General features: G+C 62.4%; 44 protein-coding genes and 8 pseudogenes (1 of these 52 running past the window's edge). 18 read left to right on the top strand and 34 right to left on the bottom strand.

Going from position 1 to position 57671, the window contains the following annotated elements:
* From ABIF91_RS01245 to ABIF91_RS01225, 5 genes and pseudogenes are all read right to left on the bottom strand, one after another.
* A protein-coding gene (locus tag ABIF91_RS01245) for a PAS domain-containing sensor histidine kinase (RefSeq protein WP_028181569.1) crosses the window boundary here: on the bottom strand, positions 1-1059 show its 5' end (the start). It extends 1272 nt beyond the left edge of the window; 1059 of the gene's 2331 nt are visible here — the first part of the coding sequence; the start codon lies at positions 1057-1059; its stop codon lies off the left edge, out of view.
* A 226-nt stretch (positions 1060-1285) separates the two neighbouring features.
* Positions 1286-2659, bottom strand: coding sequence for a cation-efflux pump (locus ABIF91_RS01240; RefSeq protein ID WP_028181568.1), 1374 nt, complete (start codon positions 2657-2659; stop codon positions 1286-1288).
* A gap of 220 nt (positions 2660-2879) precedes the next feature.
* Positions 2880-3847 (bottom strand): annotated as a pseudogene (locus ABIF91_RS01235) (zinc-binding dehydrogenase).
* 25 nt (positions 3848-3872) lie between these two features.
* Complete coding sequence (locus ABIF91_RS01230) at positions 3873-4868, bottom strand: NAD(P)H-dependent flavin oxidoreductase (RefSeq protein WP_028181567.1); 996 nt, start codon at positions 4866-4868, stop codon at positions 3873-3875.
* A 298-nt stretch (positions 4869-5166) separates the two neighbouring features.
* A complete protein-coding gene (locus ABIF91_RS01225) occupies positions 5167-5307 on the bottom strand; it encodes a hypothetical protein (protein WP_424579099.1) in 141 nt (46 codons plus the stop codon).
* A 35-nt stretch (positions 5308-5342) separates the two neighbouring features.
* On the opposite strand from ABIF91_RS01225, the gene ABIF91_RS01220 reads away from it, so the two are divergent.
* Entirely contained in the window at positions 5343-6689 is a 1347-nt protein-coding gene (locus ABIF91_RS01220; RefSeq protein WP_424578700.1) for an IS1380-like element ISBdi2 family transposase, read from the top strand.
* 238 nt (positions 6690-6927) lie between these two features.
* Here ABIF91_RS01220 and ABIF91_RS01215 read toward each other — a convergent pair whose 3' ends face one another.
* The 11 genes and pseudogenes from ABIF91_RS01215 to ABIF91_RS01165 form a co-directional block, all read right to left on the bottom strand.
* Positions 6928-7578, bottom strand: coding sequence for a hypothetical protein (locus ABIF91_RS01215; RefSeq protein ID WP_028180490.1), 651 nt, complete (start codon positions 7576-7578; stop codon positions 6928-6930).
* Between the two features lie 55 nt (positions 7579-7633).
* Positions 7634-7837, bottom strand: a complete 204-nt coding sequence (locus ABIF91_RS01210) for a hypothetical protein (RefSeq protein ID WP_035718272.1) — start codon at positions 7835-7837, stop codon at positions 7634-7636.
* A gap of 461 nt (positions 7838-8298) precedes the next feature.
* Positions 8299-9087: a fumarylacetoacetate hydrolase family protein gene (locus tag ABIF91_RS01205; protein ID WP_028180491.1), complete on the bottom strand. Its 789-nt coding sequence runs from the start codon at positions 9085-9087 to the stop codon at positions 8299-8301.
* A complete protein-coding gene (locus ABIF91_RS01200; protein ID WP_028180492.1) occupies positions 9084-10103 on the bottom strand; it encodes a 2-dehydropantoate 2-reductase in 1020 nt (339 codons plus the stop codon). The genes ABIF91_RS01205 and ABIF91_RS01200 overlap by 4 nt, the downstream gene beginning before the upstream one ends.
* 225 nt (positions 10104-10328) lie before the next feature.
* A complete protein-coding gene (locus tag ABIF91_RS01195; protein WP_028180493.1) occupies positions 10329-10757 on the bottom strand; it encodes a CBS domain-containing protein in 429 nt (142 codons plus the stop codon).
* 177 nt (positions 10758-10934) lie between these two features.
* On the bottom strand, positions 10935-12257 hold the full coding sequence (oxlT, locus tag ABIF91_RS01190) for an oxalate/formate MFS antiporter (protein ID WP_028180494.1): 1323 nt from the start codon (positions 12255-12257) through the stop codon (positions 10935-10937).
* 259 nt (positions 12258-12516) lie between these two features.
* Positions 12517-13805, bottom strand: a pseudogene (oxlT, locus tag ABIF91_RS01185) (oxalate/formate MFS antiporter).
* Between the two features lie 407 nt (positions 13806-14212).
* Positions 14213-15713 (bottom strand): annotated as a pseudogene (locus ABIF91_RS01180) (tripartite tricarboxylate transporter permease).
* Positions 15714-15756: 43 nt separating this feature from the next.
* A complete protein-coding gene (locus ABIF91_RS01175; RefSeq protein ID WP_028180495.1) occupies positions 15757-16248 on the bottom strand; it encodes a tripartite tricarboxylate transporter TctB family protein in 492 nt (163 codons plus the stop codon).
* An 86-nt stretch (positions 16249-16334) separates the two neighbouring features.
* Positions 16335-17342 (bottom strand): annotated as a pseudogene (locus tag ABIF91_RS01170) (Bug family tripartite tricarboxylate transporter substrate binding protein).
* Positions 17343-17800: 458 nt separating this feature from the next.
* Positions 17801-17938 (bottom strand): hypothetical protein, encoded by a 138-nt coding sequence (locus ABIF91_RS01165; RefSeq protein WP_194388353.1) that lies wholly within the window; start codon positions 17936-17938, stop codon positions 17801-17803.
* A gap of 259 nt (positions 17939-18197) precedes the next feature.
* On the opposite strand from ABIF91_RS01165, the gene zigA reads away from it, so the two are divergent.
* Positions 18198-19403 (top strand): zinc metallochaperone GTPase ZigA, encoded by a 1206-nt coding sequence (gene zigA / locus ABIF91_RS01160; RefSeq protein WP_028180496.1) that lies wholly within the window; start codon positions 18198-18200, stop codon positions 19401-19403.
* Between the two features lie 123 nt (positions 19404-19526).
* Positions 19527-20846: an Hsp70 family protein gene (locus ABIF91_RS01155; RefSeq protein ID WP_028180497.1), complete on the top strand. Its 1320-nt coding sequence runs from the start codon at positions 19527-19529 to the stop codon at positions 20844-20846.
* 27 nt (positions 20847-20873) lie between these two features.
* Here the strand turns inward: ABIF91_RS01155 and ABIF91_RS01150 are convergent, their stop codons facing one another.
* The 7 genes and pseudogenes from ABIF91_RS01150 to ABIF91_RS01120 all read right to left on the bottom strand — a co-directional run bounded on the left by ABIF91_RS01150 (position 20874) and on the right by ABIF91_RS01120 (position 28998).
* Complete coding sequence (locus tag ABIF91_RS01150) at positions 20874-21320, bottom strand: c-type cytochrome (protein ID WP_085966524.1); 447 nt, start codon at positions 21318-21320, stop codon at positions 20874-20876.
* Between the two features lie 145 nt (positions 21321-21465).
* On the bottom strand, positions 21466-22752 hold the full coding sequence (locus ABIF91_RS01145) for a serine hydrolase domain-containing protein (RefSeq protein WP_028180499.1): 1287 nt from the start codon (positions 22750-22752) through the stop codon (positions 21466-21468).
* 236 nt (positions 22753-22988) lie between these two features.
* Positions 22989-23432 carry an SRPBCC family protein gene (locus tag ABIF91_RS01140; protein WP_028180500.1) on the bottom strand — a complete coding sequence of 148 codons (444 nt, stop codon included), beginning with the start codon at positions 23430-23432 and terminating at the stop codon, positions 22989-22991.
* Positions 23433-23631: 199 nt separating this feature from the next.
* Positions 23632-24270, bottom strand: a pseudogene (locus ABIF91_RS01135) (SphA family protein); the annotation flags it as partial.
* A 138-nt stretch (positions 24271-24408) separates the two neighbouring features.
* A protein-coding gene (locus tag ABIF91_RS01130; RefSeq protein WP_424579070.1) for an IS3-like element ISRj2 family transposase occupies positions 24409-25538 on the bottom strand; the annotation gives its coding sequence in 2 pieces (ribosomal slippage) (positions 24409-25286 and positions 25286-25538; 1131 coding nt in all).
* A 431-nt stretch (positions 25539-25969) separates the two neighbouring features.
* Positions 25970-27238 (bottom strand): IS256 family transposase, encoded by a 1269-nt coding sequence (locus ABIF91_RS01125; RefSeq protein WP_038379337.1) that lies wholly within the window; start codon positions 27236-27238, stop codon positions 25970-25972.
* A 566-nt stretch (positions 27239-27804) separates the two neighbouring features.
* A complete protein-coding gene (locus tag ABIF91_RS01120) occupies positions 27805-28998 on the bottom strand; it encodes a CaiB/BaiF CoA transferase family protein (protein WP_028182354.1) in 1194 nt (397 codons plus the stop codon).
* Positions 28999-29682: 684 nt separating this feature from the next.
* Here ABIF91_RS01120 and ABIF91_RS01115 point away from each other — a divergent pair.
* The 4 genes and pseudogenes from ABIF91_RS01115 to ABIF91_RS01100 all read left to right on the top strand — a co-directional run.
* The gene (locus ABIF91_RS01115) at positions 29683-31026 is read left to right on the top strand and encodes an IS1380-like element ISBdi2 family transposase (RefSeq protein ID WP_424578699.1); all 1344 of its coding nucleotides are present in this window, start codon (positions 29683-29685) and stop codon (positions 31024-31026) included.
* A gap of 430 nt (positions 31027-31456) precedes the next feature.
* A pseudogene (locus ABIF91_RS01110) lies at positions 31457-31997 on the top strand (transposase).
* 59 nt (positions 31998-32056) lie between these two features.
* Positions 32057-33186 (top strand): IS3-like element ISRj2 family transposase gene (locus tag ABIF91_RS01105; protein WP_129557670.1). Its coding sequence is split into 2 segments (ribosomal slippage): positions 32057-32309 and positions 32309-33186, totalling 1131 coding nucleotides; the frame shifts between segments, so codons are not numbered across the junction.
* Between the two features lie 97 nt (positions 33187-33283).
* Positions 33284-33583, top strand: a pseudogene (locus tag ABIF91_RS01100) (transposase); the annotation flags it as partial.
* Positions 33584-34612: 1029 nt separating this feature from the next.
* Here the strand turns inward: ABIF91_RS01100 and ABIF91_RS01095 are convergent.
* Both ABIF91_RS01095 and ABIF91_RS01090 read right to left on the bottom strand, forming a co-directional pair.
* The gene (locus ABIF91_RS01095; protein WP_028181425.1) at positions 34613-36304 is read right to left on the bottom strand and encodes a hypothetical protein; all 1692 of its coding nucleotides are present in this window, start codon (positions 36302-36304) and stop codon (positions 34613-34615) included.
* A gap of 154 nt (positions 36305-36458) precedes the next feature.
* Positions 36459-37316 (bottom strand): glycosyltransferase family 2 protein, encoded by an 858-nt coding sequence (locus ABIF91_RS01090; RefSeq protein WP_051393987.1) that lies wholly within the window; start codon positions 37314-37316, stop codon positions 36459-36461.
* 229 nt (positions 37317-37545) lie between these two features.
* Between ABIF91_RS01090 and ABIF91_RS01085 the strand changes: the two genes are divergently transcribed.
* On the top strand, positions 37546-38385 hold the full coding sequence (locus tag ABIF91_RS01085; RefSeq protein ID WP_028181426.1) for an SDR family oxidoreductase: 840 nt from the start codon (positions 37546-37548) through the stop codon (positions 38383-38385).
* A gap of 24 nt (positions 38386-38409) precedes the next feature.
* Positions 38410-38955, top strand: a complete 546-nt coding sequence (locus tag ABIF91_RS01080; protein WP_063829385.1) for an NUDIX hydrolase — start codon at positions 38410-38412, stop codon at positions 38953-38955.
* A gap of 11 nt (positions 38956-38966) precedes the next feature.
* Here the strand turns inward: ABIF91_RS01080 and ABIF91_RS01075 are convergent, their stop codons facing one another.
* Positions 38967-39749: an ABC transporter ATP-binding protein gene (locus ABIF91_RS01075; RefSeq protein WP_035718483.1), complete on the bottom strand. Its 783-nt coding sequence runs from the start codon at positions 39747-39749 to the stop codon at positions 38967-38969.
* A 5-nt stretch (positions 39750-39754) separates the two neighbouring features.
* Positions 39755-40612 (bottom strand): ABC transporter permease, encoded by an 858-nt coding sequence (locus ABIF91_RS01070; protein WP_080660026.1) that lies wholly within the window; start codon positions 40610-40612, stop codon positions 39755-39757.
* A 242-nt stretch (positions 40613-40854) separates the two neighbouring features.
* Between ABIF91_RS01070 and glpX the strand changes: the two are divergent.
* Positions 40855-41836 (top strand): annotated as a pseudogene (gene glpX / locus ABIF91_RS01065) (class II fructose-bisphosphatase).
* A 17-nt stretch (positions 41837-41853) separates the two neighbouring features.
* On the opposite strand, the gene ABIF91_RS01060 reads toward glpX, so the two are convergent.
* Both ABIF91_RS01060 and ABIF91_RS01055 read right to left on the bottom strand, forming a co-directional pair.
* Complete coding sequence (locus tag ABIF91_RS01060) at positions 41854-42690, bottom strand: DMT family transporter (RefSeq protein WP_028181429.1); 837 nt, start codon at positions 42688-42690, stop codon at positions 41854-41856.
* A gap of 104 nt (positions 42691-42794) precedes the next feature.
* Entirely contained in the window at positions 42795-43229 is a 435-nt protein-coding gene (locus ABIF91_RS01055) for an NAD-dependent epimerase/dehydratase family protein (protein ID WP_080660027.1), read from the bottom strand.
* 5 nt (positions 43230-43234) lie between these two features.
* Here ABIF91_RS01055 and ABIF91_RS01050 point away from each other — a divergent pair, with 5 nt between their 5' ends.
* Complete coding sequence (locus ABIF91_RS01050) at positions 43235-44503, top strand: IS256 family transposase (RefSeq protein WP_038952271.1); 1269 nt, start codon at positions 43235-43237, stop codon at positions 44501-44503.
* A gap of 20 nt (positions 44504-44523) precedes the next feature.
* Here ABIF91_RS01050 and ABIF91_RS01045 read toward each other — a convergent pair whose 3' ends face one another.
* Positions 44524-45075: an NAD-dependent epimerase/dehydratase family protein gene (locus ABIF91_RS01045; RefSeq protein ID WP_284279101.1), complete on the bottom strand. Its 552-nt coding sequence runs from the start codon at positions 45073-45075 to the stop codon at positions 44524-44526.
* A 281-nt stretch (positions 45076-45356) separates the two neighbouring features.
* Between ABIF91_RS01045 and ABIF91_RS01040 the strand changes: the two genes are divergently transcribed.
* Positions 45357-46625, top strand: coding sequence for an IS256 family transposase (locus tag ABIF91_RS01040; protein WP_014497957.1), 1269 nt, complete (start codon positions 45357-45359; stop codon positions 46623-46625).
* 201 nt (positions 46626-46826) lie between these two features.
* On the opposite strand, the gene ABIF91_RS01035 is transcribed toward ABIF91_RS01040, so the two are convergent.
* The gene (locus ABIF91_RS01035; RefSeq protein ID WP_208086440.1) at positions 46827-48170 is read right to left on the bottom strand and encodes an IS1380-like element ISBdi2 family transposase; all 1344 of its coding nucleotides are present in this window, start codon (positions 48168-48170) and stop codon (positions 46827-46829) included.
* Between the two features lie 751 nt (positions 48171-48921).
* On the opposite strand from ABIF91_RS01035, the gene ABIF91_RS01030 reads away from it, so the two are divergent.
* The 5 genes from ABIF91_RS01030 (at position 48922) to ABIF91_RS01010 (ending at position 52787) form a co-directional block, all read left to right on the top strand.
* Positions 48922-49770, top strand: a complete 849-nt coding sequence (locus tag ABIF91_RS01030; protein WP_424578698.1) for a thiamine pyrophosphate-dependent dehydrogenase E1 component subunit alpha — start codon at positions 48922-48924, stop codon at positions 49768-49770.
* Complete coding sequence (locus tag ABIF91_RS01025; protein ID WP_424578697.1) at positions 49712-49870, top strand: hypothetical protein; 159 nt, start codon at positions 49712-49714, stop codon at positions 49868-49870. Before ABIF91_RS01030 ends, ABIF91_RS01025 begins: the two co-directional genes overlap by 59 nt.
* A gap of 27 nt (positions 49871-49897) precedes the next feature.
* On the top strand, positions 49898-50932 hold the full coding sequence (locus ABIF91_RS01020; RefSeq protein ID WP_424578696.1) for an alpha-ketoacid dehydrogenase subunit beta: 1035 nt from the start codon (positions 49898-49900) through the stop codon (positions 50930-50932).
* Positions 50933-51014: 82 nt separating this feature from the next.
* On the top strand, positions 51015-51929 hold the full coding sequence (locus ABIF91_RS01015) for a hypothetical protein (protein ID WP_424578695.1): 915 nt from the start codon (positions 51015-51017) through the stop codon (positions 51927-51929).
* 6 nt (positions 51930-51935) lie between these two features.
* A complete protein-coding gene (locus ABIF91_RS01010; RefSeq protein WP_424578694.1) occupies positions 51936-52787 on the top strand; it encodes a hypothetical protein in 852 nt (283 codons plus the stop codon).
* Between the two features lie 78 nt (positions 52788-52865).
* Here ABIF91_RS01010 and ABIF91_RS01005 read toward each other — a convergent pair.
* Positions 52866-53995 (bottom strand): IS3-like element ISRj2 family transposase gene (locus tag ABIF91_RS01005; protein ID WP_129557670.1). Its coding sequence is split into 2 segments (ribosomal slippage): positions 52866-53743 and positions 53743-53995, totalling 1131 coding nucleotides; the frame shifts between segments, so codons are not numbered across the junction.
* A gap of 169 nt (positions 53996-54164) precedes the next feature.
* On the opposite strand from ABIF91_RS01005, the gene ABIF91_RS01000 reads away from it, so the two are divergent.
* The gene (locus tag ABIF91_RS01000; RefSeq protein WP_424578693.1) at positions 54165-54755 is read left to right on the top strand and encodes a hypothetical protein; all 591 of its coding nucleotides are present in this window, start codon (positions 54165-54167) and stop codon (positions 54753-54755) included.
* Here the strand turns inward: ABIF91_RS01000 and istB are convergent.
* The gene (istB, locus tag ABIF91_RS00995) at positions 54709-55476 is read right to left on the bottom strand and encodes an IS21-like element IS1631 family helper ATPase IstB (protein WP_038952109.1); all 768 of its coding nucleotides are present in this window, start codon (positions 55474-55476) and stop codon (positions 54709-54711) included. The genes ABIF91_RS01000 and istB overlap by 47 nt on opposite strands.
* 4 nt (positions 55477-55480) lie before the next feature.
* Positions 55481-57238, bottom strand: a complete 1758-nt coding sequence (gene istA / locus ABIF91_RS00990; protein ID WP_100214066.1) for an IS21-like element IS1631 family transposase — start codon at positions 57236-57238, stop codon at positions 55481-55483.
* Positions 57239-57671: the final 433 nt, after the last annotated feature.

Below are 57671 nucleotides of genomic sequence, written 5' to 3'. Positions count from 1 at the left end.
CACGCTGTCATCGGTCGCCCCGCGCGTCTTCTCGCAGCGCACGCGGAGCCAGATCCAGTGGCCGTCGACATGCTGCATGCGGAAGGTCTGGTCGATGTGGTCGATCTCGCCGGAGATGAGCTGGTCGGCGATCGCGAACAGGTCGATGTCGTCGGACTTCACCAGCGCGTTGACCTCGCCGAAGGTGAGGAGCTCGTGGCGGCCGTCGAGGCCGAGCATCGAGAACATCGACTGCGACCAGAAGATCCGGCCGCGCGACAGATCCCAGTCCCACAGCCCGCAGCGGCCGCGGTTGAGCGCGGTGTCGATGCGGCCGCGCACGGCGTCGTTGATGATGTCGCCCTCGCGGGCGCGGGTCGACTGCCAGTGGAAGGCGAAGCCGAGGATCAGGACGACGAAGCCGGTGGTCGCCGACAGCGTCACCGAGAGCGCGGCGTCCGAGCCCCAGATCGGCTCGTTGCGCTCCTGGATCACGGTGACGAAGCCCGGCAGCGACTTGATCTGCCGCGAGGTCGCCATCGCTGCGTTGCCGCTCGGCAGCGTCAAGTCGGAGACGTTGCCATCGCGTGGCGGCGCCGCCATCAATTGCGCGGCCGTGATCGCATCGAGCAGGCGGTCGTTGCCGAGGGAGTCGTTGTCGGCCGGGATGCGGGCGAGGATACGGCGGTCGACGCCGGCCGAGGTGACGATGACATGGCGGCCCGAGGCCGTGCCCCAGGACGGGATCAGATCCGGCAACAGCGCCGGCAAGCTCTCGATGTTCTTCAGCCGTTCCTGTCGCACCGAGGTCAGGCGGTCGATGCGCTCGGCGAGCAGGTCGGCGAGGGCCGAAATGTCGTGGCTGATCACCAGCCGCTTCTGCCGCGTCTGGTCGACCACCTGCACGAACGCGCCGAGGCAGATCGTGATCAGGAATGCGATGATGAGTGTCGGCACGGCGCGGCGCAGCGCCGGCTCCGCGATCAGGAGCCGATGATAGGCAGGTTTCGCGATCGATTGCGCCAATCCCTTGATCGAATCGGATTGGACGCATGCGTTCGCGGCGTCTGCACGCGACATGCCTTCGGCCCCCTGAAAACCAGCTTGCAACTGAAGTTCGGAAGCAGCCCCACGTCGCTTCCGAATCACACCGATTTGAATCCAGTTTTCGCGGGCTGTCGAGAGTCAACGAATCGTTAACGCGAAATTATTCTTATCCAACGCGCAGTTTGTGCATCGCCTGTCCGCAAACTCGCGGGCGGGAGGAGTCCGAAACGAGAACGTGCGACTCCCCGCACGTTCTGCATCACGCGCGTGGCGGTTCGGCGTGACTGATCACGCGCTTCACGCTCGGGAACGCACGCCGCAACGCGCGCTCGATCGCGTCGACATGCTCGTGCACCTTGATCACGCTCATCGACGGTGCCGCGCGGCAGTGGAAATTGACGATCTCGCCGGCGTCGGTGTTGCGGACACGCACATTATGGATGTCGTGGATCTCGCCTTCGCCGGCGAATTCGGCCAGCGCGGCGGCGATGGTCTGCACCCGTTCCGGTGCGGCGTCGACGCCGAACGGCAGTTCCGGTTCCAATGGCTCGATGTGAACGTCGACCTCGACGTCCTCGCCGAACTCCTCCTGGATGTTGCGCTCCAGCGTGTTCGCGACATCATGGGCGGCCTCGAGCTGCATGTCGGCGTCGACCTCGAGGTCGATGCTGACGGTCAGCTTGGCGCCGAGATCGTGCACCGTGACATGGTGAACGGCGAGGCCCGAATTGTGCGCGATCACCATGATGCGGTCGCGCACGGTCTCGTTGTTGCGTGCGACGGGGACGGCGGTGAAGGTGAGGTCGGCGTCGCCGAACGCCTTGTCCACGGCGATTTGCGCGCTGCGCTTGATCTCCTCGACGCGGTCGATCGGATAGGTTCGCGGCACCTTTGCGATGGTGTCGATGAACGTGGTCGCTCCGACCATGCGCACGCGCAGCCGGTCGACGTCGATCACGCCCGGTACGCCGCGGATCGCGGCGGTGGCCTTCTCCTGGGCGCCTTCCGGAGCGCGGTCGACCAGCGTCTGCACGGTGGAGCCAGCCATGCGCAGTCCGAGCAGGGCGATCATCACGGCAACCGCCGCGGCCGCCGCCGCGTCGCCCCACCAGAAGCCGAGACCGGCGAGGATCAGGCCCACGATCACGGCGAACGAGCCCATCACGTCGGAAGCGAAATGCAGCGCATCCGCCGCCAGCGCCTGGCTCCTGGTCTCCCGCGCCGCGCGGTGCAGGGCGCGGGCGCGCCAGAGATTGACGGCGATGTCGAGCACCAGCACCACGAACGGCACGGCCGAAATGGTCGGCGGCAGGGTTCCCTCGCTTAGCCGGCTATAGGCCTCGACCAGGATGCCGCCGGCAAGCACGTAGAGCAGGGCGGTGACGCCGAGCGCGGAGACGCTTTCCAGCTTGCCGTGGCCGTAATGGTGCTCGTCGTCTGCGGGCTTGTCGGACACCCGCACCACCGCCCAGGTGATGATGGTCGCGACCAGGTCGATCGAGGAATGCAGGGCCTCGGAGATCAGCGCCAGCGAGCCGATCGCGATCCCGACCGCGAACTTGGCCACCGCCATGCCGCCACTGGCGAAGATCGAGATCGCGGCGACCGAGGTTTTGCTGTGCTGAGAGGTCATGGCGGGGATTTAGCAGCCCATGGGTGAACATCAAGCGACGATCCACAGCCGTAGTCGCGAGTGACTTGCAGGAGCATATCCCCCGACGCCGTCATGCCCGGGCTTGTCCCGGGCATCCACGTTCTTCTGCGCAAGGGGCAAAGACGTGGATGGCCGGGTCAAGCCCGGCCATGACGAGAGTAGAGAGCGTCGCTCCGTTCTTGTCTCACTGCCGCAACCTTCACAGCGTCACGACGATTTTCCCCAGATGCCTGTTCGCCTCCATGTGCGCGAACGCCTGATCGATGTCGTCGAACGCGAACACCTTGTCGATCGGCAGCTGCAGCTTGCGCGATTCCACCGCGCCCCAGACGTCCTTGCGGACCTCCTCGAAGATCTCCCGGACCTCCTCGATGGTGCGGGTGCGGAAGGTGACGCCGACATAGTCGATGCGGCGGGCCGCATGCAGGTCGAAATTGAAGTCGGCGTGGGTGCCGCCGAGCCGGCCGACATTGACAATGCGGCCCTTGATCTTCGTCGCGGCGAGGTTCTGGCTCGCGACCTTGCCCGAGACCTGGTCGACGATGAGATCGACGCCTTCCCCGTTCGTCGCCTTCAGCACCTCGTCGACCCATTGGGGATCGGAGCTATCGACGGCGAGATCGGCGCCATGGTCCTTCAGCCGGCTGCGACGAGCGGCATCGGTCGACGAGCCGATCACGAGCTTTGCGCCCTTGAGCCTGGCGATCTGCATCGCCATCAGGCCGACCCCGGAGCTCGCGCCCTGGATCAGCACGCTCTGGCCTGGCTGTACACCGCCAACGGTGACGACGGCGTTGTGCATGGTCGTGAGCGCGACGGGCAGGGTGGCCGCCTCTTCGAAATTCATGTTCGAGGGCGCGTGGAATAGCCGGCCGTGATCGGCCAGCGTATATTCGGCAAGGCCGCGCCGCCCGAGCCCATGATGCGGTCGCCGACCTTGACGCCTTGGGCATTCGGCCCAAGCTCGGCGACTTCGCCGGCCCATTCCATGCCGAGCACGGTGCCGATGCCGCCGGCCGCCCCATGGGCGTGCCCCTTGCGCATGACCGTGTCGGCCCGGTTCAGGGCGCTGGCCCGGACGCGGACCAGCACCTGCGTGCCCTTGGGCTTTGGTTGAGCGACATCGGAAATCGTAGCGCCACCAGGGCCGTAGACGTAAGCCTTCATGAATTGCTCTCGTTTCTTGCGGTGACTATTCCGCAGCTTCACGTTGCGGATGAACGATCATGCCCTCCAGCCTGCCGCGGATGATCGCTTCCGCCTCGCGCACGATGCGGGAGACCAGTTCGGCGCAACTCGGGATATCCTGGATCAGGCCCCGCACCTGGCCGGCCGACCAGATGCCTTCGTCGGAATCGCCGGTGGCATAGACCATCTTGCCGCGGGCGCCGGCGACGAGCTCGCGGATGTCCTCGAACTTCGCGCCCTCCTTCTCCATGGCGACGACCTTGCTCGAGATCGCGTTCTTCGCCACACGCGAGGTGTTGCGCATGGTGCGGAAGATCAGCTCGGTCTCGCGCTCGTCATTGGCGACGATCTTCTCCTTGATGAGCTGGTGGATCGGGCTCTCCTTGGTGGCCATGAAGCGCGTGCCCATGTTGATGCCGTCGGCACCCAGGGCCAGCGCCGCGACGAGGCCGCGGGCATCGGCAAAGCCGCCCGAGGCGATCATCGGAATCCTGATCTTGTTGGCGGCGGCCGGGATCAGGATCAGGCCGGGGGTGTCGTCCTCGCCGGGGTGGCCGGCGCATTCGAATCCATCGATCGAGATGGCATCGACGCCCATCCGTTCGGCCGAGAGCGCGTGGCGCACGCTGGTGCATTTGTGCACGACCTTGACGCCGTGCTTCCTGAACTCGTCGACATGCTCCTGCGGCTTGTTGCCGGCGGTCTCGACCACCTTGACGCCGCTCTCGATGATGGCGGCGCGGTATTCGGCATAGGGCGGCGGCTTGATCGCGGGCAGGATGGTGAGATTGACGCCGAACGGCTTGTCGGTGAGGTCGCGACAGCGCGCGATCTCCCTGGCCAGGTCCTCCGGCGTCGGCTGGGTCAGCGCGGTGATGAAGCCGAGCGCGCCGGCATTGGCAACGGCTGCGACGAGCTCGGCGCGGCCGACCCACTGCATGCCGCCCTGGACGATCGGGTGCTCGACGCCGACGAGTTTGGTGAACCGTGTCTGCAACATGATGTGTTTCCCCCGCCTGCGTGGCGCCCTGTTATCGGTTGATGGCCGGAGGATGCCGCCGGGGGTGGCAAATGTCTATTGCGCCGGCGTGCGGTGAGTGCGGGATGCCATGCGAGGGGCGGGGGATTCCGTGGGGCGGATAATTCGAATGCGCCGCTCCTGATGGCGCAAGCTCTTTCCTCAAACTCCATCGTCATGCCCCGGCTTGACCGGGGCATCCAGGGCGGATTCAAGCGGTCGTCGCAACACCAAGAAGTTGGAGGTTGCGATGAAAGTTTTAAGTCGACGTTCGGCCCGGTCAGGACGGGCGCCATTGCCATCGCCAGGAGAAGGCCGCCTCCATTGTGATCGAGACGCGATGGGCCAGGACCCGTCGGCTGAACACATCGACGACCGCCGCGAGATAGACCTGCGGCGTAGGATTCGGTTGCGAAGCCAACCCCATCACCTCCAACCGCGAACGCCACGCCCGCCATGACCGACGATACGATTCCGCCCTTCTCGTTTCCAGCCGTTCACGCCAAGAAAGTCACAGCTGCCTTCGATGGTGGGCGCCTAACCTCGAACGGGGGCGTGATGCTTCTGGCGATGGCCGAGCGGCGTCTCGGTTTGGCCAACAATCTGGCCCGGGTGTTCCCGGATCGGCGCGATCCGACGCGGGTCGTGCACAGCCTGGTCGATATGTTCCGCGCTCGCATGTTCGCGATCTGCTGCGGCTACGAGGACGCCGACGACCTCGATCATCTGAGGTCCGATCCGGCATTCAAGCTGGCCTGCGGTCGCCTACCGGACACGGGCCGGGATTTGTGTTCCCAGCCGACGCTGTCGCGGCTGGAGAATGCTCCGCGCCTGCGCGACGTGATCCGACTGACCTACATTTTGGTCGACGCATGGATGGATAGCTACCCGCGCGAGCCGGCATCCGTCACGCTCGACATCGATGATACCTGCGACGTCGTCCACGGCCATCAGCAGCTCTCGCTGTTCAACGCTCATTATGACGAACGCTGCTTCCTGCCGATCCACGTCTACGACACGGAGAAGAGCCGGCCCGTGGCCGTCGTGCTGCGGCCCGGCAAGACGCCGGGCGGCGTCGAGGTGCGTGCCCATCTGCGCCGCCTGGTACGGCATATCCGGACGCGATGGCACAACACGCAAATTACGTTCCGTGGCGACGGGCACTATGCCCGGCCGGAGGCAATGGCGTGGTGCGAGACCAACGGCATCGACTACATCTTCGGTCTGTCCGGCACCAAGCCTCTCGCCAGAAAAGTCGACGAGGTCGCCGACGACATCCGCACGCGACGCGCCATCGAGAACCTGCCGGTTCTGCGTGGCTATACCGAGACGCGCCACAAGGCAAAGTCCTGGGATCGCGAACGGCGCACTGTCGCCCGTATTGAGGCGACGATGCTCGGCCTCGACATCCGCTTCGTCGTCACCAGCCTCGATGTCGGCTCGGCCGAGTGGATCTACGACAGCCTGTATTGCGCGCGCGGCCAAGCCGAGAATCTGATCAAGCTGCATAAGACGCAGCTCGCCTCCGATCGCACCAGCTGCCGTTCGGCGCTCGCCAACCAGGTCCGTCTCGTGCTCCATACGGCCGCTTATTGGCTGATGCTGACCGTGCGCGACGCCATTCCCAAAGCCCGGGAATTGGCCGCTGCCGAGTTCGCGACGCTGCGTCTTCGGCTCTTGAAAATCGCCGCCCGTGTCGTCGAGACCACGAGCCGCATTCGCCTTGCGTTTGCCGCGGCATGTCCCGAAGCCGACCTGATCTGCGGCTTGCCCGGCGCGCTGCTGCTGCCGCTCGGTCCTTGACCGGCGGGGCGTCCGCCCCCGTTCGCCCAACCCATCCCTCAAGCGCGTTGCAAAGTACCGGTCGTCAGGCGGCGAAAAGCCGAAGGCAATCCTGTGCGCCTCGTCAGACAAGATGTGCGGCCGCATCAATCGGGCCCAAAAGCCGCACTCTCACGAATAGGACGGGCTAGCCTCGCAGTCTCTGGAATACTGGATTGCCCGCTTTCGCGGGCAATGACAACGAGTATGGAGCAAAGAGCTACTCCGCCGACAGCCGCACCATCTGACGGCCGCCGTTCAATTCCTTGAGGCGGTTGACGAAGTTTTCCGGGCGTTGCCAGCGGTTGGGGACCTGCAATCCCATGAATTCGGCGATATCGCCAATGAAGCCGGTGCAGTTGGCAGTCTCGGCGTTCCACACCGGCGAGTTCGCCTGCAATTTCTTGATGTAGGCGAATACGCGCTCGGCGTCCGCTTCGTTCAGATAGACGCGATAGCTCGCGGTCAGATATTCCGGATCGAGATCGCCGTAGCTCGCGCCGGTCTCGGACGGCACAAAGGTGATGTGACCGAGCACGTAAGCGAGCGTGTCGCCGGCCGGTGTGAGCCCTGCGACCTCCACGGCGCGCTCGCTGGTCTTGCCGTACCAGACGAAGGCATGGCCCCAGCTCGCGGCGGTACGCGCGCGGAAGTCGACGTAGTAGGGGCCTTTCTCCGCGCGCGCGACGGAGCGCCGCGTCGATTGCGGCTGAGGTCGCGAGGCGGTGTCGGTCGTGGCAAGCGCGTTCGCGTCGGCAACGCGCTTGTTTGCCTGATGGGCCGAGGCCGAGGGCGTCGTGCACGAGAGCATGGCCGCAAGAGCGAAGCCCGCGAGGATGCAGGATCCCGATCGATCAGCTTTGTTTGTCACGCGACACCCCTCGACTGTCGGCTGCTACGCAGATCTGCGCGTATTCCGCTGCGCGTCAGTAGCGCGCCGCGACCGGGCCGGGCGCCTTGCCGATCGGGGCTTTTCCAACCGGGCTCTTGCCAATCGGCATCTTGCCAATCGGCGCCTGTTCGGCCGGATAGGCCGGCACGGGCTGCCGGCGCGGCAGATCCGCAGCGTTCGCAGCCGTCGCCAGAGCAAGCGTAGCACCGAGAGCAAATACAATCTTCTTCACAGTCATATACCCCTGAAGGTTTGGTCCAAACACGGCAGCGCCGTGCCCCCAGACACGCCTCACAGAAGGGCGGCCGAATGCGTCCAAGTTGCGGCGGGCGCTGGACATGTTGGCGGCATATGCCAAGCGCGCGCAGATGTGATGTGTCCGAATGTTTCGGAGATGAAGACGCGCCTCGGGCTATCGTTTCCGGGAGATGTTCGAGCGCATCTTGTCGGCGAACCAAACCACGAAGATCGCAACGAACGAGAGAGCGAAGTAAAGGGCCGTCCACAAAAGCGCATTGCCGGCATTCGTCATGGCGTCCTCCCTTGCATCAGACATTGATTTCTTGTGGAAGGATAGCGGTGGCGTCGGCGTCGCGGTTTGCGCCGGATCAATTTTGCTGCGGTGCGGGGGCAATTTGCCGGCGAGCCTTTATTGCGCGCTCGGCCTTGCCTCGCCGTCGGAATGACGGAGGAAAGTGGTTACAGCCGAAACTCGTTGGTCAGCTCGCCGATGCCGTCGATCGCGACGGTGACCGTGTTTACCGGCTCCTTCATCACGCCGACGCCGACGGAAGTGCCGACGGCGATGAGGTCGCCGGGCAGCAGGGTCATGTCATGGGAGATCCTGCTGACCAGCTCCTGCGCGCTGAAGATCATGTCCGAGATCGGATAGTTCTGCCGCTCCGCGCCATTGAGGATGGTGCGGACAGTGAGTTTTGCGGGATCGAGGCCGGTCGCGATGACAGGGCCGAACGGGCCGTAATCGTCGATGCCCTTTGCGCGGGCCCATTGCGGGAAGGTGGGGTCGCGCGTCAGGATGTCGTTGGCGGTAATGTCGTTGACGCAGGTGTAGCCGAAGATGAAGCTATCCGCTTCTGCCGGCGACACGCGCGCACAGGCCCTGCCGATGACGATGCCGAGCTCGCCCTCATAGGTCGTCTTGCCGTCGTAGGAGGACGGGCGGCGGATCACCGCATCGGGGGCGGCGATGCTGGTGGTGGCCTTCAGCAGATAGAGCGGCTCCGGCGGCTCGGGCTGGTTGAGCTTGGCCGCGAGCGCGTGGAAATTGTTCCAGAGCGCGACGATCTTGCTGGGCGCGCAGGGCGCGAGCAGCTCGACCTCCGACAGCGTCAGCGTCTTGCCGGTGGCGGTGTTGCGGCCGAACATCTCGCCCTCATGCACGCTGATGCCAGATGGGCTCAGCGTGCCGAAGCCGGTTGCACCGTTGCTCCGGAAGCGGAGCCACTTCTTGATCTCGCTCGTCATCATGCCACCGCCAGTGCGCGCGGATCCGATGGCGTCGAGACCGCGTCATAGAGGCCGGCGATGCGGGCGCGCTGGGTCACCATCGCCAGCACCGAGTCGAGCGCGGGCGTGGCGATCCCGGTGAGGCGGCCCATCTCCTGCACCACCGTGACGAGCGGATCGATCTCCATCGGGCGGCCGCGCTCGAGATCCTGGAGCATCGAGGTCTTGTGCGCGCCGACCTTGCGGGCGCCCTCGATGCGGCGCTCGACGTCAACGCGGAACTTGACCCCGAACGTCTCGGCGATGGCTTGCGTCTCCACCATGATCGCCCGTGACAGCGCGCGCGTCGCCGGATCGGTGCAGATCACGTCGAGCGTGGCGTGGGTCAGCGCGCTGATCGGATTGAAGCAGACATTGCCCCACAGCTTCAGCCAGATCTCGTCCCGGATGCGGTCGAGCACCGGCGCCTTCAGCCCGGCGGCGACGAACAGGTTGGCGAGACGCTGCACGTCATCAGTGATTTCGCCGGAGGGCTCGCCGAGCGGAAAGTTGCTGCCGTAGACGTGGCGGATCACGCCGGGCGCCTCGATCTCGGTGGCGGGATAGACGATGCAGCCGATGGCGCGCTCGGCGCCGATTTCGCGCCACTGCCGCCCGCCGGGGTCGATGCTCTCCAGCGTCGAGTTCTCGTATTGCCCGCCGTGCTTGTAGAAGTACCAATAGGGGATGCCGTTGACGGCCGTGACGATGCGGGTCCGAGGCCCGAGCAGCGGCTGCATCTTCTCGATCACGCCGGTGATCGAATGCGCCTTCAGCGTAATGATGATGTAGTCCTGCGCGCCGAGCTCGGCGGGATCGTCGGTGCAGCGCGGATGCACGGTGTGCTTCTCTTCGCCCGCGAGCAGCGTCAGGCCGCGCTCGCGCATCGCGGCAAGGTGCGGGCCGCGTGCGACCAGGCTGACATCGGCGCCCGCGCGTGCGAGCTGAACCCCGAGATATCCGCCGATTGCGCCGGCGCCGTAGATGCAGATCTTCATGAAATCCTCGCGGGACCAAGATTGGCAGTCAGTTGGATCGATCAGGCAACAGGCTCCCTGCACCTCCCCCGCTTGCGGGAGAGGTCGGCGCGTTCGGAGAGCGCAGTGGGCGAGGGCTCTATCCTCTTGGGGAGTCTCCACAGCGGAGGCAGCCCTCTCCCCAACCCTCTCCCGCAAGCGGGAGAGGGGGCGCAGCTCTTCCGTGGCTGGACGTGAGGCTCCGCTTTAGGCTGCGGCTTGCGGCGTGCCGTTGAGGGCCTCGTCGACGGCCGCGGCGATGTCGCGCATGCTGATGACGGAGATGAGGCTGTAATCGTCGATCACGGGCAGATGGCGGATGTGATGACGGTTCATCAGATGACGGACGTGCTCGATCGGATCCGAGGAGGTGCAGGACACGAGCTGCTGCACCGAGACGAGCTGCGAGACCTTGACATTGACGGCGTTCGCGCCGTGCTCGGCGACGGCGCGCACCACGTCGCGCTCGGTGAACATGCCGACCGCGGTGTTGCCCTCGGAGCGGACCACGTCCTTCACCACCAGCGCGCTGATGTTGTTGGCGCGCATCAGCTTGGCCGCGATACCCACCGTCTCGTTCATCCGCACCGTGACAACGCGCGGCGTCTTCTTGCGCAGAATGTCTCCGACCAGCATTGCAACCTCCCTGGGTGAGTGACGGGAGAAGTGTGGTATACATAATGCCAATCGTCAAGCGCTGGATTTGGCTGATCCGAAAATTCTTGCGACAGCCATGCTGACGTTTGTCGTGGGCCAAAAAGAAAAAGGGGCGCATCGCTGCGCCCCTTTTCAAGCATGCAATTCGTGTGGTGCTTACGCCGTCTCGGTTTTGGCAGTGCCGGTGGCGGCCTTGGTGCTCTCGGCTTCCTTGCCGAGGATGAAGGAGCGGCGCAGCGGCTTGATCACGAGCAGCGCCGTCAGCGCCGCCGTTGCGTTCAGCGCCACCGCGACCACGAACACGGCCTTCCAGCCATAGGCGGTGGAGATCACGCTTGCGAGCGGGACGAGCAGCGAGGCCGTCCCCTTGGCGGTGTAGAGCATGCCGTTGTTGGTGGTCGCGAACTTCGCACCGAAGGTGTCGCCGCAGGTCGCGGGGAACAGCGAGTAGATCTCGCCGAACACGCCGAAATAGACCGCGGTCGCGAGCACGAAGATGGTCGGCAGGTGGCCATAGGCCGACAGCGTCAGCAACATCAAGGCGGCGGTGCCGAAGGCGATGAACATGGTGGGCTCGCGGCCGATCGTGTCGGAGACCCAGCCGAAGAACGGACGCCCGAAACCGTCGAAGATGCGGTCGAGCGAGATCGCGAACGTCAAGGCCGCCATCTGGAAGCCGGCGAGCGTTACCGGACTATTCGCGATCTTGTAGTCGTGCGCGATCGGGGCGATCTGCGCAGCGGTCATCAGGCCGCCCGAGGCAACCATCACGAAAACGAGATACATCACCCAGAAAACAGGGGTGCGCAGCACCTGCGGCGGGGTGAAGTCGATCTTGGTCTGCGGCAGATTGAGCTGCTTCTTCTTCGGCGGAATCGAGATCCGCGGCGGCTGGATGAAGAAGGCGAGCACGAACACGACGACGCCCTGGCCGATGCCGAAGGTGAGGAAGGCGTGCTGGTAGCCGCTCGAGGCGATCATGCTCGCGATCGGAACGATCGTGAGCGCGGCGCCCGCGCCGAAGCCGGCGGCGGTCGCACCTGCCGCGAGACCGCGACGGTCTGGAAACCATTTCAGCGCGTTGCCGACGCAGGTGCCGTACACTGCGCCCGCGCCGAGGCCGCCGATGATCGCGGCCGCGTAGAGCAGGGTGAGGCTGTCGGCATAGGAGTTGAGAATCCAGGACAGCGCGATCATCGCGCCGCCGAACATGACGACGATGCGCGGGCCGTATTTGTCGACGAACCAGGCCTCGACCGGCACCAGCCAGGTCTCGGTGACCACGAAGATGGTGAAAGCGAGCTGGATCGCGGCGCGTCCCCAATGATGGGCGGCGTCGATCGGATCGACGAACAGCGTCCAGCCATATTGCAGATTGGCGATCATCGCCATGCAGACGATGCCCATGCCGAGCTGGAGCCAGCGGAAGCCGGTGCGAAGCGGCGCGGCGGTGACGGCGCCATCCGGGCTGGAAATCATCAGAACCTCCCAACGCGCCTGTCTGTCGTACATCAGATCGACAAGGTGACCTGATGTCGCAAATATTGTGTCTTATCGTCGCAGGCGTCGTCCGGAGATTGGTATGCGATATTCCAGATTGCAAGCCCTATCTTGGCTCCGAGTTCACAAAATGCGGCGGGTTCAGGCCGCATCCCGTCAATCGCGGCGGTCTTCTGCCAAACGAAAACGCCTGGCCGTGAGGCCGGGCGTCGTGCTCGCGTGAACTGCGGTGGAGCGGTCAGATGGTCGATTTCGCGACCACGACCTTGCGCCAGGGCTTGAGCACAGCGATCGCCAGCAGCGACGCCAGGATGTTGGCGCCGGCAGCGATGATGAACAGGCGTCCCAGGTGCCCGACGATTGCTGCATGTAGTTGGCGATCGGCACCAGCAGTGCGGCGGTGCCCTTCGCGGTGTAGAGCAGGCCGGCATTGGTGGTCGCGAACTTGGCGCCGAACGTGTCGGTGCAGGTCGAGGGAAACAGCGAGTAGATCTCACCCCAGGCGAAGAACACGAAGCCCGAGAGCAGCACGAACCAGACCGGATCGTGGCCCCAGAGGTAGAGCATCCAGATGCCGAAGCCTTCCATGCCGAAGGCGATGAACATCGTGTTCTCGCGGCCGATCATGTCGGAGATCCAGCCGAAGAACGGACGCGTCAGCCCGTTGAGCACGCGGTCGATCGTGGCCGCGAAGGTCACCGCCGTCATCGTCACCGCCATCAGCGTGACCGGCACGCTGTCGACCTTCCAGTCGACCGCGATCGGCTTCAGGTTCGCGGTGACCATCAGTCCACCCGCGCCGACGATCACGAACATGAAGTACATCAGCCAGAAGATCGGCTGGCGCAGCACTTCGGTCGGCTGATAGTTGCGCCGGGTCTGGATGATATTGGCATTCGCCACCACGTTCGGCACCTGGCCCGCTTTCGGCGCGAGCAGGAAGAAGGCGAGGATGCAGATGATGATGCCTTGCCCGAGGCCGAAATAGAGGAAGGTGGTCTGGAAGCCGCTGTCCTTGATCATGGCCTGGATCGGCGCGACGGTCAGCGCAGAGCCGGCACCGAATCCCGCGGCGGTGATGCCGGCGGCAAGACCGCGCTTGTCCGGAAACCATTTCAGCGCATTGCCGACGCAGGTGCCGTAGACGCCGCCGGCGCCGATGCCTGCGATGATCATGCCGAGATAGTAGCCGTTGAGCGAGGTGGCCTGCGCGTTGATCGCCCAGCCGATGGCGCAGAGCACGCCGCCGACCAGCACGACGATGCGCGGGCCGTACTTGTCGACGAACCATCCTTCGATCGGCACCAGCCAGGTCTCGAACAAGACGAAAAGGGTGAAGGCCCACTGGATCGATGCGCGATCCCAGCCGAACGTCTTCTGGATGTCGGGGACGAAGAACGTCCAGCCATATTGGTAATTGGCGATCATCACCATCGCCATCACACCGATCGCCAACTGCGCCCAGCGATACGCATCGCTTACGCGTGCGGCACTGGGGGCCGCTGCCGACTGCACCATGTCCGTCATTAAAAACCTCCCAAATGCGCCGATCATTTTTATGCATGCGCTGCCCGCATCCTGGTATTCATTATGCCAAGATTCAAGCGGAGGACGGGAGGTGCGGCGAAATAACGCGGGCCTGCTCACATGCGCAATCAATGCGGGATTGTAAAGCCCCAATCGCTGCCGGCATGCCGGCGGAAATGGCGGTCGCTCCTAATCAAATGATTGATTCAGCATTGACTTTCCCGCCGCCGCGACACCGCAAGCCTCTGTTGAAAAGCCCGCGCGTTTGGGGGATTTTCCACGTGTGCGCAGGGCGCGCCCGCCGACGCGCGGTCAGTCGGTGACCGCGCGATTCCTGGAATTCTATATTCCAGAAGTCACGCCTGCGGCAATTTGGCGTCGGCGGGGCTGATGGCGCGGATCGCTCGTCACGCCATCGACGTGCGCAGCCGGCTATAGCCTTCCTGGATCGCGGACCAGAACAAGGCGACCAGACCGAAGCGCCATGATCGTGCTGACGAGGCCGTTTGAGAAGAACACCCCGAGCGATCCCTGCGATCCCAGCAGCGATTGGCGGAAGGCTTCCTCGGCCTTGTCGCCGAGCACGATGGCGAGCACCAGCGGGGCGAGCGGGTAGTTGCACTTTTTCAGGAGATAGCCGAGCACGCCGAACACCAGCATCAGCATCACGTCGAAGGTGCTGTTGTGCACCGAATAAGCCCCGATCGCGCACAGCACCAGGATGAGCGGCGCGATGATGCCGAAGGGCACCCGCAGGATCGCGGCGAAGATCGGCACGCAGGTGAGCACGACGATGAGGCCGGCGAGATTGCCGAGATACATCGAGGCGATCAGGCCCCAGACGAATTCCTTCTGCTCGACGAACAGCATCGGGCCGGGCTGCAGGCCCCAGATCAGCAATCCGCCGAGCAGGACGGCGGCGGTGGGCGAGCCAGGCACCCCGAGCGAGAGCATCGGCAGCAGCGCGGCGGTGCCCGCGGCATGCGCCGCCGTCTCCGGCGCGATCACGCCTTCGATCTCGCCCTTGCCGAAATTGTTGCCGCGTCGCGACAGGCGCTTGGCGATGCCGTAGCTCATGAAGGAGGCCGGCGTTGCGCCGGCGGGCGTGACGCCCATCCAGCAGCCGATCAGGCAGGAGCGCAGCGAGGTCATCCAATAGGCGGGCAATTCCCGCCAGGTCTGCAGCACCACCCGAAGGTTGATGCTGGCGTTGCCGCCGCGGAACGCCAGCCCTTCCTCCATGGTCAGCAGGATCTCGCCGATGCCGAACAGGCCGATCACGGCGATCAGGAAGTCGAATCCGTTGAGCAGCTCCGTGATGCCGAAGGTCAGCCGCAACTGTCCGGTGATCGAATCGAGGCCGACCGCCGCGAGCGCGAAGCCCATCATCATCGCCGCGATGGTCTTGAACGGCGGCTCCTTGCTGAGGCCGACGAAGCTGCAGAAAGCGAGGAAGTACACCGCGAACTTCTCCGCCGGACCAAATCGCAGTGCGAAGCCGGCAACGAGGGGCGCGACGAGCGTGATCATGATGACGGCAAACAGCGCGCCCACGAAGGAGGAGGTGAAGGCGGCGGTCAGGGCTTCGCCGGGTCTGCCCTGTTGCGCCATCGGATAGCCGTCGAAAGTGGTCGCCACGGACCAGGGCTCGCCGGGGATGTTGAACAGGATCGAGGTGATGGCGCCGCCGAACAATGCGCCCCAATAGATGCAGGACAACATGATGATCGCCGATGTCGGCGGCATGCTGAAGGTCAGGGGCAGCAGGATCGCGACGCCGTTGGCGCCCCCCAGCCCCGGCAGCACGCCGATGATGACCCCGAGCGTAATGCCGATGATCATCAGCATGATGTTGTAGGGTTGCAGGGCGACCGCGAAGCCGTGAAACAGATTGGCCAACTCTTCCATATCGATACGTCCTGCAGCAATGACGGAAATGACGGCGCAGCTCTTACAGGCCGAGCCATTCCTCGAGGGGACCCTTGGGAAGCGGAACGAGGAACCAGCGCTCGAAAACGAGATAGGTCAGGACCGGCATGCCGACCGCGACCGCGATGGTCGTCAGCCAGCGATAGCCGCCGAGCCAACGCATGAACCAGGCGATGAAGACCATCGAGGCGACGTAGAGGCCGATGAACGGCATCGAGCCGACATAGATCGCGGTCGGCACGACGACGCTCATGACCTGGCGCAGCTGTCCCCATTCCGCGAACAGCCGGCCGTCGTCGTCGCGTTGCGCATGCCAGAGGTTGATGGCGCTCGCCACGACGATGGCGGCGCCGATATAGAAGGGGAAGAAGCCGGCACGCGGGCCCTCCGCGCCCCAGTTGATGCCGGCCTTCAGGCTGCCGAGGATGACGACGAGCCCGAAAACGCCGATCAGCAGCGCCATCCCGATTTCCAGCGTCTTGTGGGCCGGGCCGCGTTCAGATCGTTCAGTCATGGGGCCTCCAGGCGGAAACGCAGTCTTTCGCGGTCGCGGCGGGCGTGAGGACGAGCAGCGTCCTCAGCCATCGTCGATGTCGCGGCTCAATTCCCCGATGCGAGGAAGCCCGCTTCCTTCATCAAGCCTTCGTGGCGCTTCTCCTCCGCCTCGACCCATTTGGCGTAGTCGGCGCCGGTCATGAAGGTCGTGTTGAAGGCGCCGCTCTTCATGAAGTCCTGCCATTCCGGCGTGGCGCGCACCTTCTTGAACAGCTCGACATAATATTCGATCTGGTCCTTCGTCGCCTTGGGCGACATGAATATGCCGCGCAGCATGAGATATTCCATCGCAAGGCCCTGCGACTTGCAGGTCGGGATATCCTTCCAGGCCTTGCCGTCGGCGATCGGTTCGTCATAGGCCATCGGCTGGGCGTCGAAGACGCAGAGCGGACGAAGTTTGCCGCCGCGCCATTACGCGACCGCCTCGATCGGATTGTTGACGGTCGAATCGACGTGATTGCCGACGAGCTGGACGGCGACTTCCCCGCCGCCCTTGTAGGGAATGTAGGTGAACTTCGCGTCGATCGCTTTCTCGATGCCGACCGTGATGATCTGGTCTTCCTGCTTGGAGCCGGTGCCGCCCATCTTGAATGAGCCGCTTGGTGCCTTCTTCGCGGCGTCGACGTAATCCTTGACGCTGTTGTACGGCTTCTCGGCATTCACCCAGAGCACGAATTCGTCGAGCGCCAGCATCGCCACCGGCGTCAGATCCTTCCAGTTGAACGGAATGCCGGTGGCCAGCGGCGTCGTGAACAGGTTCGACAGCGTGATGATGATCTTGTGCGGATTGCCCGACGACGTCTTCACATCGAGGAAGCCTTCACCGCCCGCGCCGCCCGCCTTGTTGATGACGACCATCGGCTGCTTCATCAGGTTGTGCTTGGTGACGATGCCCTGAATGGTGCGTGCCATCTGATCGGCGCCGCCGCCGGTGCCCGCGGGCACGATGAACTCGACCGGACGGACCGGCTCCCAGGCTGCCCGGCTTGCGGTGCTGTTGGCGCACGACATCGCGATTGCCGCCAAAGCGACACTCAGAACGGATGGCTTCATTTGCTTCTCTCCCTGTCGAACCCTCAACGCAGCCGCTCTTTGTCGACTTGCGTCAGCCCATCTCGAGTCAGATGCCTGGTGTCACCCTTGCGGTCGATCTCCCACGGCATTCCCGATAGAAACTGTATGAGGAGGGACAACGCGCGGCATCCGCTCCTTTCGGCTAAGGTTCCGCCAAGGTTCGCGGTGCGTGTGCCCTCGGCTGTTCCCGTCTTGCGTTATATTTCCCCGCCTTACACCTTGGATTGTGCAATCGTTCTTGCTTGTCCAATGGTATGCGCGATGCCAGCGAACAAACAATCGGATCGGCGGTCAGTCCGGCGGACGAATTGTCGCAGCTGCGGTCGCAAGCCCAGGCAGGCAAAAGAAAATGGCCCCGAACGTGCGGGGCCATTTGACCGAACCTGGCGTCTGCGGGGTCTGTCAGCTCCGCCGTTTGGCGGGAGGACAAGGCCTTCTTACAGGCCGAAACGCGGCAGGTCGCCGTTGTGATTGGAAATCTCGGCGCTCGCCATCAGGAAGCTGTCGATCGCGGCCATCAGGCGGGCGAACAGCGAGGCGGAGGGGGCGAGAGCGACGGAAGCGGTCTTGGACATCGGAAATCCCTTTCTGGAGACAGTCAATCTTGCTGCCTCATTTCGAAAGGCAGCTTATGTATACCAGATGCCAAGTCCATGCCTTGTTTGCATAGCAGCATTCGTTCTTCCGCATTGCGGCATAGCCGGTGAGGCCGCTCAGGACAGAGCACCTTGACACGGCGCGCCGAACAGAGAATGTAATGTTATAACATTACATAGTGAGATGCCGTGTCTCGCCGCCCTCGACCCATCCCGCTCAAAAGGCTGTTCGATCTCCATGCCCAAACTCCCCGTCACCGTCTTGTCCGGCTTCCTTGGGGCTGGAAAGACCACTTTGCTGAACCACGTCCTGAACAACCGGCACGGCCTGAAAGTGGCGGTGATCGTGAACGACATGAGCGAGGTGAACATCGATGCGGACCTGGTCCGCGATGGTGGTGCCAACCTCTCGCGGACTGACGAAAAACTGGTGGAGATGACCAATGGCTGCATCTGCTGCACCCTGCGCGACGATCTCCTGAGGGAGGTACGTGCGCTCGCCGAAAGCGGGCGCTTCGATTATCTGCTGATCGAATCGACGGGCATTTCGGAGCCGCTCCCGGTCGCCGCGACGTTCGATTTCCGCTCGGAAGAGGGCGAAAGCCTCTCCGACATCGCCCATCTGGACACGATGGTGACGGTGGTCGATGCCGCCAACCTGCTCAAGGACTATTCCTCGACCGAGTTTCTCGGCGAGCGCGGCGAGGCACTGGACGGCGACAAGCGGACGCTGGTCGATCTCCTCGTGGAGCAGATCGAGTTCGCCGACGTGATCATCCTCAACAAGGTGGACGATGCCTCGCCGCAACAGCGCGAGGCGGCACGCCAGATCATCAGCTCGTTGAATCCCGAAGCCGACATCATCGAGGCCAATCACAGCCGCGTGCCCTTCGACCGCGTGCTCAACACCGGCCGGTTCGACTTCGAGAAGGCCCAGCAGCATCCGCTCTGGTACAAGGAGCTCTATGGTTTCGCCGACCACGTGCCTGAAACGCAGGAATATGGTGTGAAGAACTTCGTCTATCGCGCCCGCCGGCCGTTCGATCCGTCGAAGTTCGACGAGTTCGTCAAGGGGGCCTGGCCGGGCGTGATCCGGGCGAAGGGTCATTTCTGGCTGGCGACGCGGCCGCAATGGCTCGGCGAGATCAGCCAGGCGGGAGCGATTGTGAGGACCGAAGCGCTGGGTTTCTGGTGGGCGAGCGTCCCGAAGGAGCGGTGGCCGAACGATGAGGGCTGGCGCAAGCGGCTCGGCCAGTATTGGGACAAGGTGTACGGCGATCGTCGCCAGGAGATCGTGTTTATCGGCACCGGCATGGACGAAGCCGAGATCCGCCGCAGGCTCGACGCATGTCTTGTCCCGGAAACGTCGACGATGGACATCGCCGCATGGTCCGCTCTCGCCGATCCGTTTCCGGCCTGGCGTCGAGGCGATCGATCCAACTGATCGGCGTGAATATCAAAGTCCCGGCGTGAGGTCCGGGCGCGCCCAGCTCCGGCCAGGTCTTGCAAGGGGACGGCAAAGCCGTTAGTGCTCTGCCCCCTTTCCAATCATCTGTCAGAGTGGTTCATGTCGAGCGCCTCGCCCGCCGTCTCGATCGGCATCGATTTTGGGACCAGCAATACGGTCGTCGCGATTGCGGCGGACGACCGCCGGGTCGAGGCCATCCGCTTCGATCATGGCGGACAGCGCCACAGCGTCTACGTGTCGGCCCTGTGCTTCTGGGAGGACCGGCCGGGCGCCGGCGCCCAGGCCGAGGGTGGTCCGTGGGCGATCGAGCAGTTCCTCGAAGGCCGCCACGTCTACCGCTTCCTTCAGTCGTTCAAGACGTTTGCGGCGAGCAGCAGCTTCAACACCACCCAGGTGTTTCGGCAACGCTACAAGTTCGAGGATATTCTGGCGGCGTTCCTGCGGACGCTGGCGCGCCATGGCGGTGGGAAGTTCGGCTTCGAGGCGGCGAATATCACGGTCGGCCGCCCGGTGCGCTTCGCCGGCGGCAATCCCGACGAGGCGCTGGCGATGCAGCGCTACCGGGCCGCGTTCGAACGGCTCGGCGCCGGTCACGCGCGCTATGTCTACGAGCCCGTGGGTGCGGCGTTCTCCTTCGCGCGGCGGCTGGAGCGGGATGCCACCGTGCTGGTTGCCGATTTCGGTGGCGGCACCAGCGATTTCTCCGTGATGCGCTTCTCGCGTGCGGGCGGCAACCTTCGCGCCGAGCCGCTCGGCCATGCCGGCATCGGCATTGCCGGCGACACCTTCGACTATCGCATCGTCGACCACGTCGTCTCGCCGCGGCTCGGCAAAGGCTCCAGCTTTCGCTCGTTCGACAAGGTGCTGCCGGTCCCGAGCGGCCACTACACCAACCTCGCGCGCTGGCATCAGCTCGCGATGATGAAGAGCAACGGCGATCTGCGCGAGCTCCGCGAGCTTGCGCGCACTGCGTTGAAGCCTGATCTGCTCGAGGATTTCATCACCATCGTCGATCTCGACCTCGGCTTTTCGCTCTACCGCGCCGTGTCCGATGCCAAGGTCGCGCTGTCGGCGCAGGACGAGGTGGACTTCCGCTTCAAGGGCGGCGGCGTCGATATCGGCGCGGCCATCACACGGAAGAATTTCGAAGCCTGGATCGCCGACGATATCGCCCGGCTGGGGGCGACCGTCGACAAGGTGCTGGGCGAGGCCGGCATCACCGCGCGCGAGATCGAGAAGGTGTTCCTGACCGGCGGCACGTCCTTTGTGCCGGCCGTCCGGAAACTGTTCGCCGAGCGGTTCGGCAACGAACGGCTGATGTCAGGCGACCAGTTCGAGTCGATCGCCTACGGGCTTGCGCTGATGGGACATAGTCCCGACCCGGATCGCTGGGCGGCAAGTCAGGCCAAGGTGGCGTAGCAGGCGGCGAGCGGCGCTATTTGGTCGCTATTTCTGCTGAATACGATTCAGGTAATCGATGACGGCGAGAATGCGAGTCCGCACGACGACCTCCGGGTTTTGCTGCGGCCCGGCCTTTTGCCAATAAGTGGGATCGACGGCGTGAGGCAGGCTGACGATGGGGTTGAACCGTTCGCCCCAGATCGGCATTTCGCGCGTGCCGTGAGCCGGGACTGATTTCGACCCATACATGGTTTCGTAGACGGCGTTGGTGGGAAACACCCCGTTGTTGTTCTTGGCCAACATGGTCAGGTCGGAAGGCGATGTCTTGAGCTGGCCGCTGACCGGTCCTTTGCCCTTTGCGTCGGCGCCATGACAACTCGCGCATGAAGACAGAAATTCCGCCTTCCCGATATCGACTTCTTCGGCCTTGGCGGCAGCAGCGAAACCTGCGGCAAGACCGGCAATGATCAACCATCCGATAGCAGATCTCATCATCTCGCCTCCGAGGCCGGCAGGGAAGACTCCTGCTCCTAGCCGTTTTGCCCTTTAGACAGTTTGACGCACATCAAGACCGCACAGCCAGAACTGAAGCGCGCACATGGCCTTGCGCAGTCGCTCGCTCGCCGACGTGACGTCGTCAGTTCTCCATGGCCTCATAAATCAGCTGCTTCACGGTCCTTTGGATGCGCTGGCGCTCCGAGGGAGTCTGCTCGAGCAAGACGAAGAACATGTCCTGCTTGGGGTCGATCACGAAATAGCAGCCGCTGGCGCCGTCCCATTTCAGTTCGCCCAGATTGCCCGGCGGCGGCGGTTTGGCGTTGCCCGGATCGGTGCGTACGGCGAGGCCGAGCCCAAAGCCGAAACCGTCACCCGGAAAGTAGAAGAAGTCCCGCTCGACGCCCGACCCGGGCCCGACCTGATCCGTCGTCAGCAGCTTGAACGCCTTGGGGCTGAGGATGGTCTTGCCCTCGTATGTGCCGCCATTGAGCAGCATCTGAGCGAAGCGGGCGTAGTCCGCCATCGTCGAGACCATGCCGCCGCTGGCGTACATTATCTTCTTCGGCTTGGTCGGATCGTTTTCGCGCCCCACCCGGAAATCGCTGTCGTTTGGCATCGGCTTGGCGAGCAGTTTCTGCTTTTCGGGGTCGCCGACGAAGAAGCCGGTGTCCTTCATGCCGAGCGGATCGAGCAGCTTTTCCCTCTCGACCTCGATCAGGGACTTTCCGGACGCGATTTCCATGATCCGCGCCAGGATGTCGGTGGAATGGCCATACTGCCAGAGCGCGCCGGGTTGATTGTGCAGCGGCAGTTTTGCGATCCGCTCGGCGAACTCGGCGAGGTCGAAATCACCGGCATAGATATCGGCAGCCTTGTAGGCCTTGCGGACCAGGCTGTCGCCGTAGAAGCCGTAGGTGATGCCGGAGGTCTGGCGCATCAGGTCGAGCACCGTCGGCGGCCGGTTCGGCGGCACCAGTTCGAGCGTCTTGCTACCGTCGCTGGCTGCCTTCTCGACGCCGACCTTCACATTTGCAAACGACGGAATGTATTTTGCGATCGGGTCGTCGAGGGAGAACTTGCCCTCATCGATCATCTGCACCGCAACCACGCTGGTGATGGCCTTGGTCATCGAGAACAGGCGGAAGATGGTGTGGTCGGTGATCGGAGCCTTCGACTCCACGTCCTGCACGCCGAAGGATTGGTGATAGACCGGCTTGCCGTGCTGTTGGATGAGCAGGATCGCTCCGGGAATTTTCCCCGTCGCCACTTCGTTGCGGAAGAACTCGTCGAGTTTTGCGAGCTTGTCCTTGTTGAAATGTGCTCCCGCGGGAATTTCAAAAGTCCCTTCGGCCCGGGCCGAAGCTGCTGCGGCCGCAACGAGCAGCGCGCCACAGGCAATCATCCGCAACGCCTGGAATGGTTTCATCAACCCCCTCCCGATTTCGCCCGAGTGTAGCCTTCCGCTCAACCGGCACAAGGGGGCATCGGACTGCAGGGAGCGCCTGCACGCAGGCGGGAGGGCGCCTGCCGCGCCGCCGTCGGATACCGTTTCGCACGGACCCGGTGGCGGTCTCCTTAGGATAAGGCTAAGCGGCACCGCTGCCGTTGAAGCGGCAGCCGCACACTCGATCTGCATCCTGAGGGTTCGCCACTGCGTCCAGCCTATTGATTGATCTCGGGCTCGACGAGCTTGGCCAGATTCCGCAGCGATTCCTGCCAGCCGAGATAGCAGGCCTCCGGCGGGATGACATCCGGGATGCCCGACTGCGTGATGTCGATTTCGGTTCCGACCGAAACCTTCTTCAGGATCACGGTCACCTCGATCAGGCCGGGCAGATTGGGATCGTCGAACTTGTCCGTATAGCGGATGCGTTCGCCGGGCACGAGCTCGACATATTCGCCGCCAAAGGAATGGCTGTTGCCCGTGGTGAAATTCCGGAACGACATCTTGAACGTGCCCCCGACCTTGGGCTCGAAATGATGCACGGTGCAGGTGAAGCCGTTCGGCGGAAGCCATTTCGCCATCGCATCGGCCTCCAGGAAGGCGCGATAGACTTTCTCCGGCCTGGTGGCCAGGACGCGGTGCAGGCGGACGGTATTGGGCATGTTTCTTGTTCCTCACGAATTGATGGCTCCGGCGCGCAGGTCCGTTGCCCATTCATGTCACGAGGACGAACGAGGCTCGGCCGGCCCGACATGGTAGCTTGGATTTTTTGATGGCTTTTGTCGGGAGCGCTGGCGGCAGATGGTCTGGCGCGAGCCGGCTAGACAGCCGCCACTCGACCGGCGTCATCGTGAACGCCCGTCACTTCGTGATGACGTGCTTCGTCGGCGTCACTGCCGGCGGCGGTGCCGCAGGCGAGATCGCAAAGGTCACCCAAGCGTTCCAGCCTTCGGGGCGATTTTCGGCGGCAAATTCCTTGTATCCCTTGAAGTTGAGATAGCCCTGTTTGTCGCCGATTGGAAAGATGAATCCGATCTGTGGGCCGACCCCGCCCACCCTCGAGCGGAAACAGCCGACGCGATCGCCGGATCCGCTGTCGCACCCGAGCTGCTGGTAGAAATACCCGACGAGCCCCACCTGCACCTGCTTGCTCAGGAACTGGGAGGCGCCCCAGTCGAAGTGCATGTCGACACCGCTTTGGTACTGCGTGTCGGTGTTCTTGAAATTGTAGGTGAAGCCAAGCACGCCGGACAGTTCATGTCCGGTCTGCGGATTGAAATAGGTGTAGCCGCCGCCCGCGTCGATCGCGCCATGCCCGAGCCCGATGTTGGCGAGCCGGGACGACTGGTAGGCTCCGACCGGGATGTCACCGGTGATGTAGGTCATGTAGTTGTGGACACCGGCATTCCAGCGCAGCGCGAATTGCGGGATCAGGTCACCAAAGCCGGTCACGGAATCGCTGATGGAATCGGAGCGCGAGAAGGGAATAGAGAGAGCTGGCCCCGGTTGTTTGGACAGCGCCCCGCTGGATTTAAGTGGATTCCTGCCGGGTTATGCTGAACGCGGGGCTTTACGGTTTTGTCGTTGCGTCGGGAGGGCGTAGCCCGACCAGAGCGACGACAAAACCGTCGGCGACGGTCATGCGGCCATCACCATAGCTTGCGTGCCGAAGTAAGCCTCGTCGGGCGTGCGCCCGTCAAGGCTCGAGTGAGGGCGTCCCTGATTGTAGAAGGCCAGATACTTGGCAATTGACGCTCGCGCCTCGGACACGCTGTCGTAGGCGCGGAGATATACTTCTTCGTATTTGACCGTGCGCCAGAGCCGCTCGACAAACACGTTGTCGCGCCAGGCGCCCTTGCCGTCCATGCTGATGGCGATCTTCGCGTCCAGCAGCACATCGGTGAACTCGAGGCTGGTGAACTGGCTGCCCTGATCCGTGTTGAAAATCTCGGGCCTGCCGTGCTTCGCCAACGCCTCCTGGACCGCTTCGACGCAGAAGGCCGCCTCCATTGTGATCGAGACGCGATGGGCCAGGACCCGTCGGCTGAACACATCGACGACCGCCGCGAGATAGACGAAGCCACGCCGCATCGGAATGTAGGTGATGTCCATTGCCCACGCATGGTCGGGCCGCTCGATCTTCAATCCGCGCAACAGGTACGGGTAGATCTTGTGACCCGGAGCCGGCTTGCTCGTGTTCGGGCGATGATAGACCGCCTCGATCCCCATGCGCTTCATCAGCGTCGCGATGTGGCGGCGACCGGCGTATACGCCCTCCCGCCGCAGCAACGATCGCAGCATACGCGCTCCCGCGAAGGGATAATCGAGATGCAGCTCATCGAGCCGACGCATCAAGGCAAGGTCCTCGGCCGAAACTGGCCGAGGTTCATAGTAGACCGTGCTGCGAGCCAGCTTCAGGACCTTCGCCTGGCGCACGATAGAAAGATCATGATCGCGGTCGATCATCGCTTTGCGCTCAGCAGGCCCGCCTTGGTGAGCGCGCCGGACAAAAAATCGTTTTCCAACGCCAGCTCGCCGATCTTGGCATGTAACGCCTTCAAATCGACCGGCGTCTCGGCCGATGTCTTGTCATGCCCAAACACGCCGGCGGCGCCTTCCAGGAGCTGGTTTTTCCAGATCGTGATCTGGTTCGGATGAACATCAAACAGTTGCGCCAGCTCCGCCAGTGTCTTGTCGCCTTTGACCGCAGCCAAAGCAACCTTCGCCTTGAATGCCGGAGAATGCGTCCGGCGGCTCTTCTTCGTCATCTTCGCTCCTGATTCGCAGCAAGAATCCTCGCCGCTGTCAGGCAGAAAATCCACTCAAGCTACTGTCCGAATTTGCGGGGCCAGCTCTGGGCTCAGACCAGATCCTCAATCGATTTCTCGAACGAAGTTCGTATTCAGCTACGGGATCTAAGGTATCGGCAATGATGCCTGCCAAGTTTGCCTTTCTAATCCGAGGGTGTGTGGAAGGCCTTGTCGTAAGAAGCTGGGAGGGAGTCTCGACTAAAGTAAATATTGGCGCGTATTGTGTTTGCCGTCGGGCGAAGACCTCGCCGCAACTCGCACATCCAAATTGGCCGGCTTCCGATACCGCAACGAAACGAATTGAACGTGCGTAAAGGGAGCCGCACGTCGGGCAAGCGATATGGGCATAAAAGTTGGAGCTATGGCTGATTTTGGGTGACGCGGCCTGATCAGGCGGCGTGGCTTTCAGTGTTCGGAATGACTTCGATTCCGTCGATGAACTTTACACCGGCGATGACTTTCGGCAACTGGTTCGTGCTCTTCAATCGCCGCCAGGTCTTCGATGCGGCGTCGATGAGCTTGAACACCATCAGCTTCGCGGTTTGTTGCGACAGCGATCCCTTGGTCCGCACCGTTCGGTGGCGCACCGTGGCGAAGACGCTCTCGATCGGGTTCGAGCTGCGTAGGTGGATCCAGTGCTCAGCAGGGAAGTCGAAGAAGGCGAGCAGCGCATGGCGATCCTTGATCAGGCACTCCACCGCACGTCCGTATTTGACGTGGTATTTCTCGACGAAGACGTCGATCGCGGTTTCAGCTTCGGCCCGGTGTGGGGCCAGATAGATGTTCCGCAGGTCGTTCTTCATGAGGCCCTGCACGGATTTGGCGACCTTGTCGAGTACGTTGCTCACTTTATGGCACCAGCATCGTTGGTGCCGCGTGCCGGGAAAGGCCTCGTCCAGTGCCTTCCAGAAGCCGAGGGCGCCGTCGCCGATGGCGAGTTGCGGGGCAATCCGTAACCCGCGTTGCCGCAGGTCGATCAGGAGTTCGCGCCAGCTCTGCGCGCTCTCGCGCACGCCGACCTGGAAGCCGATCAGCTCCTTCTTGCCTTCCGGCGTGGTGCCAATCAGCACCAGCATGCATTCGCTGTGATCTTCCATGCGGGCCTGCAGGTACACGCCATCGGCCCAGATGTAGACATAGCGACGCGCCGACAGATCGCGTCTCTGCCAGCGTTCGTACTCGACCTGCCAATCGGCCTTCAGGCCGGCGATCACCGAAGGCGACAGGTTCGGCGCATCCTTGCCGAGCAGCGCCGAGAGCGCCTCCTGGAAGTCGCCGGTCGAGATGCCGCGCAAATAGAGGACCGGGATCAAGGCATCCAGGCTCTTCGTCCGCCGCGCCCATAGCGGCAGGATTGCCGAACTGAAGCGGAGGCGGTCGCCTGGCCCGCTCGCTCCGCGGTCGCGGACCTTGGGACGAGCGACCTCCACCGGACCGATGCCGGTCGCAATCTCGCGCACCGGACCGTGCCCATGTCGGACCAGGCGCGCTCGACCGTCGGGCAGCGTCAGATTGGCCGTGCTGGCCAGAAACGCGCCAACCTCGATCTCGATCGCCCTGGCAAGCAGGTCCCGCGCGCCGGCTCGAACGATATCGGTCAGTGGATCATCAACCGCGGACGGCTGACGGAAAGCAAGAACATTGGTAGTCTCGGTCATGGCGTATCGCTCTCCTCGAGAGGTTCTGGCAGGCTCGTCACCCGCCTCGATACGCCGCCTTCCTCACACCGTCATCACCCAGATTCCGCCATAGCTCTAAAAGTTGGAACTCGACATATTGGCTCATCACCCGAAGCTTGGTTTGACTTACACCGGGTGCCGTTGCGTCGCGCGGCCAACCCGTCGATTTTGCCAAATTGAAGCTAATGCGCTTTCATTCAGCAGGCGGTGTATATAGCATGAAAAGAGTCGCAGAGGATTTCGACCAACTGATCGAGTGGTTTCCAATGAGTACGAACGCAAAGGAATCAGGGCGGATCGCCTTTGTGGTTATGGTCAGCCTTTTTGTCTCGTCCTGCGTCAGCTCGGATCAAGCTTCCTCGGGCTCGGTAATTTCGGCCGGCGCCCCTTGGGCTCGCGACCTCAATGAGCCACCCCCACGCCGAGAGCCGTTGGTTCGCCCTCCTCAGGCATCAGTCGATCTCCGAACTGTGGGCGAGAAAGCATCGCGCTAACGCACAGTCGCCAGGTTTAGAGAGCCGTTTTGGTATCAAGCTTCTCTCGCCTCACACGACTCTCCTCACCTTCAGATTTGCTATTTCGTCCGGATCAAAACCAAACTCCGCCAGCACCTCATCGGTCTGCTCGCCGAACTCCGGCGGCCGCGCCACCATCTTGCTTGGCGTGCGCGACAGCGTGACGGGTTGGCCGACCAGGCGGATGTCGCGGTTCTCCTCGTTCGGCACGTCCTGCGCGATGCCGAGATGCCTGACCTGCGCGTCCTCGAACATCTGGTCGATGGCGTAGATCGGCCCACAGGGCACGCCGGCCTCGTTGAGCTCCCTGACCCAGGTCTCGGTCGACTTCGTCACCGTGCGCTTCTCGATTTCGGCATTGAGGGCGTCGCGGTTCTTGGAGCGTGCGGGTGCAGTCGCATAGTCGGGGTGGCTGTAAAGCTCCGGCGCGCCGACCGCCTGCGCGCAGCGCTCCCAGATCCGCCCGCCGGTCGTTGCGATGTTGATGTAGCCGTCGGACGTCTTGAATACGCCAGTCGGGATCGAGGTCGGATGGTTGTTGCCGGCCTGTTTGGCGACCTCCTTTTCCATCAGCCAGCGCGCGGCCTGGAAATCCAGCATGAAGATCTGCGCCTGCAACAGCGAGGTCTGCACCCACTGGCCCTCGCCGGAAACGTCGCGCTCCAGCAACGCGGTCAGGATGCCGAGGGCGCAGAACAACCCGGCGGTGAGGTCGGCGACGGGAATGCCGACCCGCATCGGACCCTGGCCGGGCGCGCCGGTGACCGACATCAGCCCGCCCATGCCTTGCGCGATCTGATCGAAGCCGGGTCGCTTGTGGTATGGGCCGTCCTGCCCGAAGCCGGAGATGCTGCCATAGACGATGCGCGGGTTGATCTTGCGCAGGCTCTCATAGTCGATGCCGAGCTTGCCTTTGACGTCGGGACGGAAATTCTCGACCACGACATCGGCCTTCTCGGCGAGGCGCTTGAATACTTCGAGGCCCTTCGGGTCCTTCAGATTCAGCGTCATGGCCCGTTTGTTGCGGTGCAAATTCTGGAAGTCCGAGCCCTGCCGCAGGCCGCCCGGTTGCTCGCCGCCCGTATCCTCCAGCAGCGCGTCGATCTTGATCACGTTGGCACCCCAATCCGCCAGCTGCCGCACGCAAGTGGGCCCGGAGCGAACGCGGGTGAGATCGAGCACGATGAAACGGGAAAGGGCCTGCGAAGCGCGTGGGAAAGGCATTGAGAAACCTTCGTGTTCTTGGGATTCCGCGTTGGAAAAGGCAGCCGGCATCTGACTTAGACAATCTGGCGCAGATTTCCAACTCCTTGTTCCGGCAGCCGACGAAGCGTCGAGTATGTATACCCAAGCGGTGCTGTATTTCAGACGGGCAATCTGTTCCGCGCCGGCTGTTCTTGGGTGCTGTCCGTATTTGAATTCTCGTGTCCTGATTCGATCTGAGGCTGTCCTAATTCGCTTTTCCATCAGCCAGCGAGGTTTGCACTCACTGGCCCTCGCCTGAACCGTCGCGTTTTAGCAGCGCGTCGAGAATGCGGATCGCGCAGGGCCGGCCCGGCTTTCTGCTCCGCCACCGGGATGCCGACGCGCATCGCAACGGGATCAATGGCTTGTCTTGACCACCAGGCGCCTGTTCGTGGCCAAAGCGATGGTTGCCCCTGTGATGGAAGCGATTTTGCTGGACCGCCTTTGGTTTGGCGGAGCCGTATCGGCGCCCCAACAGCAACGGCAATTGCGAAGTGTCCCCCCGTTCGCTGAGCCTTCAGGACTAGCAGGTCTCTGTGCTAGCCCGTCTTATTCGTAAGAGTGCGCCTGAGGGCTGGCGAGCGTGGTGTAAAGCGCTGATGCGGCGTAGGATTCGGTTGCGAAGCCACCCCATCACCTTCAACCGCGAACGCCACGCCCGCCATGACCGACGATACGATTCCGCCCTTCTCGTTTCCAGCCGTTCACGCCAAGAAAGTCACAGCTGCCTTCGATGGCGGTCGCCTGACCTCGAACGGGGGCGTGATGCTTCTGGCGATGGCCGAGCGGCGTCTCGGCTTGGCCGACAATCTGGCCCGGGTGTTCCCGGATCGGCGCGATCCGACGCGGGTCGTGCACAGCCTTGTCGATATGTTCCGCGCGCGCATGTTCGCGATCTGCTGCGGCTACGAGGACGCCGACGACCTCGATCATCTGCGGTCCGATCCCGCATTCAAGCTGGCCTGCGGACGGCTGCCGGACACGGGCCGCGATCTGTGTTCCCAACCGACGCTGTCGCGGCTGGAGAATGCTCCGCGCCTGCGCGACGTGATCCGACTGACCTACATTTTGGTCGACGCATGGATGGATAGCTACCCGCGCGAGCCGGCATCCGTCACGCTCGACATCGATGATACCTGCGATGTCGTCCACGGCCATCAGCAGCTCTCGCTGTTCAACGCTCATTATGACGAACGCTGCTTCCTGCCGATCCACGTCTACGACACGGAGAAGAGCCGTCCCGTGGCGGTCGTGCTGAGGCCCGGCAAGACGCCGGGCGGCGTCGAGGTGCGTGCCCTTCTGCGCCGCCTGGTACGGCATATCCGCACGCGGTGGCACAACACGCGAATTACGTTCCGTGGCGACGGGCACTATGCCCGGCCGGAGGCCATGGCGTGGTGCGAGACCAACGGCATCGACTACATCTTCGGTCTGTCCGGCACCAAGCCTCTCGCCAGAAAAGTCGACGAGGTCGCCGACGACATCCGCACCCGACGCGCCATCGAGAACCTGCCGGTTCTGCGTGGCTATACCGAGACGCGCCACAAGGCAAAGTCCTGGGATCGCGAACGGCGCACCGTCGCCCGTATTGAGGCGACGATGCTCGGCCTCGACATCCGTTTCGTCGTCACCAGCCTCGATGTCGGCTCGGCCGAGTGGATCTACGACAGCCTGTATTGCGCGCGCGGCCAAGCCGAGAATCTGATCAAGCTGCATAAGACGCAGCTCGCCTCCGACCGCACCAGCTGCCGTTCGGCGCTCGCCAACCAGGTCCGTCTCGTGCTCCATACGGCCGCTTATTGGCTGATGCTGACCGTGCGCGACGCCATTCCCAAAGTCCGGGAATTGGCCGCTGCCGAGTTCGCGACGCTGCGTCTTCGGCTCTTGAAAATCGCCGCCCGTGTCGTCGAGACCACGAGCCGCATTCGCCTTGCGTTTGCCGCGGCATGTCCCGAAGCCGACCTGATCTGCGGCTTGCCCGGCGCGCTGCTGCCGCTCGGTCCTTGACCGGCGGGGCGTCCGCCCCCGTTCGCCCAACCCATCCCTCAAGCGCGTTGCAAAGTACCGGTCGTCAGGCGGCGAAAAGCCGAAGGCAATCCTGTGCGCCTCGTCAGACAAGATGTGCGGCCGCATCAATCGGGCCCAAAAGCCGCACTCTCACGAATAGGACGGGCTAGCGCCCTGATGAGTTGGTCTTGGCGCATTTGTGCGATGGTCGTGTCCCCGGAGGTGGTGTAGCTCGGTAGAGCAAAGCCGCCCGGACGCGCGCCCCCTAATAGCGCCGTAGCGGGCGGGCGGCTTTGCGGTGGTCACCGGCAGTTCTCCGGTAGGATCGGGTTGCGACACGCCAGCGCAACCGAGGACCCACCGATGACGGACGGCATGATGAACCTGCGTACGCTCGTGGAGAAGACCCCTGGCCGATCTGTTGCGCGAGATGATCGGCTTTGCGGCCCAGCGCCTGATGGAGCTGGAAGTCGAAAGCCAGACCGGGGCCGCCTATGGCGAGAAGACCCCGAGTGCCTGGCCCAGCGCAACGGCTACCGGACCGGACCTGGGAGACCCGGGCCGCACGGTCGAGCTGCGCATCCCCAAGCTGCGCAAGGGCTCCTGCTTCCCCGGCTTCCTGGAGCCGCGGCGGATGGCCGAGAAGGCGTTCAGGGCCGTGGTTAAGGAAGCCTATGTGCAGGGCGTCTCGACCCGCTCGGTGGACGATCTTGTGCAGACCATGGGTATGACGGGGATCTCAAAGAGCCAGGTCTCGCGGCTGTGCGCGGATCGACGCCAAGGTGAAGGCGTTCCTCGCTCGCCCGATCGAAGGCGACTGGCCGTATCTGTGGATCGACGCCACCTACGTGAAGGTGCGCCAGAATGGCCGCATCGTGTCCGTTGCGGTAATCGTCGCGGTCGGCGTCAACAGCGATGGCCGGCGCGAAGTTCTCGGCATGGAGAGCTGGCCCCGCAAATTCGGACAGTAGCTTGAGTGGATTTTCTGCCTGACAGCGGCGAGGATTCTTGCTGCGAATCAGGAGCGAAGATGACGAAGAAGAGCCGCCGGACGCATTCTCCGGCATTCAAGGCGAAGGTTGCTTTGGCTGCGGTCAAAGGCGACAAGACACTGGCGGAGCTGGCGCAACTGTTTGATGTTCATCCGAACCAGATCACGATCTGGAAAAACCAGCTCCTGGAAGGCGCCGCCGGCGTGTTTGGGCATGACAAGACATCGGCCGAGACGCCGGTCGATTTGAAGGCGTTACATGCCAAGATCGGCGAGCTGGCGTTGGAAAACGATTTTTTGTCCGGCGCGCTCACCAAGGCGGGCCTGCTGAGCGCAAAGCGATGATCGACCGCGATCATGATCTTTCTATCGTGCGCCAGGCGAAGGTCCTGAAGCTGGCTCGCAGCACGGTCTACTATGAACCTCGGCCAGTTTCGGCCGAGGACCTTGCCTTGATGCGTCGGCTCGATGAGCTGCATCTCGATTATCCCTTCGCGGGAGCGCGTATGCTGCGATCGTTGCTGCGGCGGGAGGGCGTATACGCCGGTCGCCGCCACATCGCGACGCTGATGAAGCGCATGGGGATCGAGGCGGTCTATCGTCGCCCGAACACGAGCAAGCCGGCTCCGGGTCACAAGATCTACCCGTACCTGTTGCGCGGATTGAAGATCGAGCGGCCCGACCATGCGTGGGCAATGGACATCACCTACATTCCGATGCGGCGTGGCTTCGTCTATCTCGCGGCGGTCGTCGATGTGTTCAGCCGACGGGTCCTGGCCCATCGCGTCTCGATCACAATGGAGGCGGCCTTCTGCGTCGAAGCGGTCCAGGAGGCGTTGGCGAAGCACGGCAGGCCCGAGATTTTCAACACGGATCAGGGCAGCCAGTTCACCAGCCTCGAGTTCACCGATGTGCTGCTGGACGCGAAGATCGCCATCAGCATGGACGGCAAGGGCGCCTGGCGCGACAACGTGTTTGTCGAGCGGCTCTGGCGCACGGTCAAATACGAAGAAGTATATCTCCGCGCCTACGACAGCGTGTCCGAGGCGCGAGCGTCAATTGCCAAGTATCTGGCCTTCTACAATCAGGGACGCCCTCACTCGAGCCTTGACGGGCGCACGCCCGACGAGGCTTACTTCGGCACGCAAGCTATGGTGATGGCCGCATGACCGTCGCCGACGGTTTTGTCGTCGCTCTGGTCGGGCTACGCCCTCCCGACGCAACGACAAAACCGTAAAGCCCCGCGTTCAGCATAACCCGGCAGGAATCCACTTAAATCCAGCGGGGCGCTGTCCAAACAACCGGGGCCAGCTCTATGCGCTCGTTAAAGATCGCCACCGCAGCCGAGAGTTCGTCGAATTCCTCAAGCTTCTCGATGCCGCCTATCCGGCCGGCACGGCGATCAAGTTGATCCTCGACAATCATTCCGCACACATCTCGAGAGAAACCAGAACCTGGCTCGACACGCGACCGGCAGGCCGCTTCCAGTTTACCTTCTCGCCCAAGCACGGCTCCTGGCTCAACCTCGTCGAGGGCTTCTTCTCCAAGTTCGCCCGCTCCGTCCTGCTCGCCGAGGCCGCCTGATATGATTCAAACCAAGAAAACGTTGACCTAGTGCCCAGTCCAGGCGTTACGAAGCCTGAGTTCGGCTACAACTTGCGCAAGGCTGTTTGAAAAATCAGCACCCCGATTTCCATTGAAGTCGCCCGCCCGTGCATCCACAATGGCGATCCAATCATGCTCGGCAGATCTGTCAATCGTGAGCCGGAATTCAGCCGGCCACCAATCCGCTCGGCGCTGATTGATGAGGGCGATCAATTCCCCGGTTGTTCTCTTGGGCCGATTGCCGATCTGCATTACGAGTTAAACCTAAGTTTTTCATCCCTCGAATTATAACAGCGGGGCCGCGCAGACGCCAGATGGGGCCGGTCACCGAATCGCCTGCGCGCACGGTAGCCTCAATCTTCGAGCTTTCAGTCTGGGGGGCTCGGCATTATTGTACAAGCGAGTCGCAGGCACTGTACATGCTATCATCCGTCGATCGCTCTCCGATGGAGATCTTCCAGCGCGGAAAGGGTAGACATCCTCCTGATGACGATGGCTCTGCATATTGCGACCGATCACGGTTCCGCCGGGAGGGCGGCAAACAGCGTCATGATACCGTGGCGCTCAGCCGTGGGTCATTGTTCCAGCTCAAGGGAAGACGAGGTTGAGTGCGGTTCGAAAGCTTGAATCTTGCACTTTTCATCGATGGCGTGGCCGGACGCAGAGCCAATCACATCGCGCAATTTGTCGTCCTGCTGTCAGGGACATCAAATATTTCCTGCTCGACGGGACGAGCTGGTTGGTTTCGTGACTGGACTCGGCATCGCCGTTGCGTCGATTTGTGGCGCTAGGACTTCTTCTTCGACGCCCGTCCAAGCAAAAACTGAGCGAAGCGGGAGGCTCCTCGGGCGAGTTGCTCGCATCCTCCTGAGTGCCAAAAGTGTTGGAAGCCGCCCCGCAAACGGACTCTATCTGGGTTCGTGTTCCCCTGAGACTCTGGGGCCGCCGCCCGTTCGCGCGAACAGCGTTAGCGCCGAGTCGCAGGCTCGCCTATCGAGATCGTGTATGGTCGGTCGAGGCCCTCCCGAGGGGATGTTCTTTAGTAGGGGGTGATCGCACGAAAACCCGATACGGAATCCCGAAAATCTCTGTCGAAAATAGCAAAGCACGATTCTGGTTGGTCCATTGCCACAGCTCGCCCCAATATTCTTTGATCTTGGTGTTCATGGGGTAGGGATGCGATCGGTCGGTGACGGGATCGGTGAGTACGATGACATCGCTTTCAGCCACGAGCCGCAAGGCGTCCTCGCGTGACGTTGCAAAAATGCCGTAGGCGCCATGACCCAACAAGCCATCGACTTCCAGACTCCGATGCAGCAATTCGATGCTGGCAAGTTTGAGCGTGCCGACATTCTCGTAGTCGACCACGCGGTCGGTCGACATTGACAGCCGGTCCAGATTGTTTTCCGCGGCATAGGTCGCAATCGACCTGGCGAGCAGTGTGATACGCTCGAGATCCGCGCGCGGCGCGACGCCCTTTGACGACGTGCCTTTGATTGCAAACGCGGAGACAGCAATGGCCGTCGCCACCGCCGCGACGTTGATCGACCGCGTCCGGGAGAGCTTGAGCACGCCCGGCCAGATCGCTGCGCCGAATAACACCATCGCTAGCAGGATTGGTACGGTGACGATTCCACCGACCACAGGCGACTTGGAAACGTTGGCCGTCAGCGTGGCCACTGGGATCAGCACCGCGATGCCGAGCGCGATAAATTCATGGCCGAATGGGCGCAGTCGCGCAAGCATTTCGCTTGCGGTCAGGCGGTCGCGCCACAGCGACCAGCCCGCGAGCGCGCCGGCGATCAACCACGTCAGCAGTCCGATGTGACCGTACAGGATCGATTTCGGATAATAGAGCAGGTGACCTGCGATGGAGTAGACGCCCAGTTCATGGGCACGAATGTACTTCTCATCCCCGAGTACATGCCCGATCATGTAGTAGCCATAGATGGCGTCGCGTGACAGATAGAGTCGCGGCAAGCAGACGGCCGCAACGAGTCCGCCGGAAAGGAGAATGTTGATGCCACGCCACGTCGCCGAGTTCCGCTCGGGCGCTGAGGCGCGAAGAAGCTCGTATAAGTTGATCGCGAGCAGGGTGCCGAGCGCGATGCCGATGTAAATGACCGTGAAAAAGCGGCTGTAGACCAGTAGGATGCCGGCCAGTGCGACGATGAGGGACCGGCCGGTGTGCCGAAACGCTCCGCACCACACGACGAGGCACGTCCAGATGCCATAAAGGCACATCGCCGAGAAATCGATACGGTAGTCGTAGATCCCGCCTGCAGCTTGAATAACCGTGGCGGATGACAGTAGCAGGGCGATCGCGATCCATGCAAAATCGATGCGGCCGATACACGAACGGACCACGGTAAAAAGCACGAACTGCAAAGCGAGAAAGTACAACAGATTGACGCTCAGGAAAGTCGTTCTGTTCGCGCCGCCGATTAGCGACAGTAGCGCGCCTTGCAGGACAAATGTGGTCCCAGTTGGATTGCCGGGCTGCAGCAGTTCATCGACGAAGGCGCGCGAGCTCTTGGCATGGAATGCGCCGAGCAGATCGTAGGTCGATAGGTAATACGATAATTGATCGAAGCGCGGCGGATAGAACGGTACTACGTCGCGGGCGACGTGCGCGTAGAAAACGATCGCCTCGGCGACAAACAGCGCGATCAGCAGCGCCACATGGATATGCCACCTGAACCCGCATCCTGCGCATGGAGTGATGTCGTTCACGCTTGCGATCCGGATTGCATTGGGGACGGGATGCTGTTGGGCGCAGACCTATCCCAGGATTGCTGCGAAAGCCATCGCGCTGTCGCCCGGGGTGTGAGGTCGCTCAGTATTTCAAGATCCTCAGACGGTGGAGCCAGTGATAGGCGAACTGCCGCGCCAGAAACGGGACGACCGCGCGGTATGTTTCCGATCGTGCCGGAATATGCCCGAGGTGACGGGCGCGAAGCACCTGCATTTCCTCAAGCCCAACGTCCATCATCGCCGAGGTTTTCTGTTCAGCATGGATGCGGAAGCAGCCGAGGAAGCGCGGAAGCCGAACCATTTGAAAACCGGCCTGCTGCGCACGCAGCATGAAATCCCAATCCAGCACAAAACGAAAGCTCTCGTCGATCGGCCCGATCCGATCCCAGACGCGACGCCGCCAGAACATCGTTTCCTGCGGGACGTAGCCGATGTAGTTCAGCGCACGGGCGTCGTGGGTCGGGAAGACAGCGCGACCGATTTCCATGCCGTCGCCATCGATGAAAATCCGTTGCCCGTAGACGATATCGATGTCGGGCCGGCTTCGAAAGACATGCGCGACATAGGCCAGCGTGCCCGGCAACAGTGTGTCGTCACTGTTGAGATAGGCCATGATGTCGCAATCAGCGGCGGCAAGCCGGAAGCCTGTGTTGATGGCGTTGGCTTGCCCGGTATCGGGCTCGCTGCGCCAGCTCAGGTTTGGGCCGTAGCTCTCCAGCAACTCGACCGTCCCGTCCTGCGAGGCGGCGTCCTGAACGTGATAGGACAGTGCGGGATAATTTTGCGCCAGAACACTGGCAACGGTCGCGCCGAGATAATTGCACTGATTGCGGCTCGGCGTCACGATTGCGATCCGTGGCACCGGATCGATCAGCGCGGGCGAAGCGGGAAGGCGATCGTTCCGCAGCGGCCGCGGAGCATATTGCTCGAACGTCGACATCGGTGGCCGCGGCCAGAACCGCCACCGTCTGAGGAATGTTTCGAAGCTCAAATTCGTGCTCTCATGCTGGAGATCTCTTATACTGTACGTCCCCAATCCGGGGCAAGCGCAGCGCAAAGCTTACAAGGCCTGGCGTTTGCTTGGGCTGCATGGGCTGCTAGAAGTTCTTCGCCCACCCGTGTGTACACGGGGGGGGCAAAATGGGAACAGCGCTTGGCGAGTTGGCAGGATGAGTAGCATCGTCATCGGTGCAAGCGGTATTGTCGGCGGCCATATCGTCGATCGGCTGGTGCTCGCCGGCGAAAAGCCGGCGGCGGTGTCGCGCACGTGCCGTGCGGAGCAAAATGTCGCTTGGCTGCAGGCCGATCTTGCCACGCCGGACAGGCTCGGATGGCCTCCTGTTTCCACCCTGTATTGCACAGCTCATGTCGGCTTGCTGGCCGGTGCGCTTCCGCATCTCGTCACGCCGTCCTTGAAGCGTGTAGTGGCGTTTACCTCCACAAGCATCGTCACCAAGATGAATTCCGAACTCGAAGCCGAGCGCGACAGCGTGCGGCAATGGGCCGAGGCCGAACAGCGCCTGATCGATACGTGCACTAAGCTCGGCGTAGCGTGGACGGTGCTGCGCCCGACCATCATCTATGACGAGGGCCGCGACTCCAACATCACGCGGTTGGCGCGGCTGATCGAGAAGTTCGGCTTCATGCCGCTGGCGGGGTCGGGATCGGGCCTGCGTCAGCCAGTGCACGCCCAGGATCTGGCGATCGGCGCGATAGCCGCCGCTGCCAGTCCGGCTGCGGCCAACAAGATTTACGCCATTCCGGGCACGGACACAGTCAGCTACCGCGAGATGATAGGTCGAATTTTTGACGGGCTGAACAAGCCGCGGCGTATCATCCCGGTTCCGCCACTGCTGTGGCGCGCGGCATTCGCACTGGCAAAACCGCTTATCGCCAACGCGAATGTAGCAATGGGTAATCGCATGTCCAAGGACATGATCTTCGACCCGGCACCTGCGATGCAGGATTTCGGCTGGAGGCCGCGCGCGTTTCGTCCGGTTTTCCAATAACAGTAGTGGACATCAGGACGCAAAATGACAAAATCACCACTCGCGCCATGGACGGTGAACAGTTCGACCACCGTGATCAAGAACCGCTGGATCGACCTGCGGGCGGAAGACTGCACGACACCCGCGGGCGTTAGCATCTCACCCTATTATGTCCTGCGCTATCCCGACTGGGCGCACACCGTTTGCCTCGATAGCGTCGACCGCATCTGCGTCATTTCGCAATATCGCCACGGCGCCGCGCGGACGATGATGGAGCTACCAGGAGGCGTCATCGAGGCCGGCGAAGACCCGCTCGACGCCGCAAAGCGTGAATTGCGCGAGGAAACCGGAATTCGCGGTACTCAATGGCGGGCCTGTGGAACCTACCGGACCAACCCAGCCACCCACACAAACAGTGTTCATGTGTTCGCGTGCCGGGTCGATTCCGTGGAGAGCACGGCGTTCGACGCCGCGGAAGACATCCGACAACAGTTTCTGACGCTTTCTGAGCTGCGCGCGGCGATCGACAGCGGTGACTTCGGCCACCTGCTGCATGTCGGCGCGGTGTGCCGCGCGCTGAACCTTATCTGACGCTCCGTCGCTCAGGCCACCGCAACGCCATTGTAACTGTCGAGAACGGCGCTAATGTCGCCGGCCATCTTCACTTCTCCGCGTTCCATCCACACCGCCTTGTTGCACCATCGTCTGCAGATTTCGGTGCTGTGTGACGCGAGCACCAAGATGCCGGCCTGTTCCACGAACGCCTCGACGCGATGCTGCGCTTTCGCCAGAAACCCGGCGTCGCCGGCGAGGATCCATTCGTCCATCAACAAAATCTCGGGCGAGAAGCAGGTGGCGACGGCGAATGTCAAGCGCGTCATCATGCCGGACGAGTAGGTGCGGACGGGAATGTCGAGATAGTCGCCGAGTTCGGTGAATTCGGCGATATCGGCCATCCGCTCTTCGATTTCGCGCGCGGGAAGTCCGAGAATCAATCCGCGCAGGCGGATATTGTCGTAACCGCTGATATCGCCATCGATGCCGAGGCTGATGTCGAACATCGGTGAAATCCGGCCGCAGCTTTTGACCACGCCCGTCACCGGCTCATAGATACCTGCCATGACCCGCAGCAAGGTGGTCTTTCCGGCGCCGTTGTTCCCAATCAGGGCTACGCGGTCGCCGGTCCGAAATTCCATAGAGACGTTTCGCAAGGCCTCCACCGTGATCCGATGGCTTGCGTCGCTGGCCAGCTGTCCGCCGGAGCCGCGAAACAGCAGGCTCTTCTTCAGCGAGCGCGAGCCGCCATGATAGATCGGAAACGACACACTGACGTTGTCGAGCGAGAGCTCGCTGTGCTCGACCGAATGGTTTGCGCTGATTGTCATCGATCTCAAACCCAATAGGAAATGCGCGAACGAAATCGCGCAAAGAACGCACCAACGACCATGAGGTTGATAAGCGTGATCAGTAGGACCGCCAGATAGGTGTTGGCCGATGGCAACTGCCCGAGCAGCGGCGCGCGGACGACTTCCACCAAATGATAGAATGGATTAAACTCGGCGATATAGGATCGCGTGCGCAGCAGTTCTGGCTTCCACATGATCGGTGTGACAAAGAACACTATCTGCACTATCGAATTGATCAATTGCGGGATGTCGCGAAACCGGGCGGATATTATCCCGATCAGGAGCGTGACGGCCGCGCCGTTCAACAGTACCAAAAGAAGGCCAGGGATTGCTAGCAGCGCAACGGCGCCGGGCCAGATCTGAAAGTACAGCAGTACGCCGAAATAGATGACGAAGTTATGCGCGAATATGACGAGTTTGGCCCAGCTCGACCGATAGACGTAGACCGAATAGGGCAGCCTGATCTGCTTGATGTAGGATTCGGCGCCGGTGAAGAGGATGCCGCCTTCGATCAGAAAACTGGAGATCAGATTCCATACCAGCAGACCGACGCATAGGTAGGGGAGGAAGTCGTGGATCGGGGTGTTGAACAATTCAGCGTAAAGCACGCCGAGAGCGATGACCATAATGGCCATGCTCGCGGTCAGCCAGAACGGTCCCAGCATTGACCGACGGTAGCGCTGCAGGATGTCATTCCAGCCAAGCCGCATCCAGAGCGGCCACATGGCCATGCCGGTGCTAAAATCAGACAGTGCCGTGCCGACGGCATAGCCGCTACCGCCGCGCGTCACTAGCCGTGAACGCAGGGGTTTTTGAGGCCCGTCGTCAAGAATCGCAGTCATAAGTTGAACATTCCCGCAGATAGATTTGGCTTGGTTGTAGCGGCCCCTAGGTAACCCATTTGATCCGCGAAAGAAACGTCTCTTGGGTGTTTCACGGGGTTGTGGCGGCACCGCGTTTCGTTCCCAAATGCGGGAACAAAGCGCCTTGCCGGGGGGGGGGACCTGTTGCTGGCTATTGCTGTGCGATGTTACATGAACGAGGGTGGCTAATCCGCCATTGAGAAGTGCTGGAGAGTTGAGGGATGCCGGAAATCGTTGCCGTTCCACCGCAGCAGCTACTGGAACGCATCCTCACGCTCGAAATCGTGCGCGTCACGGAGCGGGCGGCGGTTTCCGCCGTGCGCTTGCGAGGCCATGGCAACAAGATCGCCGCCGACCAAGCTGCCGTCGATGCCATGCGGCGCGAACTCAACAAGATGCCGATCGACGGCACTGTCGTGATTGGCGAAGGCGAGCGAGACAAGGCGCCTCTGCACTTTATCGGCGAGAAGGTTGGCAACAGCAACGGGCCGAAGGTCGGTATCGCCGTCGATCCACTCGACGGCACGACCCTCTGCGCCAAGGGTATGCCGGGTGCGATCGCCACCATGGCGATGGCCGAGGGCGGCACGCTGTTGAATGCGCCCGACGTCTACATGCAGAAGATCTCGATTGGTCCTGGTTACGCGACAGGTGTTGTGGACTTGGACGCGCCGCCTGCGGACAAGGCAAAAAGGCGTCCGGCCTTCGGAGATCACGGCGCTGGTCATGGATCGTCCGAGGGATGCAGACGTTATCGCCGCGGTGCGCAGCACCGGCGCGTCCGTGCGCCTGATCAGTGATGGCGACGTCGCCGGCGTCATCCACACCGCGGATCCGGAAAATAGCGGCGTCGATATCTATATCAGTAGGGGAGGTGCTCCCGAAGGCGTTCTGGCGGCGGCGGCATTGCGTTGCATCGGCGGCTAAATGCAGTGCCGCCTGGTGCTCGACACCGATGAGAAGCGTGAACGCGCTGTCCGAATGGGCGTCACCGACCCGCGAATGATCCTTTCGATCGAGGATATGGTGAAAGGCGATTGCCTGTTTGCGGCGACCGGCGTCACCACGCGCGCTCTGGTGTGGGGCGTCAAACTTCGAAAGTATGTGATCGAGACTGAAACGATTGTAATGTGATCCGTGACCGGAACTGTGCGCATCATCAAGGGCGTGCATCGCCAGCTCGATAAGTTTCATCTTGATTGAGGTTGCTGGCGCTTTGATTACAGGGTGATAACGACCAGCGCCGATAGAATAAGGAACGCGCCGCTAATCCGCCGCGACGATAGCGGTTCGCGATGCAAAATAACGCCGATTGCCATGGCGAACAAAACGCTGGTTTCCCGGATCGTGGTGACTGCTCCGACAGGATTGCGACTTAGGGCCCGCAGGAACACGCAAAACGACAGCAGGCCCAGAATTCCGGAAACGACGACGCGCCATCGGGCCGTGCTGAATTCGCTCCATAGAACGGGACCCCGCAAGATCCTGCTCAGCAACAGGAAGGCAAAACTGTCGAGCACGATGAGCCAGGCCGTGAAGCCAAGCCAACTGCCCATCAGGCGGGTGCCGTAGGCATCGACAGTTGAGTAGAACGCGACGGCAGCGCCTGCGGCCGCCGCCGTCAACAGCAAAGGCCATTGCGCCAAGCGGTGGATTTTTTCCAGCGAGAGCAGCAACAGCCCAGAGGAGACCATGACGATGCCGACGCATTGGTTGATGGACGGCAGTTGATCCAATCCAATGAACGCGATCAGAGTGGCGAACAAGGGCACCATTCCGCGCGCCAGCGGAAACGCCTGGCCGAAGTCGCCGCGGGTGTAAGCGCCAGCCAGGCATAGCTTGTAGGCGATGTGCAGTCCGACCGACAGCAGCAGAACAGGCCATATCTCCGCAGCAGGAAAGGGGACGAACGGAAGCGCCGCAACAGCCCACAGACCCGCAACGGTACCCATTCCCGCTAGCACCGTGATTTGATTTTGCCCGGATTTCACGAGACTGTGCCAGCTCGCGTGCAGCAAGCCGGCGGCCAACATCAGGCTGATGGTCAGAACGTCCAATGCAGCCTCATATGCTTCCGCGAAATGCCGCAATGTGACGCGGAAAGGTTCGCAAGATCAGACGATCGAGCATCCCAACCGGCCGCCATGAGGAAAGCGCCGGGTCAATACCCCGCCGCTTTCCTCAGGCCCTCGCGCAGCAGCGTGTAGCGGAATTCCGGAAAGGCGTGCTGACAGATGGTGGTGTCGAATGGCCGATAACCGTTGTGCGGCATCGGGCCAACACGTGGCGACGGCTCGACGGCGATCGGTTTGCCGGAGATCGCGACCACCGCCTTGGCGATCTCCATAAACGAATGGACATGGCCGGTGACGATATTAAGCGCGCCCACGCTTTTGTGCTGCAGCACCTGGGTGATAAGCTCCGCGACGTCATCGACGTAAACGTGGTCCCGCCGTTCCTCGCCCTCTCCGAACAGGACGATGTCTTTACCCTGCTCAGCCAGGGAGCTATGGCGGAATCTGGGTGATGACGGTGTGAGGAAGGCGGCGTATCGAGGCGGGTGACGAGCCTGCCAGAACCTCTCGAGGAGAGCGATACGCCATGACCGAGACTACCAATGTTCTTGCTTTCCGTCAGCCGTCCGCGGTTGATGATCCACTGACCGATATCGTTCGTGCCGGCGCGCGGGACCTGCTTGCCAGGGCGATCGAGATCGAGGTTGGCGCGTTTCTGGCCAGCACGGCCAATCTGACGCTGCCCGACGGTCGAGCGCGCCTGGTCCGACATGGGCACGGTCCGGTGCGCGAGATTGCGACCGGCATCGGTCCGGTGGAGGTCGCTCGTCCCAAGGTCCGCGACCGCGGAGCGAGCGGGCCAGGCGACCGCCTCCGCTTCAGTTCGGCAATCCTGCCGCTATGGGCGCGGCGGACGAAGAGCCTGGATGCCTTGATCCCGGTCCTCTATTTGCGCGGCATCTCGACCGGCGACTTCCAGGAGGCGCTCTCGGCGCTGCTCGGCAAGGATGCGCCGAACCTGTCGCCTTCGGTGATCGCCGGCCTGAAGGCCGATTGGCAGGTCGAGTACGAACGCTGGCAGAGACGCGATCTGTCGGCGCGTCGCTATGTCTACATCTGGGCCGATGGCGTGTACCTGCAGGCCCGCATGGAAGATCACAGCGAATGCATGCTGGTGCTGATTGGCACCACGCCGGAAGGCAAGAAGGAGCTGATCGGCTTCCAGGTCGGCGTGCGCGAGAGCGCGCAGAGCTGGCGCGAACTCCTGATCGACCTGCGGCAACGCGGGTTACGGATTGCCCCGCAACTCGCCATCGGCGACGGCGCCCTCGGCTTCTGGAAGGCACTGGACGAGGCCTTTCCCGGCACGCGGCACCAACGATGCTGGTGCCATAAAGTGAGCAACGTACTCGACAAGGTCGCCAAATCCGTGCAGGGCCCCATGAAGAACGACCTGCGGAACATCTATCTGGCCCCACACCGGGCCGAAGCTGAAACCGCGATCGACGTCTTCGTCGAGAAATACCACGTCAAATACGGACGTGCGGTGGAGTGCCTGATCAAGGATCGCCATGCGCTGCTCGCCTTCTTCGACTTCCCTGCTGAGCACTGGATCCACCTACGCAGCTCGAACCCGATCGAGAGCGTCTTCGCCACGGTGCGCCACCGAACGGTGCGGACCAAGGGATCGCTGTCGCAACAAACTGCGAAGCTGATGGTGTTCAAGCTCATCGACGCCGCATCGAAGACCTGGCGGCGATTGAAGAGCACGAACCAGTTGCCGAAAGTCATCGCCGGTGTAAAGTTCATCGACGGAATCGAAGTCATTCCGAACACTGAAAGCCACGCCGCCTGATCAGGCCGCGTCACCCAAAATCAGCCATAGCTCTCAGCCAGGCGACGAAACCGGTTGGGGCCGTACCCGTTGTGCGGATCCGATGGACCGTAGATCAGGGTCGGCCGTAAATTGGCCAGCGGCGCGTTGGCTTCCGCGCCAAACGCCAGCTCACGGGCCAGATGCATGGCGCCGTGCAGGCTGGTCGGCGCCATCGGAGAGTTTTCAATGAGTGGGAGAGGGCCATCGGCGTAGACTGCGTCGGAGCTGATGTTGATCACATGGGCTACCTTGACCTTGTCCAGCGCCTCGATGATGGTCGTAACGAGCCGCAAGTTGTCGGCGAGCATACGGCTGTTCTTGACCGGCGCGATCGCTGCCACCGCGACGACAGCGTCGGTGGGGCGCAGGAGGCCTGCGAGGGTCGTCGCGGCATCAATAGCAAGAAGGTCAACCTGCGCACGGCTGAGGGCCAGCGTGGGGACATTCGCGTGCGCCAACCGCCTCACCAACGCCCCGCCGACGAAGCCGCCGGAACCGATAACAACGATCCGTTCGGGAGGCTGCGGGACAGAATTGAGATGGCTGATCATGCTGATGAAGTTCCGATGGCGGTGCCGCATCGACTCCTATAGGAAAAACAGTGCGCGACAATACTGTTCTGCGACGTCCGGCTTCCGCCCAGGAAAGCCTAACGTTTAGGCGTCCGGGGCAAAATTTGCGGGCGGTGCGGTCCGGATCGGCGATTGTTCCTGGTTTACTGTTGGGCTTAGCACGGCGAGCTATGCGGGAAACTGGGTGATGACGGAATGAGATAGGCGGCGTATCGAGGCGGGTGTCGAGCCTGCCAGAACCTCAAGGAGAGCGATACGCCATGAACGAGCATAGCAACATTGTCCCACTGCGTCAGCCCGATGAGATCGACGATCCACTGACGAATATTTTGCGATCTGGAGCTCGGCAGCTGCTTGCGCAGGCTGTCGAGATGGAAGCCGAGGCGTTTCTCGCCGCGATGAAGGGCTTGAAGCTTCCCGATGGCCGCGACCGCCTCGTGCGACACGGCCATGGTCCAGTGCGGACGATCCAGACGGGGATCGGCGCCGTCGAAGTCGCCCGGGTAAAGATTCGCGATCGCGCGGTGACCAGCGATGGCGAGCGGATCCGCTTCACCTCGGCGATCCTGCCGTTGTGGGCACGGCGCACGAAGAGCTTGGATGCACTTTTGCCGGTTCTGTATCTGCGAGGCATCTCGACGGGCGACTTCCAGGAGGCGCTGGCGGCGCTCTTGGGCAAGGATGCGCCGAATCTTTCTCCGGCGGTGGTTTCCAGACTGACGACGGAGTGGCAGCTCGAGTACGAGCGTTGGCAGAAGCGCGATCTGTCGGCGCGCCGGTACGTATACGTGTGGGCGGACGGCGTCTTCCTGCAGGCTCGCATGGAAGACCACAGCGAATGCATGCTGGTGCTGATCGGCGCGACGCCGGAAGGCAAGAAGGAACTCATCGGCTTCCAGGTCGGCGTGCGCGAGAGCACGCAGAGCTGGCACGAACTGCTCGTCGAGGCGAAAACCCGAGGGCTGAAGATCGCCCCGGAAATCGCCGTCGGTGACGGCGCGCTCGGCTTCTGGAAGGCGCTCGACGAGGTCTTTCCCGCCACGCGACATCAGCGGTGCTGGGTGCACAAAACCGCGAATATCTTGAACAAAGTCGCAGTGTCGGTACAGGCCAGCATGAAGAAGGATCTGCGCGAGGTCTATTTGGCGTCCAACCGAGCTTCGGCCGAAGTGGCGATCGATGTCTTTGCCGAGAAATACGGAGCGAAGTACGACAAGGCGGTCGAGTGCCTGACGAAAGATCGCGACGCAATGCTTGCGTTCTACGAATTCCCCGCCGAGCATTGGGACCACTTGCGGACGACGAATCCCATCGAAAGCGTGTTCGCGACGGTCCGGCACAGAACGGTGCGCACGAAAGGTTCGTTATCGTCAACGACTGCCAAGTTGATGGTGTTCAAGCTGCTCTGCGCCGCATCAAAGACCTGGCGGCGGCTGAAAGGCACAAATCAGTTGCCGAAGGTCAGCGCAGGTGTCAGATTCGAAAACGGCATCGAGGTCATCCAAGTGCCGGAAAACCACGCCGCCTGATCGCCTCGTCACCCAAAATCCCGCATAGCTCTTAGCCCGTCCTATTCGTGAGAGTGCGGCTTTTGGGCCCGATTGATGCGGCCGCACATCTTGTCTGACGAGGCGCACAGGATTGCCTTCGGCTTTTCGCCGCCTGACGACCGGTACTTTGCAACGCGCTTGAGGGATGGGTTGGGCGAACGGGGGCGGACGCCCCGCCGGTCAAGGACCGAGCGGCAGCAGCGCGCCGGGCAAGCCGCAGATCAGGTCGGCTTCGGGACATGCCGCGGCAAACGCAAGGCGAATGCGGCTCGTGGTCTCGACGACACGGGCGGCGATTTTCAAGAGCCGAAGACGCAGCGTCGCGAACTCGGCAGCGGCCAATTCCCGGGCTTTGGGAATGGCGTCGCGCACGGTCAGCATCAGCCAATAAGCGGCCGTATGGAGCACGAGACGGACCTGGTTGGCGAGCGCCGAACGGCAGCTGGTGCGATCGGAGGCGAGCTGCGTCTTATGCAGCTTGATCAGATTCTCGGCTTGGCCGCGCGCGCAATACAGGCTGTCGTAGATCCACTCGGCCGAGCCGACATCGAGGCTGGTGACGACGAAGCGGATGTCGAGGCCGAGCATCGTCGCCTCAATACGGGCGACAGTGCGCCGTTCGCGATCCCAGGACTTTGCCTTGTGGCGCGTCTCGGTATAGCCACGCAGAACCGGCAGGTTCTCGATGGCGCGTCGCGTGCGGATGTCGTCGGCGACCTCGTCGACTTTTCTGGCGAGAGGCTTGGTGCCGGACAGACCGAAGATGTAGTCGATGCCGTTGGTCTCGCACCACGCCATTGCCTCCGGCCGGGCATAGTGCCCGTCGCCACGGAACGTAATTTGCGTGTTGTGCCATCGCGTCCGGATATGCCGTACCAGGCGGCGCAGATGGGCACGCACCTCGACGCCGCCCGGCGTCTTGCCGGGCCGCAGCACGACGGCCACGGGCCGGCTCTTCTCCGTGTCGTAGACGTGGATCGGCAGGAAGCAGCGTTCGTCATAATGAGCGTTGAACAGCGAGAGCTGCTGATGGCCGTGGACGACGTCGCAGGTATCATCGATGTCGAGCGTGACGGATGCCGGCTCGCGCGGGTAGCTATCCATCCATGCGTCGACCAAAGTGTAGGTCAGCCGGATCACGTCGCGCAGGCGCGGAGCATTCTCCAGCCGCGACAGCGTCGGCTGGGAACACAAATCCCGGCCCGTGTCCGGTAGGCGACCGCAGGCCAGTTTGAATGCCGGATCGGACCTCAGATGATCGAGGTCGTCGGCGTCCTCGTAGCCGCAGCAGATCGCGAACATGCGAGCGCGGAACATATCGACCAGGCTGTGCACGACCCGCGTCGGATCGCGCCGATCCGGGAACACCCGGGCCAGATTGTTGGCCAAACCGAGACGCCGCTCGGCCATCGCCAGAAGCATCACGCCCCCGTTCGAGGTTAGGCGCCCACCATCGAAGGCAGCTGTGACTTTCTTGGCGTGAACGGCTGGAAACGAGAAGGGCGGAATCGTATCGTCGGTCATGGCGGGCGTGGCGTTCGCGGTTGGAGGTGATGGGGTTGGCTTCGCAACCGAATCCTACGCCGCATCAGCGCTTTACCCCTCAGGCGCACTCTTACGAATAAGACGGGTTAAGTTGAAGAAAGATTGAGTGACTCCCGATCATTTCTGTGCCGAAACGTGGAGTCGCGGTCGTGCCGCGTCCAAAGAAACCGGCGCGAGCGGCCTATTAGACGCGGTAGGTGCTCAGCCTCCGAAACGAGACTATCAAGCATGAAGAGATCGAGCGCGAGGCAGAGGTTTTATTTGTGTTGAATTCTTGCTTCTCGATAGTGGTCTGAAATCGTATCATCGGTCATGGCGGGCGTGGCGTTCGCGGTTGAAGGTGATGGGGTGGCTTCGCAACCGAATCCTACGCCGCATCAGCGCTTTACACCACGCTCGCCAGCCTCTCAGGCGCCCTCTCGCGAATAAGACGGGCTAGCGTCATTTCCGTTCTGGGGACGAACCCAAAGCAGGAAAGCCCGGTCGAACTGAGCGCCCCGGAAAAGCTGTGGGCTTCCAAGGTCCTGAAGGCAAAACAGGTTTCTTTCCCTCGGTATTGACACCGTTTCTACCGCACCCTAAGCACGCGAGTCGTGGCGGATGGGGTCCGATGCATCTTCCAGCGCTGGCAGTGATACATTTCATTGAGGGGGTTCCGTTGGCTGATATGCATTTTGCTCGAGCTGCTTCGTCCCGCCGCAACTCTCCAGCCTCGCCAAGCGCCGAAAAGATGGTCGATCTGCATCGCGCTCTGCTGCGCGTGCGAATGACCGAGGAGACGCTGGCAGGCCGTTACCCGGAACAGGAGATGCGCACACCGACGCATTTCGGCACCGGCCAGGAGGCCGTTTCGGTCGGCGTGTGCTCGGCGCTTGGCGAGGGCGATATGGTCTATACCCATCATCGGTCCCACAATGCCTATATCGCGCGCGGAGGCAGCGTTTATGAATTGGCAGCCGAGCTTTATGGTCGCGCAGATGGTTGTTCGCTGGGGCGCGGCGGATCGGTGCATCTAACCGCCCGCGACAAGGGCTTCATGGTGTCGTCGGCAATCCTTGCGGAAACCGTAGCCACTGCGGTTGGTACAGCTCTCGCATTCGCCATGGATGGCAAGTCCAACGTAGCTGCGTGCTTCTTCGGCGAGGGAACGCTGGATGAAGGTGCGTTTTACGAGGCAATCAACTTCGCCTCCATCCGCAAGTTGCCAGTCGTCTTCGCCTGCGAGAATAACCTCTATGCAACCGAAAGTCCGCTGTCGGTCCGTCAGGCCGAAGGCTCGGATCTGTGCGAGCGAGTGCGAGCATTCAAGATCACCAGCGAGCGGGTAGACGGGAACGATGTAGCAGCGGTCTATGATGCGGCACTATGCGGGGTCGAGCAGGCCAGGACCGGCTGTGGCCCAGTTTTCCTCGAGTGCATGACCTATCGCTGGCGCGAGCATGTCGGTCCTATGATGGACCACGATGCCGGCCGCAGCTACCGCAGCAAGGCCGATCGATGCCTGGGTCGCCCGGGATCCGGTGCAGCGGTCCGCCGCCCGATTGGTCGAACAGGGGCTCGCAACGGCAGCCGAAGTTGAAGGCTGGGCGGTTCAGACCAGGGCCGAGGTCGAGGCGAGCGTCGAGCGCGCCCGTCACGCGTCGTGGCCGAAAGCTGAGACCCTCTTCGAGAACGCGTAACGTTTTTCAATCAATCCGAGCGAGTTCATGCGCACACTCAGCTATGCCGAGGCGATTTCCGAGGGCACCGTTCAGGCAATGGAACGGGATCCGACCGTGTTCATCGCGGGCATCGCGGTCGATTATCCGTCGGGTATCTTTGGCACCACCACCGAAGCGTTCAAGCGCTTTGGCAAAGCCCGCGTGTTCGATACGCCGGCGATGGAAAACGCGCTCACGGGCATCGCGATTGGCGCGGCGGCGGTCGGCAAGCGTCCGATCATCGTGCATCCGCGTAACGACTTCATGTTCCTGGCGTTCGATCAGCTGATCAACCTCGCGGCGAAATGGAAGTACATGTACGGCGGCCGCGCCGGAACCGTTCCGATCGTCGTCCGTGCCGTCGTCGGCAGAGGCTGGGGGCAGGGCGCCACTCACTCGCAGAGCCTACAGGCGCCGCTCGCGCATTTTCCCGGCCTTACTGTGCTTATGCCGACTTCGCCCAATGACGCCAAGGGATTGATGATGGCGGCGCTACAGTACGATGAGCCCGTGGTCATTCTCGAGCATCGTTCACTGTTCGGTCTGAAGGGCGAGGTTCCCGAGGAGCCGTTCGTCGTCCCGATCGGCAAGGCCGATGTCGTCCGGGCTGGAACCGATATCACCGTTGTCGCGACCTCCTTCATGACAGTCGAGGCGCTCCGCGCCGCCGAGGAACTGGCCAAAGACAGGATCTCACTCGAAGTCATCGATCTCCGTTCAATCCGCCCGCTGGACGAAGCGACCATTCTGGCATCGGTCAAGAAGACCGCCCGTCTCATCGTGACCGATACAAGCTGGGAGATGTGCGGCGTCGTCAGCGAAATCGCCGCTCTCGCAGCCGAGAAGGCGTTCCACAGCCTCAAAGCGCCAGTCCGACGCATTGCGTTGCCGAATTGCCCGGCGCCGGTGTCGCAGGCTCTGGAAGAAGTTTTTTATCCCAAAGCGTCGACCATCGCGAAGGCGGCGCTGGTCATGCTCGGCCGGACCTCGTCCAGTCTTGGCAAGATCGACCTGGTTGATGATTTCAAGGGACCATACTGATCGACTGGTAGCTGTCTGCTGCGGGAGACACGACCATACTCGCAAGTTCAGTTGAGGGATCTTCGTGAAGCGATCCGCGACCATGACCGGCGCGGCCTCCGTCTTTGCGCTGGTCGTTGTTTTGATATTGGCGAACCCTCCCAACGCCCATGCACTTCTATTCGGTGGCGGCATGCGCGACGGGCTGTTTGGCTTGGCGATGGTTGCGCTCGCCCCGTTGATCAGTGTCGTTCAAATCGGTCTCGGGACGGCGCTGGCGCATCGTTTCGCAAGCGTCGCTGCGCTACGTGAACCATGGCTGCTCTGGCTCTGCGGAAGCGGGCTGCTGAGCCTGATCGGCGTAGCGATCGCCGCGGCAGGTTTCGTCAATCCTTGGGTCTGCGGCAGTATGCTCATTCTTGGCGTTGCCTGTGCCGTCGCTTCCGGCGCTTGCACCGACGTGCTCAACCGACTGATCGCATGGACGAGACTCGAGGACGTTGCGTCCAGCAAGCCGGCATTTGCTGTTGTCCGTCTCGGCATCGTCGCCGCGCTGGTCCTGATCGGTTTGCGGGCCGCAACGGGGGAGCTCAACGATACCGACGTCGTGCAGTTCTACTGGGGTTGGCTCAACGAGGTCCGGCATCTCGGTGGCATACACCTGTCACCAGCTTTGCCGATGGTTCAGGATTTTACGGCAGGCCGCGGCAACGGCGCCTATTTGCTGCTTGCCGGCATCGCGCCGGGGCTGGTGAGCCACGTCGTTTCGGCCGCTTACTGCGCGATGTTTGCCGTCGTGCTGCGCGCCTTCGTGCTGCGGATTGCCGCGGATGCGTCATCGCCGCTCAGGCCGCCGTTACTGCTGGCTGCGGAGGTGGTTTGTCTTGCCAGTCTCTGGATGATTCCCGGGTCGGTGGCTTTCGGCAAATACCATCTGCAGTTTGCCGCATGGGCTCTGGGCTTTCTGCTGGCTTGCCTTCAGATCGCCAGCGAGGATGTCCGTGCGGCACGGACCTGACGCCTCATGTTGCTGCCCGTGGCCGTCGCCATACCTATTGGGCTCGCGCAATTCGAAGCCTTCATCGCCCTGGTTGTCATCGTCGCGGTGGCTGCTGCGCCACATCGGTGGCTGGCGACGCGCCGGCTGTTGCCGCTGCTGATCGTGGGATGTGCAAGCGCAGCGCTCGCACTGCTGGCCAACTGGCTATTCCTCGGAATACCTGACCTCAATCCATTTCCGCTGTTTGAGCGATTCATTGCGGAGCAGAGGTTTGGTCTGTGGACCAGCAGGCTGCAGCAATACTATATCAACTACATCGGGGGCGGTGTGCTGACATTGAATGCCGGCAACAGCGTGGGCAAGCTGCGCGAATTGCGCTCGCTGGCAAGCGACATCAGAGCCGATCTCATTCCAATTATACTTGGGTTTACGGGACTCGCTGTGGCGGCGATCACCGCCAGCATTCCGATGCGCCGGTCATGGCGGCAAGGGCTGTCCTTGGTGCTCGGCGCGGCCCTTGGCTACGGACTTTTTCGCACCTCATTGCTCGTCACCTTCTCTGATCTGGCGCTGTCGCCCGCGCTCAACCGGGTCGTGCTCTATGCAATGGCGGCCGTCGCCTATCTGTTGGCCGTTCGCTCGTTCCGCGTTGCCGCGTCCCGGCCGTTTCTGTACGGCCTGCTTAGCTACTGGCTGATCTGCGCTGGATTTATTCTTGTGTTTCATTCCGGCAGTATGGACCGGCTCATGCGTCATGCGGACGTCGTCGGCGTCGCGCTGGTACTGGTGGCGTTGGTATGTCTGGTTGAGAGCTGGCCCCGGTTGTTTGGACAGCGCCCCGCTGGATTTAAGTGGATTCCTGCCGGGTTATGCTGAACGCGGGGCTTTACGGTTTTGTCGTTGCGTCGGGAGGGCGTAGCCCGACCAGAGCGACGACAAAACCGTCGGCGACGGTCATGCGGCCATCACCATAGCTTGCGTGCCGAAGTAAGCCTCGTCGGGCGTGCGCCCGTCAAGGCTCGAGTGAGGGCGTCCCTGATTGTAGAAGGCCAGATACTTGGCAATTGACGCTCGCGCCTCGGACACGCTGTCGTAGGCGCGGAGATATACTTCTTCGTATTTGACCGTGCGCCAGAGCCGCTCGACAAACACGTTGTCGCGCCAGGCGCCCTTGCCGTCCATGCTGATGGCGATCTTCGCGTCCAGCAGCACATCGGTGAACTCGAGGCTGGTGAACTGGCTGCCCTGATCCGTGTTGAAAATCTCGGGCCTGCCGTGCTTCGCCAACGCCTCCTGGACCGCTTCGACGCAGAAGGCCGCCTCCATTGTGATCGAGACGCGATGGGCCAGGACCCGTCGGCTGAACACATCGACGACCGCCGCGAGATAGACGAAGCCACGCCGCATCGGAATGTAGGTGATGTCCATTGCCCACGCATGGTCGGGCCGCTCGATCTTCAATCCGCGCAACAGGTACGGGTAGATCTTGTGACCCGGAGCCGGCTTGCTCGTGTTCGGGCGACGATAGACCGCCTCGATCCCCATGCGCTTCATCAGCGTCGCGATGTGGCGGCGACCGGCGTATACGCCCTCCCGCCGCAGCAACGATCGCAGCATACGCGCTCCCGCGAAGGGATAATCGAGATGCAGCTCATCGAGCCGACGCATCAAGGCAAGGTCCTCGGCCGAAACTGGCCGAGGTTCATAGTAGACCGTGCTGCGAGCCAGCTTCAGGACCTTCGCCTGGCGCACGATAGAAAGATCATGATCGCGGTCGATCATCGCTTTGCGCTCAGCAGGCCCGCCTTGGTGAGCGCGCCGGACAAAAAATCGTTTTCCAACGCCAGCTCGCCGATCTTGGCATGTAACGCCTTCAAATCGACCGGCGTCTCGGCCGATGTCTTGTCATGCCCAAACACGCCGGCGGCGCCTTCCAGGAGCTGGTTTTTCCAGATCGTGATCTGGTTCGGATGAACATCAAACAGTTGCGCCAGCTCCGCCAGTGTCTTGTCGCCTTTGACCGCAGCCAAAGCAACCTTCGCCTTGAATGCCGGAGAATGCGTCCGGCGGCTCTTCTTCGTCATCTTCGCTCCTGATTCGCAGCAAGAATCCTCGCCGCTGTCAGGCAGAAAATCCACTCAAGCTACTGTCCGAATTTGCGGGGCCAGCTCTGTTGGCCGTCTTACGGCATTCGCTTTGCCAATCCGCGCTACCGAGGAGATGTGGGGTTTTCGCCTGCGCGCCAGTGCCGCGGTGCCGATCCTGCTGGTGGTGGGCGTCGCCTTTTCAGTCCGCGCCGCTGTGTCGACGGCGGCGGTGGATCCGCCGCGCCATTTGCTCGCGAGCGCGCTGGGATTGCAGGGGCGCGCGGTCGGTTTGACCAATCCGATGGCAAAGTTCGAACGCTGCTATGAGATCGCGCGCAGTGTCCCCGCCGACACCCGCGTCCTGTTCTTGAACGCCTATACAGCGATGGCCTATTGCAACAACGCGGTCCTGCTGCCGCGAACCATGATCGTGACCCCGCACGCATCCGAGTTCGCACGCGACCTTGCGACGTCGGCATTCGCCGACGCCGACACGGTCGAGCAGACCATGCGCCATCTGCATATCGACTACTTCCTGGTTCTGAAGGGGGATTTTGAATTCTGGGCTTCGGGCCTGTCCGCGCCGTTCCGTCCGGGCGAGCTGGAGCGTCGTTTCGATCTGCTGACGGAAACACCCCCGCGGGTCACTTCAAATTCCTCCGGGTGTGGTCAGTCAAATTCCTCCACCCGCGAGGCAGGACAAGGGACTGTTAGTTTGAGTTTGTTTCCCGGGCAAGAGCTTCAGCGGCTTCTTTGAGCCGATAGCTGCGTCCGTCGAACTCAAGCAGATGGCAATGATGCATAAGGCGATCGAGGATCGTCGTGCTCATAGTGTTGTCCCCAAGGTATGCCCCCCAATCCTGCACGACGCGATTGGAGGTGACGATGACGCTGCGGCGCAGTTTGTAACGCTGATGGATCAGGGTCTGCAGCAAAGTGCCGGCGTCGTCGGGGATGGCGCGTGCGAGGAATAGATCGTCCAGCACGAGGAGATCGCAGTCGATGATGGTTCGCAGCCGGACCTCGCGTTGTGCCGGAGAGTTCAGGGCGTAGCGGTGGAAGAAGTCGTCGGTCTCAAGATACTGGACCTTGTGGCTTTGCAGGATCGCCTGATAGGCAATCGCCTTGGCGATGTGCGACTTCCCGGTGCCAGGTTTGCCAACAAGCAGAGCGTTCTCGCCAGCGGCAATGAACGCCAGGGTGTGGAGCTGGAAGCAGGTCTGACGTGGCAGTTTGGGATTGAAGGACCAGTCGAACTCGGCGAGCGTCAGCTTTTCGTCGAGCCCGGATTGCTGGTATCGCCGCTCGATAAGACGGGACTGACGACGGTCCAGTTCATCCTGCAGGATAAGGGAGAAGGTCTCGAGGAAGGGCTGGTTGGCGCCCTGCGCCTGGAGCACGCGCGTCTGCAGCGTGTCGCGGACACCCGACAGGCGCAGCTGTCGTAGGCAACGCTCAATTTCCGGCATGGTCATCATGTGGCTAGGTCTCCAGTTTAAGGTGAGAAGGTGCAGCGGGAGCGCTCGTGGCGCCGGAGTTGGCCGGGGTTGCGCAGGCGACACGAGCGCGGATTGCCGTGGCGTGATCGTCGTGAGCCTCGGCCTGCCGACCATTGTCGTCGGCGTCGCGCCGCACAGCGCGGCTGAAGAGGTCGCCGTATTCCGCGGGGGTACGGATCAGCGGATGATCCTGGGTGAGCGGCGATGCCGGCTGTGGCGTCACTCCAACCTGCTCGATCGCCTGTTCGAACAACCGCTCGACGGTCGCACGCACGTGCTTGTAGCGGTAGATGCGGTTGTCGATGGCGTGCGCGCAGGCCTGCTCGACCAGCCGCGCCGGATACTTCCGGCCCAGCCCGACAATGCCCCACATCGCGCGCTGTCCGGGGCGCCCTTCGGTGTCGAACACCTGCTGGCACAAGGCCCTGGTCTGCGGTCCGATGCGCTCGGCGCTCGCCAGCAGCACGGCGGTTTGCCGCGACGGGTTGAACGGCCGTTCGCTGGTCGGCAGGACGACAGAACCGGGGTGCGCCATCCGGGAATGAACACGCAGCAGCGCACGGGTGTGGCGATCACGGATCTCGATCGTGGTGGTGTAGATGCGCACGACGACCTGGCTGCCGATCGGCGCGGGCCGCGCGGCGTAATAGCTGTTGTCGACGCGTACGGTGGTGTCGTCGCAGACAGTCCGGACGACTTCGGTGAAGATGCGGAAGGGAGCGACAGGCAGCGGCCGCAGGTGCGGCTTCTCTTCCTGGAACATCGCCTCGACCTGACGGCGCGTGCTGCCGTGGATGCGTTTGGAAGCCCAGTTCTCCTCCCAGTGCCTCAAGAACTCGTTTTGCGCCTCCAGCGTCTCGAAGCGCCGTCCGGCCAGCGCAGTGCCCTGGGTATGTTGAATCGCATTCTCGACGCATCCTTTCCGATTTGGATCGGCCACGCGCGCGGGATCGGCGACCACGGCGTAATGAGCCAGCATCGCGCTGTAAATCGGGTTGAGCTGGGGCTCGTACAAATCCGGCTTGAGGACGCCTTCCTTCAGGTTGTCGAGCACGACATAGCTGGGGACCCCGCCAAAATACCGGAACGCCTCTTCGTGGAGCTGCGCCCAGACTTGTTGGCTGGACTTCCAGACTACCCGCCGGAAGCTGCGCCGCGAGTAGCGTAGCGTCATCACGAACAGGCGGGGACGACGGTACCGCCCGCTCTTCGGATCAACCGTCGGCGCGCCCTCGCCATAGTCGACCTGAGCTTCCTCGCCGGGGAGGAACTCAAGACGATCAAACTGCTCAGGATCAGCGTGCCGCAACCGGCGCACAAACCGCTTGACACTCTGGTAGCTGGACGGAAAGCCAAATTGATCAACCAGGTCCTGGTAAATCGCCTGCGCGTTCCGCTTCAGCCGGACCTGTTCTTCGATCCACGTCCGATGCGCTTCGCAAGCCGAACGGGCCAGGCTGCTGGTGACCGTCGCTTCCGATGTCCCAAAAGCCGGTGGTCGGGGTGGAGGAATTTGGCCGTCCGCGCTCACCGAGCCGGTGGTCACTTCCCCGGGGGAATTTGCCTCCGCACCGGCCCGCAGCGCCTGATAACGCCGGATCGTCTTGCGATCGACACCCGTCAGCCGGTGAATCTCGCGCTGGCTGGTGTTGCGATCAAGTAATGTAAGTACGGTGCTTTGCAGATGTCGCTTCAAGACGTTCAACTCCCCGGCCCCTTGCTGGCTAAAGGGGTCGAACATAAACGTCCTGCCTGACCGGCTACTGCTGTTCAGCGGCGCTGACGGCGATCATCAGGTGGGGGAGTTTCAAGTGACCATACCCGGGGGATTTTGACCGACCCACGGGGACACCGTCGTTCTACGTTCTGACCTGGCGCGGCCGCGGACGTGCCATCCCTGCCGAAACGCTTGCGACGATCGCGGAGCGGCGCAGGTTCGGCATTCAGCAATCCGGTTTCATGGCGCGGAATGAATTCGTCAGTCAGTGGCGGGCGATGGCCAATCTTGGGGCTGATCGACCGAAGTATCAGCTCGGCGCGCGGCTGGATTTCAGTTCAAGCGGCTGGTCGGCGCTCTATGCCGATCATGGGTGGTACGCGGCGGAGCCGCACGGTACCTGGACTGTAAACGGTACGAGAGGCCCACGGAGCCACGGACTTGGTGCGGACGGCCT

Source organism: Bradyrhizobium sp. USDA 241 (assembly GCF_049739505.1).
Lineage (GTDB): Bacteria > Pseudomonadota > Alphaproteobacteria > Rhizobiales > Xanthobacteraceae > Bradyrhizobium > Bradyrhizobium liaoningense.
Note: the sequence above shows the minus strand (reverse complement) of the source record. Positions and strands in the feature narration are given on the sequence as shown.

Bases quoted from the DNA above. Each gene is read 5' to 3' on its own strand.
- ABIF91_RS01080 (WP_063829385.1), top strand. From the start codon at position 38,410: ATGACAAAATCACCACTCGCGCCATGGACGGTGAACAGTTCGACCACC.
- ABIF91_RS01020 (WP_424578696.1), top strand. From the start codon at position 49,898: ATGCGCACACTCAGCTATGCCGAGGCGATTTCCGAGGGCACCGTTCAG.
- oxlT (WP_028180494.1), bottom strand. From the start codon at position 12,257: ATGATTTCCAGCCCGGATGGCGCCGTCACCGCCGCGCCGCTTCGCACC.
- istB (WP_038952109.1), bottom strand. From the start codon at position 55,476: ATGATGACCATGCCGGAAATTGAGCGTTGCCTACGACAGCTGCGCCTG.
- ABIF91_RS01145 (WP_028180499.1), bottom strand. From the start codon at position 22,752: ATGAAACCATTCCAGGCGTTGCGGATGATTGCCTGTGGCGCGCTGCTC.
- ABIF91_RS01015 (WP_424578695.1), top strand. From the start codon at position 51,015: ATGACCGGCGCGGCCTCCGTCTTTGCGCTGGTCGTTGTTTTGATATTG.
- zigA (WP_028180496.1), top strand. From the start codon at position 18,198: ATGCCCAAACTCCCCGTCACCGTCTTGTCCGGCTTCCTTGGGGCTGGA.
- ABIF91_RS01165 (WP_194388353.1), bottom strand. From the start codon at position 17,938: ATGTCCAAGACCGCTTCCGTCGCTCTCGCCCCCTCCGCCTCGCTGTTC.
- ABIF91_RS01045 (WP_284279101.1), bottom strand. From the start codon at position 45,075: ATGATCAGCCATCTCAATTCTGTCCCGCAGCCTCCCGAACGGATCGTT.
- ABIF91_RS01200 (WP_028180492.1), bottom strand. From the start codon at position 10,103: ATGAAGATCTGCATCTACGGCGCCGGCGCAATCGGCGGATATCTCGGG.
- ABIF91_RS01115 (WP_424578699.1), top strand. From the start codon at position 29,683: ATGACCGACGATACGATTCCGCCCTTCTCGTTTCCAGCCGTTCACGCC.
- ABIF91_RS01125 (WP_038379337.1), bottom strand. From the start codon at position 27,238: ATGACCGAGACTACCAATGTTCTTGCTTTCCGTCAGCCGTCCGCGGTT.
- ABIF91_RS01195 (WP_028180493.1), bottom strand. From the start codon at position 10,757: ATGCTGGTCGGAGACATTCTGCGCAAGAAGACGCCGCGCGTTGTCACG.
- ABIF91_RS01010 (WP_424578694.1), top strand. From the start codon at position 51,936: ATGTTGCTGCCCGTGGCCGTCGCCATACCTATTGGGCTCGCGCAATTC.
- ABIF91_RS01075 (WP_035718483.1), bottom strand. From the start codon at position 39,749: ATGACAATCAGCGCAAACCATTCGGTCGAGCACAGCGAGCTCTCGCTC.
- ABIF91_RS01090 (WP_051393987.1), bottom strand. From the start codon at position 37,316: ATGTCGACGTTCGAGCAATATGCTCCGCGGCCGCTGCGGAACGATCGC.
- ABIF91_RS01220 (WP_424578700.1), top strand. From the start codon at position 5,343: ATGACCGACGATACGATTCCGCCCTTCTCGTTTCCAGCCGTTCACGCC.
- ABIF91_RS01070 (WP_080660026.1), bottom strand. From the start codon at position 40,612: ATGACTGCGATTCTTGACGACGGGCCTCAAAAACCCCTGCGTTCACGG.
- ABIF91_RS01120 (WP_028182354.1), bottom strand. From the start codon at position 28,998: ATGCCTTTCCCACGCGCTTCGCAGGCCCTTTCCCGTTTCATCGTGCTC.
- ABIF91_RS01040 (WP_014497957.1), top strand. From the start codon at position 45,357: ATGAACGAGCATAGCAACATTGTCCCACTGCGTCAGCCCGATGAGATC.
- ABIF91_RS01240 (WP_028181568.1), bottom strand. From the start codon at position 2,659: ATGACCTCTCAGCACAGCAAAACCTCGGTCGCCGCGATCTCGATCTTC.
- ABIF91_RS01085 (WP_028181426.1), top strand. From the start codon at position 37,546: ATGAGTAGCATCGTCATCGGTGCAAGCGGTATTGTCGGCGGCCATATC.
- ABIF91_RS01140 (WP_028180500.1), bottom strand. From the start codon at position 23,432: ATGCCCAATACCGTCCGCCTGCACCGCGTCCTGGCCACCAGGCCGGAG.
- ABIF91_RS01175 (WP_028180495.1), bottom strand. From the start codon at position 16,248: ATGACTGAACGATCTGAACGCGGCCCGGCCCACAAGACGCTGGAAATC.
- ABIF91_RS01030 (WP_424578698.1), top strand. From the start codon at position 48,922: ATGGTCGATCTGCATCGCGCTCTGCTGCGCGTGCGAATGACCGAGGAG.
- ABIF91_RS01230 (WP_028181567.1), bottom strand. From the start codon at position 4,868: ATGTTGCAGACACGGTTCACCAAACTCGTCGGCGTCGAGCACCCGATC.
- ABIF91_RS01155 (WP_028180497.1), top strand. From the start codon at position 19,527: ATGTCGAGCGCCTCGCCCGCCGTCTCGATCGGCATCGATTTTGGGACC.
- istA (WP_100214066.1), bottom strand. From the start codon at position 57,238: ATGTTCGACCCCTTTAGCCAGCAAGGGGCCGGGGAGTTGAACGTCTTG.
- ABIF91_RS01150 (WP_085966524.1), bottom strand. From the start codon at position 21,320: ATGAGATCTGCTATCGGATGGTTGATCATTGCCGGTCTTGCCGCAGGT.
- ABIF91_RS01205 (WP_028180491.1), bottom strand. From the start codon at position 9,087: ATGATGACGAGCGAGATCAAGAAGTGGCTCCGCTTCCGGAGCAACGGT.
- ABIF91_RS01035 (WP_208086440.1), bottom strand. From the start codon at position 48,170: ATGACCGACGATACGATTCCGCCCTTCTCGTTTCCAGCCGTTCACGCC.
- ABIF91_RS01050 (WP_038952271.1), top strand. From the start codon at position 43,235: ATGACCGAGACTACCAATGTTCTTGCTTTCCGTCAGCCGTCCGCGGTT.
- ABIF91_RS01210 (WP_035718272.1), bottom strand. From the start codon at position 7,837: ATGACTGTGAAGAAGATTGTATTTGCTCTCGGTGCTACGCTTGCTCTG.